Origin of the sequence: Nocardia bhagyanarayanae (assembly GCF_006716565.1) — a bacterium.
Lineage (GTDB): Bacteria > Actinomycetota > Actinomycetes > Mycobacteriales > Mycobacteriaceae > Nocardia > Nocardia bhagyanarayanae.
In genome coordinates this window covers 5,857,546-5,914,776 of sequence record NZ_VFPG01000001.1, presented here as the reverse complement: position 1 = coordinate 5,914,776, position 57,231 = coordinate 5,857,546, and the positions used below count along the sequence as shown (strand labels likewise).

Here is a 57,231-nt window from a genome sequence, read left to right as displayed (position 1 = left end):
TTCTCGTCCCCGTCGCGATGATCACGCTGTCGCTCACCGGATTATCGGGCGCGGCCACCGCACTGCTCGGAATCGTCTGCGCGGCAGTGCTGTTCGTTCTGTTCGTGCCGTCGGTGCCCGTCGAATGGCGGGACGTGATGCGCAGCAAGCCGATCGTCGTGCGGGTGCTGTGGAGCGTGGCCATCCTCGCAGTTGTGCTCGTGCTCGCCCGGCTGACGCAGTTCATTCTCGACGCGGACAATGTGGACAGTTCGCTGTCGGCCGAGGACGACTTCCTGGTGAAGAAGTCCCATCTGACCGGCTATATCAGCGGCGCTCTTGTCGCCGAGGACGACCCGGCCAACCTGTACAACCGGCATCGGTACGAGTCCCCGCAGGCGGATTCGGTGCTGCCGAGCGTGCTCCCGCAGGATCGCGACGCTTATCTGTACCCGCCGCCGTTCTTGCTGCTACCGCGGCTGCTGCTCGTGTTCAGCCACGATTTCGGCACGCTGCGGGCGCTGTATTACTCGTTGTACGTCGCCATCGTGCTGATCGGCATGCTGGGAATCGCCCGCTGGGTGGGCGGTAAGCAGGGCGGCGTGCTCGCCGCGTTGACGCCGGTCGTGTGGCTCAGCCTGCCGACCCTGGCGACCTTGCAGATCGGCAATATCCACGTGCTGATCCTGTATGTCGGCGGTGCGGGCGCCATGGTGCTGTTCCATCTGCGGCGCAACGTATTCGGCGGCGCGGCGCTGGCTTTCGCGATCATCGCCAAGGTGTCACCGGCGATCCTTCTGGTGTATCTGCTCGTACAACGACGCTGGCGACCCGCGGTGTGGACCGCGGCGTTCGGCGGAATCTATTCGCTCGCGACACTACTCATCTTCGGACGTGAGCCGTGGCGGCACTTCCTGTCCGACGGCACCTGGCAGAAGCTGGCCAGCGGCGAGTTCCACGAGTTCGTCCTCGTAGAACGGGCTAATCAGCTGGTCAACTACTCGCCCTACGGGCTGCCGTACAAGACGAACATCATGGGCTGGGATATCGGCGATCCCACCGGACCCGCCCGGCTTGTCACCAACATCTATACGCTGCTGCTGGTGATCCTGGTCGCGGTCACCGCGGTGCGGATCCACCGGCGGCTGCGCGCCGGAGCGGAGGGTGCGAGGTTCCGGGCCGAGAACCTCGCCATCTGGCTGGCGGTGCTCACGCTGGCCTCGTTCCGGGCGCCGTTCGGGCCGTGGGTGTACATCGCGGTCGGCGCGGTGTGGATGTTCGCGGTATACGCCGGCTTGATGCGGGGGAGCAAACGCAACATCACGCTGCTCACCGTGGCCTGGCTCGTTGTCGCGGTTTACAACGAGAATGTGTACTTCACGCTGGTCGCGCAGACGATCATCTACGTCGCTTGCTTCGCGGTGGCCTGGCGGGCGAGCGGCGGCACCGAGGCCGAGGAAACCCCCGGCGTCGACGCGTCGAAGCCTGAACCGGTTGGTGCGGCATGAAAACCTATTGTGTGATCGGCGCCGGTGCGGCCGGATTGGCGACGGCTCGGGTGTTCGCCGCGTGCGGAATCGCGTTCGAGGTGCTGGAGGCGACGGACGGGATCGGCGGGATCTGGGACGCGCGCCGCTCGGATTCGCCGGTCACCCGCAATACCCATGTGATCGCTTCCAAAGGGGTGCAGGCATTTCCGGGCTTTCCGATGCCGGAGGACTATCCGGACTATCCCGGACATGAGCTGGTTCTGCGCTATCTGCAGAACTACGCCGACGCCGCTGAACTCGCACCGCATATCCGATTGAACACCGAGGTGCGGCGGGTCGAGCCCGCCGCGGACGGACCGGACGCCGGATGGGAGGTGACCCTCGGCGACGGCACCCGGAAGTCGTACGCGGGCGTGGTCATCGCCACCGGGCACGACCGGACGCCGCGTCGTATCGACTTCCCGGGCAACAGCACAGTGCCCGTGCTGCATTCGAGCGAATACCGGCATCCGGAGCAGATCATCGGCAAACGCGTCCTGGTGGTGGGCGCGGGGCAGTCGGCGGCCGACATCCTGTCCGACTGCGCGGTGAACGCGGCGCTGACCCTGCACAGCAGTCGGCGTGGGTTCTACTGCATGCCGAAGTATCTGCTCGGGCGGCCCACGGACAGCATGCTGCAGGGACGCATGTGGCGGCCCATGCGCAAGCGGGCCTTCCAAACGCTGTTCTCCTACCTGCGCCGGCGATCCCGGTCGTTCGGGCTGCCGGTGCCCGATTTCGACAACGGCATCGTCATTCCGGTGCTGGGCGATCAGCTGCACCACTACTACACGCACGGCGACATCACGCCGAAACCCGATATCGCCTCGATCGAGGACGACCGAGTGACCTTTGCCGACGGCAGCGAGGAAAAGGTCGACATGGTCATCCTGGCAACGGGTTTCGTGCCGAACTATCCAGTTGTCGACCGAGCCCACCTCAACTGGGACGAGGGGTCGCTGCGGCCGGGGCTGTACCTCAACATCTTTCCGCCTGGCGCACCCGGCCTGTTCGTTGTCGGGATGGTGCGGCCGATCGGCTCCCATTGGGACGTCTACGCGCACCAGGCCGAACTCGTCGCCGAGTATGTGCGGGCGAAAGCGGCTGGGGCGCAACGGATCGAGCGCTTCGTCCGCGCTACCCACGGTGCGCAACCCGATCTGTATGCCGGACTGCGTCTCTACCACGCGGAGCAGTACCCGCTCGTGGTGGAGAAACAGGATTACGTGAACCAGCTGCGCAAGCACGCGAAGCTGTTGAAGTGAAAGGGCCTTCCATGAAAGCACCCGGTCCAGGACTGGTCGAAACCGGCCGCATGCTGCCGAAACTGGCGAAGAACCCACTGGCGACGGTGGGCAGTCTGCTCGACGGCTACGGCGACGTGGTCCGGGTGAAGGCCGGGCCGATGCTGGTCTATCTGGTCGCGGACCCGGCGATGACCGAATACGTGCTCAAGGAAAACTACATCAACTATCGCAAGAGCCCCATCTACGACGAGTTCAGTATCCTGCTCGGCGAGGGCCAGCTGACCACCAACAACCTGGACTATTGGCGCAAGCAGCGCAAGTTGATCAGCCCGGCGTTCTCCCATACGCACGTCAAGGGATTCGCCGACGATATCACCGACAGCGCGGCGGCCATGCTGGATCGCTGGGATGCCGCGGCGGGCGAATACCGCGACATCTACGACGACTACGTCAAGCTGCTGCTCGCGGTCACCGGACGCATCCTGTTCAGCATCGACTTGTCCACGGACACAACACAGGTCACCGATGCGATGCGGGCCGCCTTCGCGTTCATCATGAAGCGGGTCAACGCCCCGGTGAAGCTGCCACAATCGTTCCCGACGCCGGAAGCGCGGCGGGTCGCCCACAAGGTAGGCGAACTCGACGACGTCGTGCGGCACCTCATCGCGGAACGCAGGAGCGGCGGCGACACCTCGGACGTGCTCACCGCGCTGGTCCGCGCCCGCGACGAGGGCGGGCTGGGCATGCGGGAGGAAGACCTGCTCAACGAGATCAAGACGCTGCTCGTGGCGGGGCACGAGTCACCGGCCAATGCGCTGTCATGGGCGTGCTATCTGCTGGCCGCGCACCCGGAGATTCAGGAACGCCTCGCGGGCGAGGTCCGCGACGTGCTCGGCGACCGTGCCCCGACCTTCGCCGACCTCGGACAGCTCAGCTACTGCCGGATGGTCATCGAGGAGACGATGCGGCTGTACCCGCCCGCGTGGATCGTCGAACGCACGCCGATCGCCGACGACGAGATCGGCGGGTATCACGTACCGGCGGGCGCCCGGGTCACGTTGTGCATGTACTACATTCACCGCGACAAGCGGTTGTGGGACGACCCGGCGGAGTTCCGGCCCGAGCGCTTCGCCGACAAGGAAGTGGCCGAACGTCACAAGTTCGCGTTCTTTCCGTTCTCCGGCGGGCCGCGCATCTGCCTCGGCAAGGACATGTCCATGACCGAGATGGTGCTGATCCTGGCCATGACCGTGCAACGCTTCCGGCTCGAGCTGGACAGCGCGCACCCGGTGGTGCCGCTGGCGTCGGTGAACCTGCGCCCGGAGTTCGGCATCAGGATCCGACCCGTGCGCAGGGCTACCCAGCCGGCACTGGCCTGACGGCGGTCGCGGTCAGCCGAGCAGCTCGCGGCCGAGCGTCAGCAGTTCGGCCGTGGAGAGAACCTCCTCGTCCGCCGATATGTGCGGCGGGCGGGCGAGGAGCGCAGGCTCGGTACTGTCCGGGAGCTCGTGCGCCCCGGTTGCCGGTGGCGCCGCGGGATGGTTCGTCGCCTCGAGACGGGCGGACAGTTCGGCGGTGAGCAGTTCGACGGTGGGGTGGCCCCAGATGATCGCCGCGGGGACGGTGATGCCGAGGCGGGCGCTGAGACGGGAGCTGAGTTCGACGGCGTGTACCGAACCGACACCCAACTGATCGAAGTTCCGGGTGTGGTGGATGCCGTCGGACTCGACTCCGATGACCTCGGCCAGTTCCCCCGCCACCGTATCCCTCAGCGCGACGACGCCGACCGGATGACTCCACACGTGCGTCGAATCGCCCGCTACCGCAGTGTTTTCGGAGTGATCGTCGCGCACCGGCTCGGTCTCCGCGGGGATGGCCCAATGGCGTTGCCGCTGAAACGGATACGTTGGCAGCGACACCACCCGGCCGGGTGGGTTGACCGCGGACCAATCCGGGTCGACACCGCGTTCGAACAGCGCGCCGACCGCTTGCAGCAGTCCGCGGCGCGGCACCGTACCCGGTCGCAGGGCTGCGGCAACCATCAAGGCCGAAGCTTGGGATGGGTACTCCATCTCGGTCGGCGCGGTGTCGCGAAGCGTCTCGTGCAGGAAGCTCCTCACCTCTGCCACCGTGCTCGCCACCAGCGAAAGACGATGCGCGAAAGGAGTTCTCGTGCGGCAGAGCGTGTGCGCGAGATCGTCGAGCGTGATGCCGGGATGGCTGGAGAGGTGGTCGTGGAGGCGGCGAACCTGCTCGCGCAGTGCGGGTTCGGTGCGTGCGGACAATACGATCAAACGCTCTGCGGAGCGTGTCTCCGTATCGGTCGGGGTCGCGCCATTATTCGGCTCCGGGCCATCCGCGATCTCGGGCGGGGCTTCTTCTACGATCGCGTGCGCGTTGGAGCCGCCGAAACCGAAGGCGCTCACCCCGGCGCGGGCCGGTACGTCCCGTTCGGGCCACGGCAGCAGGGTGTTCGCGACCTGCACGCCCGCCCCAGCGAGGTCGAGATCCGGTGCGGCACGGTCGAAATGCAGGCTGCGCGGGATCTGACGATGCCGCAGCGCGAGTGCGACCTTGAGCAGTCCGGCCATCCCGGCGGCCGCCTCGGTGTGCCCGATATTCGTCTTGACGGAACCGACGGTCAGTGGGGTCCCACCGCTCTTGGCCGCACCGTAGACGGTACCCAGAGCGGTCAACTCGGCGCGGTCGCCAACGGCGGTGCCGGTGCCGTGGGCTTCGACATAGTCGACGGTCGACGGGTCCACGCCCGCACGGGCACAGGCGCGCCGCAGCAATTGTTCCTGCCCGGCGGCGCTGCTGGCGGGCATGCTGTACTTACCCACCCCACCACCGGCTGCGCCGGCTGCCATCCCCTTGTGGTGGTGGCCGTTGTTGTTGGTGGCGCTGCCGAGCACGGTGCAGTAGATGCGGTCGCCGTCGCGCAATGCCGCGGGCAGCGGTTTCAGCACGACCACCGCGCCGCCTTCGCCGCGCACATAACCGTCGGCCGTGGCATCGAAGGCGCGAGAGCGGCCGCCCGGGGAGAGCACACCGAGCTTGGACAGGCCGATCGCGGTGTCCGGGATGAGATTCAGCTGGACACCGCCTGCTATCGCGACCGTGCTTTCGCCCGCGCGCAGCGCCTGGCAGGCCAGGTGAACCGCGACCAGCGAACCCGCACAGGAGGCGTTGACCGTCATGCTCGGCCCGTCGAAACCGAGGAAATACGACACGCGGTTCGCGATGACGCCCTCCACGTCGCCGGTGCTGGTGAAGGGTGTCGTGGCGGCGGGGCCGCGGCTCAACTTCACCGCCCGATAGTCGTTGAACTTGTTGGCGAAATACACGCCGGTGTCGGGAACGGTGTCGGGTCGAATTCCCGCGTCCTCGAATGCCTCCCATGACAATTCCAACGCGAGCCGCTGCTGCGGGTCCATATCGGCGGCCTCGCGCGGGGTGATCCCGAAGAACTCGGCATCGAACAACTCGACATCGGGCAGGTAGGCGCCCGCGATCGAGACGGTTTTGCCCGGGGCGCCGCGCTCGGTGTCGTGGTAATTCCCGGCCGGCCACCGGCCTGCCGGTGGCGCGTCCGCCACTGCGTCTACCTCGCCGATCAGCAAGCGCCACAGGGCTTCCGGTGAATCCGCGCCGCCGGCGAATCGGCAGCTCATGCCTACCACGGCGATCGATTGCACGCTCGGCGCGCCCGTCGCCTGCTCGAGGTCGGCGCGCCGCCGCGGCTTCTTCCGTTTCACGTTACCTACTCACCCGCCCGGATTCCGCCCGATCAGGTGTCCCGCGGACATGTCCCTTCGGTGAATCCGCCGATCTTGTTGTGGGGTAAAGGGATATGGACGAAACTCTACCTGTGCTGTTTTCCAAACGCCCCGTTTTCGCTCGGGTGGCCGCCGCACTGGGAGGCGAGGCACGACGTCGTGAACTGATTCGCTTCGCTTCCGTGGGTGCCGCCGCGTTCACGCTCGACACCGCCGTTTTTCTGACCCTCAAAAGCACTGTGCTCGAGGCGCAGCCGATCATCGCGAAGGTGCTGGCGGTGCTCGCGGCGATCACGCTGTCCTACATCCTGAACAAGCAATGGTCCTTCGCCGCGCGCGGCGGGCGGCGCGGCCACCACGAGGCAGCGCTGTTCTATCTGGTCAGCTTCCTCGCCATCGCTGTCAACACCGCGCCACTGTGGGTGTCGCGCTACATGCTCCACCTCGAGGTGCCCGAGGTCTCCCGGTTCACCCAGAACGTCGCCGATTTCGTGGCCGCGCAGCTGATCGGTACCGCGCTCGGTATGGTGTTCCGGTTCTGGGCCTTCGTACGGGTGGTGTTCCCGAATCAGGTGGAACGCGCACCCGAGTAGTCAGGCGTCGACGAAGATATCGAGTTCGAGCGGGCCGTCGCCCGGGACAACGCGGTAACGGTCCAGTTCGGTGACGCCGTGCGCGGTGAGCACCTCGTCGTCGAGGAACAAATTGCCCGTCATCTCGGCCGCTCCCGAACAGAGCACGAGATGCGCTGCGTCGGCACAGATTTCGGGGGTGCGAGACTTCGCGATCGCCGCCTCGCCGCCGAGCAGATTACGCACGGCCGCGGTGGCGACGGTGGTCCGCGGCCACAGCGAGTTGACGGCGATGCCATCGTCACGCAATTCCTCGGCGAGCCCCAGTGTCGTCAGGCTCATCCCGTACTTGGAGACCAGGTAGGCCAACGACGAGCCCGTCCATGCCGGGTTGAGGTTGAGCGGCGGGGAGAGCGTGAGGATGTGCGGGTTGCGCCCTGCGGCCGCCGACGCCCGCAGGTGCGGAATGGCGAGTTTGGACAGCAGGTACGCGGCGCGGGCGTTCACGCCTTGCATCTGGTCGTACATCTTCATCGTCATGGCGTCGGTGGGCGTCAGGTCGATCGCCGAGGCGTTGTTCACCACGATGTCGATGCCGCCGAACCGGTCGACCGTCTGCCGCACAACCGCCGCCATGGTGTCGTCGTCGCGGACATCGCCGACGAACGGGAGAACCCGGGCGCCTGCGGCTTCGATTTCGGCTGCCGCGGTGTGAATGGTGCCGGGCAGTTTCGGGTGCGGCTGATCGGTTCTGGCGAGCAGCGTGATGTTCGCGCCGTCGGCGGCGGCGCGCAGCGCGATGGCCCGGCCGATGCCGCGGCTGCCGCCCGTCACGATCATGGTCTTGCCCGCCAGCGACGGGGATTCCGGTTTCGTCATGGTCGTCGTGCTCCCGCTTCTGTGCTCGTCCCCGCGTCGACCGGAGGCGACCTCTGTGTACGAGGGGTCGCCTCCGGTCGACGCTCGTGGTTACGCGACGCTGATGACCTTGTCCGAGGGCTCCTTCGCGTACAGCGACGCGATTTCCTCCGCATACTTGATCGCGACCGGGGCGCGCTTGAGCGACATCTTCGGGGTCAGTTCGTCGCCGCCCGGCTCCCATACCGCGCCGAGGATGGTGAAGCGCTTGATCTGCTCCACTCGCGACAGCTTGCTGTTGCCCGCCTGCACCGCGGCGCGCACTTCTTCCACGATCTCCGGGCGGGCGGCGAGTGTGGCGAGGTCGGCGTCGGTGGCGCCGAGTTCCTTGGCGCGCAGGGCGGCGACGTCGGGGTCGAGCACGATCAGCGCGGCGATGTAGGGCTTGGCATCGCCGATCGCGACGGCCTGGCCGATCAGTGAGGAGGCGGCCTTCATCGCGTTCTCGATATTGCTCGGGGCGATGTTCTTGCCCCCCTCGTTGATGATCAGTTCCTTCTTGCGGTCGACGATGCGCAGGTAGCCGTCGGCGTCGATGGTGCCGATGTCACCGCTGTGCAGCCAGCCGTCCGCATCGATCGCTTCGGCCGTCTTCTCCGGCATATTGCGATAGCCGCGGGTGATGATGGGGCCGCGCACCAGGACTTCGCCGTCGGTGTCCAGGCGCAGTTCCAAACCGTCGACGGTGCGGCCGACCGAGCCGGGGCGCGGCTTGGCCAACTCGGTGTAGGTGCCGACGCCGGTGGTCTCGGACATGCCCCACACTTCGGTCATCTTGAAGCCGAGGCCGAGGAAATACTCGAGGGTCTCCGGAGGCACCGGTGCGGCGCCGGAGGCCGCGACCTCCAGCGCGTCCAGGCCGAGTGCGTGCCGCAGCTTCGACAACACCAGTGTCTCGGCCACCTTGTGCTGGACGGCCAGTAGCGCGCCGGGGCCCTTCCCCGCGAGATCGGCTCGGGCAGCGGCGATTCCGGTGCCGATGGCCCAGTTGGCGAGCGCCTTCTTGGCCGTGCTCGGCTCGGTGGCGAGCTTGTTCTCGATGCCCGTCTTGATCTTCTGCCACACCCGTGGCACGCCGAAGAACGTGGTCGGGCGGGCGTCGGGCAGTGCGGCGGCCACCTCGCGCGGGTCGGTGACGGTGGTGATCTGGATGCCGGTGGTCAGGTTGAGGCCATGTGCGGAGATGCGGTCGGCAACGTGCGCGGCGGGTAGGTAGGACACCGTACGGTCGGCGAACCCGACCGGCAGCGGACCCTTGACCAGCGCGATGATCTGGGCGAGCACATTGCGGTGGGTGATCTCCACGCCCTTGGAGGGACCGGTGGTGCCCGAAGTGTAGATAAGGGTGGCCAGGTCGTCGGCGGTGACCGCGCGCCAGGCCGCGTCGAAATCGAAGTCGTCGAGCGGGTTCGCCTCGACCTCCTCGAGCGTGATGGCGCCGGTGGCCGGGCCGTCGACGACGACGGTGTGCGCGAGGTCCACGCCTGCGCCGGTTACCGCACCGAGGAACATCTGTTCTGTCACAACGACTTTGTTGGCCGCGTTGGTGAACACGTGCGCGATCTGGTCGGATGAACTGGTGTTGTAGACCGAGAACGGGGTTGCGCCCAGATGCAGTGCGGCGGTGTCGACCAGATTGAACTCGGGGCGGTTGGTGAGCATGATGCCGACGGTGTCACCGTGTCCGACACCGAGCCGGGCCAGGCCCGCGGCGATCGACTTCACGCGTTCGCCGTACTCGCGCCAGGTGATCTGCTGGGTGCCGCCGACCGTCCGCAACGCGACCTGCTCGGGCCGCAACGTCAGGGTCTCCTGAAACGCCTCGGGCACGGTGTAGACCGTTTTGCCCGATTCATGCGTGTATCCGATTTCTGTTGTCGTCATATCCCTGTTCCCGATATCTCTGGCATGAACCGAACGTCGCGGCGTTCGTACACGTCCGGTCCGAGACTCGATGCCGACAGAATGCGGTGGTGCCTCTGCCTGCTTCTCACGAGTCTGCGCGCCAAGAGTGGCGCGGCTCACTCATGGTAGCCAGATCCACGGTTGGTGAGGTGTCTTACATGTGAACCCATTTCGGCTCGCTGGGCAGCTCGGGCTTCACGCATCCGCACCAACGCCGACCACCGCGACCTGTAGACCAGTGCCGTCGTGATCGCAGCCGCCGCCCGGCCATCGCGAGCGTCCGACCAGCCATCGCGAGAACCACTGCGACACAGTGGCGTCCGGGACAGCGGCGCGGCGCGTGGCGCCGTTGTCGCCGACGGGTTGCGCTTACCGCGGATGTGGGAATTGCCGCAACGGCGAGCCTCGAGACCTGAAAGACTCGGCAGCACCCGGGGATTCGGGGTAGCGACGTCGGGGGCGACCACAGGCTCGGACATGTGGATGGTGGCTCGGTTCTCCGGGGGCGATACGCAATATCTGAAGGGAACTACATGTCCACAGCAAGCGTCATACGCCCGCTGGCGCCGAGCGAACAGATGTTCGCCTTCGGTGAGGTCTTCGTCGGCTACTCGACTCGAGTGTCCGGCCGATTGGACCTGAGCGCGTTGTCGACGGCATTCGACGCCGTCGTTCGCGCCTATCCCATTCTGGGCGCTCGTCTCGAAGCCACCGGGACCGGCGGGCATGTCCTGGTGGCTTCGCCGGGGGCTGCGCCGGAAATCTCGGTGGTCGACGGTGATCCGGAGCAGCTGCTCGCAGGCGCGAAGTTCGATCAGAGCGTAGCGGTCGGTGCGCTGTGCGTGGTCCGCGACGGCGACACCGCGAGCGTCACGCTGGTGATCCATCACAGTGTGGCAGATGCGTACCACTCCCTCGCCATCCTCGGCGATCTGTGGTCGTTCTATCGTGCTGCCGCAGAAGGCGGTCCACTGGTGGCGGAGGTCCATCCCTATCCGGATCCGGTCGAGGTGCTGCTGGCCGCCCGTGGCATCGAGAAGTTCCCGACTCCGGCTGCGGCCGCACCGGCGCCGCAGTCCGCGGCAATCCCCGCCGCGCCCGCACCGGACGACATCGCCCCGGGATATCCGATGCCCCAGACGACGCGATGCCGTCTGAGTGAGGAGGCGACGGCGCGGCTGGTCGATCTCGGGCACCGCGAACAGGTGACGATGCACGGGCTGGTGTCCGCGGCGATCCTGCTGATGGAGGCAGAGGTTCGGGCACTGCCGCTGACCGAGCTCATGTACTTGTACTCCGTCGATCTCCGCGCCAGGGTCAGCCCGCCGATCGGCTTGACCGACGGCACCGACGTGCTGGGATTCGCGAACTATGTCCCGAGTGCGGAAGCGGGGACAACCCTGATCGGCCTGGCCCGCGGTGTCTGCGATACCTTGCGGGGCGCCGTGGCCTCGGGGTTCGTGCAGCAGACGCCCCTGCAGATCCCCGATGTGGCGGCGGCGGGTCCACCCAAGATTCCGGGGATGGTGGTGGCGACGAACTGGGGCAGGGTGCCGCAACTGCCCTCGCAGAAGGATCTGCGTATCGACGACTTCCGCTCGATCTTCATCGCGAAGCCGGACCGAACCGGGCGCAGGCCCGCGGCCAACACCTGCGTCATCAGCACCTACGACGGCCGGTTGAGCATCGAAATCCACCATCAGCCGCAGACCGCCGAACAGGAGCAGCGTCGCATCGAACTGCTCACGGCGACACTGCATTCCGCGGTCGAAACCCGCTCCCCGCAGTGACTCCGCGCGAGTAACGCGGCCCGGGTTCGACGTCGAACGACGCGAACCCGGGCCATTGCCGGATGGCGGCCGAACTAGAGCCCGCATGCCTCCCCGATCCGGGTTTCCGGTCAGCATCGGAAATATTCGGCAGCGGCACTCGGGCTGTGGGTCGTGTGCAAATCGTAGAAAGCAGGGGTGTACCCGGAAAATGCCCAGGTCGGCGGTGATACGGACTTTATCGGTCAGGAATCGAGAAGCGCCGGTCATCGGGCCGGAACTAGCGTTATCGCCATGAACAGCACCATTGATCAGACCACCATCGACGCCGTCGTCCTCGAGGTGACCGACCCGGCGGCTGCCGCCAACTTCTACGACGCCGCGTTCGGTCTCGGCGACAAGCTACGAGTCCGCGCCTCGGAGACGCTGACGACCGGCTTCCGTGGCTTCATCCTGTCGCTCGTGGTGTCGCAGCCGAGTACCGTCGACAGCCTCATCGGCACCGCCCTCGGAGCGGGCGCGACGACGCTGAAGCCGGCCAAGAAGAGCTTCTGGGGGTATGGCGGCGTCGTTCAGGCGCCGGACGGGGCGATTTGGAAGATCGCGACGTCGGCGAAGAAGGACACCGGGCCTGCCACCCGGGAGATCGACGATTTCGTCGTGCTTTTCGGGGTCGACAACGTCAAGGCGACCAAGCAGTTCTACATCGACCGAGGCCTGGCCGTGGGAAAGAGCTTCGGCAGCAAGTACGTAGAGTTCGCCACCCCGCCGTCTTCGGTCAAGCTGGCGCTCTACGGGCGCCGCGCGGCCGCCAAGGATGCCGGCGTCGCGCCGGAGGGCACCGGGTCCCACCGAATCGTCATCGGCAGCGGTTTCGGGTCGTTCGCCGACCCGGACGGGTTCGAGTGGGAGGCGACCTCGGCTTGAGCCGAGTGGCTTGGGGCCGTGCGCATTCGGCGGCTGGCAGTTGAGCCCGCGACTCGCGATTCTGCACCGGGATGCCCTGTGCGTCGGTTCGAGAACCGCATCGCTGTGTCGGATGTCGTAGGCTCTCCAGCATGGGGGTCGCCGGTACGTGTATTCGGACGCTGTGCCTTGCGGTGGTGGTTGCGGCGAGTTCCAGTTTTGCGGCTCCGGCGTTCGGTTATTCGCGAACTGGTTGCGCCGGTTGGCAACTCGGCACCATAGCTTCGGGTCTCGAGCAGTTGGAGAACCTCGAACCCGACGGGCAGGGCGGCTTCTATCTGTCCGGGGGCACGAAGGTCTATCACGTCGATGGTTCCGGGCAGGTGCGAACTGTGCTCGAAAACCTGGCCGCTCCGGGCGGCTTGCAGCTCGATGGGACGGCCCTGTACGTCCTCACGCGTCAGGATGGCAAGTTGTGGCGGCTGGACACCACCACAGGTCAGCTCTCACCGATAGCCGACTTCCCGGGACACGGGCTGCTGCGGTTGCCCGATGGTGATTTCTTGACGACCTGGGTCGGGACCGAGGGCGGCCCGTCGAGGGGAGTCTCGCGCTACGACACGGAATCCGGTGTGGTCGTCGCGAATTGGGCGCCGGTGCCACGCGGAGAAGGGCTCGCGCTGAGCCCGGATCACCGGGTCGTGTACACCGATGATCTGTTCACCGGTCAGGTCTACCGGATTCCGCTGGATGCCCCGGAGCGGTGGACGGTGGTGACAACTGTCCCCGGTCTCCTGGCAGGCCCGGATGACGTGACCACAACCAGCGACGGCCACCTCTATCTGGCCGCCCACCTGGCGGGTGCGATCCACCGCATCGACCCGGAATCGGGAGCAACGTGCGCGATCACCACGGCCTTACCTAGTGGTTGGACCGGTCCGAGTTCGGTACGCGTCGGGCCTGACGGTGAGGATTCGGCGCTGTACATCACTTCCTTCGACGGCACCCTCCGACGCCTGCGCCCGCCCCCCGACGTGGATCTCACACCGGTTCAAGGGTTCTGAGCGACACACTCGTTCGCGAGACGACCTGCTGCATGCGACCGTGGCGTAGGTCGAGTCGCCGCCGGCCAACTGCTCTGCGAGAAGCAATCCGTCCATGCAGCCGATACCGGAGATCCTGCATCCCGACATCGAGTCGACTCAGCCGCTGGCCGCACCGATGCGGGGCATCGAGGCCGCTCGGGAAGTCGGCAAGGTCGTCGAACATCCTTCACTTGTGGTGGCGTTGGTGGACCTCGGGTGCGGCGCGACCCTGGCGGACCGGACACGAAATCGACGACTACACATCCATCCTTCCCCGTGAGATCCGATGACCATCGGAGCATGCATCTGCTGGTCACCGCTCATCGAGGAAGGCCGGGACCTGTCCTCGATGAGCGGCGTCCTGGCCGTCAGGTCTTATCGTCTGCTGCCGGCCTGACGGCCCGACCTCACTTCAGGTGCCGGGCGAAGAACCGGTTCGCCTCTTCCCCCGCGAACTGGGGGACGCCGGTGTGCCCGCCCATATTGGCGTGCAACGTCTTCTCCTTGGAGCCGAACGCGTCGAACAGGTCCAGCGCCATTTGCCGGTCGTTTCCCTCGTCGTCCCACTGCAGCAGGACGTGTAGCGGAATGGTGACCTGCCGGGCCTCCTCGAGGATGGCCCGGGGAACGAAACTCCCGGCGAACAGGACGGCGGCCGAGATGCGCGGCTCGACCACCGCCAGCCGGACGCCGATGGAGATAACCCCTCCCGAATACCCGACCCGGCCGCCGATCTCGGGCAGCGCGAGCAGGGCGTCCAGGGCGGCCCGCCATTCCGGGACCGCCTTTTCGACCAGGGGGAGGACGAGCCGGTCGACGATCTCGTCGTCGACCGGCCCGCCGGCCTCCACCGCCCGGCGCAGGTCGGCGCGGGCCTCCTCGGCGGCGGCGGAACGGGGCCGGTCACCGCTTCCGGGGAGCTCGATGGTGGCCGCCGCGAAGCCCTCCGCCGCTGCTTGCCGGGCCCGGGCCACCAGCCGGGGGTGCATCATGTGCAGTCCGCCGGGGTGGCCGAGCAGGATCAGCGGCGCCGGTGCGGATCCGGGCGTCCACAGGATGCCGGGGATCTCGCCGAGAGTGAATGCGCGTTCGAGGACGCCGTCGCCGAGGCGCTGTTCGGAAGTGAATTGCATGGTCGTGCCTTTCGGGAGTGCTCTCGAGCGGCGCTCCCGGACGACCTATCGCCCGACCGTGACCCCAGAGGGGAGCACCCATGTCGATACTGCGTTCACGGGTACCACCTCCTCGTTCTCTGGCACGGCTTCCGGAAAAGTAGCAGTGATCGTCATGGTCCGCCAACAGGTTTTCGCCGTCAGGGCGTGCGTGCGTGCGTCGGGCCCGGGGCAGAGGGGTGGTGGGCCCGACGCACGACCCCTCTCACAGATCCGGGCGGACCAGGATTTGGATGTGGGCGTCCGGGTTGCGGAGGGCGTCGATGGCGGCGGGTACGCCGTCGAGGCCTACCTCGGCGGTGATGAGGGAGGCGGCGTCGATGGTGCCGTCGGCGATGCGGGTGAGGGTTCTCGCGTACTCCTCGTGGGGGTAGACCATGCACATCTGTAGCGAGATGTCTTTGTAGATGCCGACGATCGGGCGGATGACGTCGTCGGTCATCACCGCGCCGATCTGCAGGATGGTGGTTTGGCGCGGCGCCTTGTACATCAGGTCGTTGATCAGGCCGGGCACCGCGGCGCACACCCAGATGTGCAGCAGCTGCCCGGGTGCTGCGGCCTCGCGCCACACTTCGATCGGATCGGCCACCGCCGGGTCGACGACGCGGTGCGCGCCGAGTCGTAAAGCCGTGTCGCGCCGCAGTTTCGACGGATCGGAGGCGACGATGGGTGCGACGCCGCGTTCGGCGAGCGCGGCGACCGCGCCCAAACCGACCGGGCCGCAACCGATCACGATGCCCGAGCCGGACGGTCCGATCCCGGTACGCGCCACGTTGCCGAAGCCGACCGCGAGCGGCTCGGTCAGCGCGGCGACCTGCGGTGGCACGTGCTCCGGGATCGGTTCCAGCGCCATGGCCTGCAAGACCATGCGTTCCCCGTAACCGCCGGGGAATTCGTTGGAGAATCCGACGCCGTGGATCTGCCCGGCGTGGTCCACCGCCCACGGCAGGGCGACCACGAGCTGTCCGGGCTCGTGCGGTGTGTCCGGCCCGGCCGAGACGACGCGGGCGGCGATCTCGTGGCCGAGCACCACATCCCGGGTCGGATCGAATTCGAAGGTCGGCACACCGCTGTCGCGCGAGGCTTGCAGGAACTCGTCGGTGAAATCCAGTGCCTGCTTGTCGGATCCGCAGATCCCGCAGGCCACCGTCTCCACCAGCACCTGCCCGGGCCCGGGCACCGGATCGGCCACCTCGTCGACGACCAGACGGCGATCCCGCATCACCACCGCGCGCATCAGCGGACCTCCTCGTCGGCGCCCAGCGCGGCGGCCAGCGTCTTGCCGTGCTTGTCGAAGGCGCTCTGGATGCCCGCCTGCAAACCGCCGATCATGCGCTCGCTGTTGGCATTCGCCCACTCCAAAGACGCGATCCGGTTCCGATTGGCTCCGGTGAAGTGCGGAATCACATGCTCGGCGAACAGCCGCGCCGAGCGTTGGGTGGCTTCCCAGTCCGCCACGTTGAGCCCGAGCAGCAGGAAGGTCCCGAAGCCGCCGGACTGTTCAGTGAGCTTCTCGATGGTGGCGATCGCGTCGTCCGGTGTGCCGATGGTGGCGCGGCCGAAGGCCGGGAAGCCCTCACCGACCCACTGCCGCACGGCATCTCGCGGTGACTGTCCCCACGGCGCGGTCCGGCCGCTGAGCTTCTCGATGTAGTCGACGAGATGACCGACGCCCCACTCGGCGTCCCGCATCGCCTGCTCCCGCGTCTCCGCGAGATGCATCGGCGCGACCAGCCGCCACCGTGAACGGTCCACCGCGTGCCCGTGCTCGATCAGGGTCTTCTCGTAGACCTTCCAGTTCGGCACCAGCGCCTCGTAGCCGCTGGGATCCGAGGCGGCCAGCGAAAGCAGCCCGGCGCCGTGCCGACCGGCCAGCACCGCACCGGAAGGCGAAATAGTGGACGCCACAGCCATTTCCATGCCGCCCGGCTGGTAGGGCAGCAGTTGCAGCCGCGCCTCGCCCAACCGATACCAGTCGGTCTCGGCGGTCACCGTCTCCCCGCGCAGCAGCCGCACGAGCACTGCCATGGATTCGTGCATCATGTCCCGCTGCCGCACCGGATCGATCCCCAGCATGGCCGCGTCGGTGGCCAGCTGGCCGGGGCCGACGCCCATCATGGTGCGGCCCATGGTGAGGTGGTCGAGCAGGCAGAGCCGGTCGGCGAGCATCAGCGGCTGGTGATAGGGCAGCGAGTTCACGCCGGTGCCGAGCCGGATGCGGCTGGTGCGCTGCGCCGCGGCCGCGAGGAACACCTCGGGGGCCGCGATGATCTCCAGCCCGGCCGAATGATGTTCGCCGACCCAGGCTTCCGCGTAACCGAGCCGGTCCGCCAGCTCCACCAACTCCAGATCCCGCTGTAGTTGCAGCGTGGGATTGCCGGTGAGCGGGTGGTACGGGGCGAGGAAGAAGCCGAACCGGGTGGGTCCGGACGATGCGGTGTCGCTCAATTCAGTTGTCCTGACTTCGGGTTCGCGCGGGTCAGCGCGACCAGTCGTGGCCCCAGTAGCTGTCCGCGGTGATCTCCTCCGCGGTGTAGGTGGATTCGTCCACCAGCAGCCCCTCGGTGCCGTATTCCAGATCCCAGCCGCCCGGAGTGCGGACGTAGAACGAGATCATCTTGTCGTTGGTGTGCCTGCCGAGCGTGGAGGACAGGTGGTAACCGGCCTTGCCGACCCGGTCCAGCGCGCGGCCTACGTCGTCGAGCGCGTCGACCTCGACCATGATGTGCACCAGGCCGGAGCCCTCCTTCCCGCCAGAGGGGATCAGCGCCAGACTGTGGTGGCGCTGGTTGACGCCGAGGAACCGCACCCGCATCGGGCCGTACTCCGGCGGGGTCGGCAGCCGGAACGCGCCGCGCGGCAGGAAGCCCAGCACATCGGTGTAGAAGCGGAACGCGACGTCCAGATCCGGCACCGGCAGCACCACGTGGCCGAGGCCCAGACCCTCTGTGACGAAACGGTTTCCGTGCTGGGTGACCACCGGGCTGTGGTCCAGCACCGGACCGTGGAACACCTCGACGGGCGTGCCCGCCGGATCGGTGAAGGCGATCGCCTCTTCCACCCGGCGCGCGTCGGCCTCCTCGACCGAGAGCGTGGTGACCTCGATCCCCGCCGCCTGCACCGCGTCACGCGCGGCGGCCAGCGCCCGATGATCGCGGACCTCCCAGCCGACGGCGAGCACCTTGTCGGTGTCGCCGGGCACCAGCACCAGGCGGGCGCCGCGCTCGTCCATCCGCAGGTAGATCGCGTCCGGATCGGGGCCGCTGCCCTCGGCGAAGCCCATCACGTCGAAGGCGAAGGTGCGCCAGGCGTGCGGATCGCTGACAGCGACCTTCACATAACCGAGCGAGCTGATGACAGGCATGGGGTGGTTCTCCTCAGTCATAGGTGATCCGGACCGTGTCGGTGACCGGAATCGCCTGGCAGGCGAGCACATAGCCGTCGGCCAGGTCTTCTTTCTCCAATACGTCGTTGCGCAGCATCTTCACCTCGCCGTCGCGCAGGCGGCACACGCACGCGCTGCACGCGCCCTCCCGGCACGAGTACGGCGCCTCGATGCCGCGGGCGAGCAGCACATCCAGCAGCACGGTCTCGCGGGGCCAACCGAGTTCGTGTGTCTCGCCGTCGATGTCGACGGTGACCGCGGCGGCATCTTCCGTCGCGTCACCGGTGACGGGTACGGCGGCGAACGGGTCGCCGGTTATCGAGACGAATCGCTCGGAGTGCACGCGGTCGACGCCGAGTTCGGCCGCCGCCGACTCGACGGCGTCCATGAACGGCGCCGGCCCGCACACGAAGACGGCACGGTCGGCCCACGGCTCGAGCAGCGTCCGCAGCTGAGCCGCGGTGGGCAGGCCCTGCACGGCCTCCAGCCAGTGCACCACCGTCAGCCGGTCCGGATGCGCCGCGGCCAGTTCCGCCAGCTCACCGGCGAAGATCACCGAGCGCTCGTCTCGATTGGCGTAGACGAGTGTGCAGCGTGCTTTGCCCTGCGCCAGCGCGGATTTCGCGATGGACAGCACCGGTGTGATGCCGCTGCCCGCCGCGAGCAGCAGCAGATCGTCGTCGAGCGAGTCCGGGGTGAACACGCCTGCGGGTGGCAGGCTTTCGAGCTCCATGCCCTCGGTGGCGTTGTCGCACAACCAGTTCGAGCCGTAACCACCCGCTGTCCGCTTGACGGTGACCTTCAGCGGACCGTCCTCGTGCGGCGCGCTCGACAGCGAGTACGAGCGCGCCACCGAACCCGTGCGATCGCTGGGGATCCGCAGGGTGAGGAACTGCCCGGGCCGGTACGCGGGCCGCGGGCCGGACTCCGGGACCAGTTCCAGCGACACCGCGTCCGCGGTCTCGGCGATCACGCGCGCCACGCGCAACCGGATACTCACGGCCGCACCTCGCCTGCGCTCGACCCGGCCGTGAGGAGAGCCGCCGCGTGTAGGGTTCGTTCCTTCACAGCAGATCCTCCTCCCGAGTGCTGAGCCCCAGCGCGCCCGCGATGACGGCGTTATCGATGCTGCGGCGCAAGGCGGCGCACCCAGAGACGGGTCCGTCGCCGTTGCGGCCGAGTTCGGCGCACTGTCCGACGGCGGCGGCGGTCCACTGCACGCTCGTGTGCGCCGGGCTGAATTTGACTACGGCGACCCGGTTTCCGCAGGCCTGGCACATGACAGCATCCATGGCGCTCCCGCTCACGCCCCGCTGCTCGCGCGCTGGGCGGCCAGGTTGTCGGCGACCTCGGCCTCCCACGCGGTGACGGCGCGGGCGGTGTCGACCTCGAATTCGAAACGGGCGGTCATCTTCTCGTCCACCTCCGCGACATCCCGGTAGAACTGCTCGTACCAGCGGCGCAGCTGGTAGACCGGCCCGTCCTCCTCGCACAGCAGCGGGTTGTCGATGCGGGTCTTGCGCTTCCAGATCGCCACGTCCTGCTCGAAACCGCGGCCGAGCCCGCCCGCGAACCGGACCGCCATCGCATCGGCCTCCTCGGGCGCGAGACCGGGCAGCTTCTTGACGATCGCGCCGTACTGCAGCACGAACTTGGTCGGGGTCACCGGGTAGTGGCAGTTGATCAGCACCGCCTCCACCGTCTGGCCGTTCGACTCGTTGACCAGGTTGTCGATCATGTAGGAGGGGCCGTAGTAGTGCGCCTCGGAGTGCAGCACGTTCTTGCCGCCCGCTTCCTTGGCCAGCTCGCCCTGCACGTCCTCGCGGCCGATGGAGGTCATGTACTGGCTGGCGATGTGGCCCTCGAAGACGTTCTTGAAGTAGGTCGGGAAGGCGAAGTGCACGTAGAAGAAGTGCGCCATGTCGACCACGTTGTCGATGACCTCGCGGCAGTTCGCGCCGTCGATGACGATCTGGTTCCAGGTCCAGTCGCTCCACTCGTCGCTGAACGCGCCCTCGATGCGCGGGATGGTGATGTCCTCCGGCGGCGGATTGCCCTCGGGATCGTGCCAGACGAACAGCTGCCGGTTCTGCTCGAGGGTGGTCCACGCCTTGGTGCGGGCCAGCGGCGGCACTCGGCGCGCGTAGGGGATCGCGGCACAGCGGCCGTTGCCCTTCCAGCGCCAGTCGTGGAATGGGCAGGCGATGGTGTCGCCCTTGATGGTGCCGTCGGCGAGGTTGCCGCCCATGTGCCTGCAGTAGGCGTCGAGCACGTTGAGCGTGCCGTCGGTGCCCGCGAAGACCACCAGTTCGGTGCCGAACGCGGTGATGGTGTGCGGCTTTCCGTCGCGGAAGCTGTCGGCGAGGCCGAGACAGTGCCAGCCGCGCGCGTAGCGGGCGGGCGGGGCGCCGGTGTCGATCACGCGCACCTGATCGTCGGTGTTCGCCGTGCTCATGATGTCGGGTCCTCCAGAGGTATTTCGCTCAGGCCTATGTCGTTCCGGGCTATTTCGATGCTGTGACGGCGCTCGCGGCGCCGGTAGGCGTGGTCTCACTGATCGGGAGGACCCTCAGACCACCGCGAGCCGCTCGTAGCCGGAGCGGTAGAACAGCAGCGGCGCGGCGTCGCGCTGCTCGCTCAGCTCGGTGACGTGCGCGACGACGATGGTGTGGTCGCCGCCGTCGACCTCCCGGTCGAGGGTGCAATCGATCCAGGCGATGGAGCCCTCCAGCAGCGGCGAGCCGTTGGGGGAGCGGCGCCAGCGCAGGTCGGCGAACTTGTCCTGGCCGCTGCGACCGAGCTGCCTGCACACGTCTTCCTGGTCGTGGGCCAGGATGTTGACGCAGAACCGGCCGACCTCGCGGATGCGCGGCCAAGTGGTGGATGTGCGGGCCGGGAAGAGGGCGACCGCGGGCGGATCCAGCGACAGCGAAGAGAACGACTGACAGGCGAAGCCCAGCGGCTGGTCGTCGGCGAGCGCCGTGATCGCGGTGATGCCGGTGCAGAACCGGCCCAGGACGGCCTTGAAGTCGAGATCGACGGCCATGGTGCTCCTAGTTTCGACTAGAAATATTCCGTTTCGTCATGACCGTAGGCGGCGGGGTGCCGGGGCTGTCAAGCACGGGTTCCGGCTACCGAGAAGATCCGTACCGATCTCCGTAGTTTCCGGGATTCGGGCTCGACGCGGGCCGGGCACTGTGATGGGAGACACAAACACTTGTGCCGAAAATGCACATGCCTAATAGAAATACTTCTAAGCTTGATGCGCTACACAATGGAGGTGAGCCATGACGGTCGAGATGCTGACCCATCCCGAGTCCGGCGAGTGGACGGGTACGGGTCGTGCGACCGCCAAGCCGGCCCAGCCGCCGGTGTCGATGATCGAACGAATGACGCTGATCCTAGATGCGTTCGACGGCGCGACACCGACTTTGACCCTGCTCGGCCTCGCCGAACGCACCGGTCTGCCCCGCTCCACCGTGCATCGCATCCTGGACCAGATGATCCGCCTGCGCTGGCTCGCGCACGCTCCCGGCGGCTACCGCCTCGGTATGCGCACCCTGGAACTCGGCGGACTCGCCGCCGACCACAACGAGATTCGCGATGTGGTGAGCCCGCTGCTGCACGACCTGTGTCAGCGCACCGGGATGGTCGGACACCTCGGCGTGCTCGACGGACGCGAGGTGCTCTATCTCGACAAGGCGGGTGGACGCCTGGCCGCGACCATCCCCACCCGGCTCGGCGGCCGCATGCCCGCGCACAGCACGGCGTTGGGCAAGGCGCTGCTCGCGACGCTGGAACCCAGCATCGTCGAGGCGTCGTTCCGTGATCGGCTGCCCCAGCTGACTGCCCGAACTGTTTGCGACAGAGGCGAATTGCACCGCGAACTGAACCGCATCCGGCACCGCCAGGGTGTCGCGGTGGACAACGAGGAGTCGGTCGGCGGCATCGCGTGCGTGGCCGTGCCGGTGCGCGGGCGCGGCGCCGCGATCGCCGCCCTGTCCCTGTCCGGTCAGGTCAGCGGCGAGCGACCCGCGCTCGACACCGCCCGCCTGGCCCGCGTTCTCGTCGAGGTCGCCCACGAAGCGGGCCGCGCCCTGTTCCCGCGCCACGCCCGCTGGCGCTGACCCGTTCGGCATCGCGCCGCCCCGTCCGGCGTAACCCTGCCCGTTCGTCGTTCCGCGACAACCAGTTCGGAGCAGGCTCGGGCCAGCCCGGCGTCGCCTGCGCGGCGTCGCGGGTCGACGTGCGGCGCTAGTGCGGGATGGAATCGATGAGGGCGCGGGCGCCTTGGCGGAGGAGGTCGGCGCCGACGAAGAAGCCGAGGGCCTGGGGGTCTTCCGGTACGCCCCAGTGTTTGGCGTCGAGCCAGCGGGTGCCGTCGCTGGAGAAGACCTTGCCGTGCAAGGTGAGTCGGCCCGCGGGGTCGGTGGTGGCGTAGCCGGCGATGGGGGAGTTGCAGTGGCCCTGGAGCGCGTGCAGCATGGCGCGTTCGGCGTCGGCGTGCCGGTGCGTCTCCGGATGGTCCAGTTCGCCGCCGACGTCGAGCAGCCAGGCGTCGTCGGCGCGGCACTCCAGCGCGATGACGCCCGCGCCGACCGGCGGGCACATGGTGTCGAGGTCGAGGATCTCGGTGATGCGGTGCTCCTGGCCGACCCGGTGCAGTCCGGCCACCGCCGCGATGAGCACGTCGACGTGGCCCTCCTCGAGCCGCGCCAAACGGGTGTTCACGTTGCCGCGCAACGGTTTCACGGTGAGGTGCGGGAAGTGCAGGTTCAGTTGCGCCTTCCGGCGCACCGAGCTGGTGCCGACGACGGTGCCCTCCGGCAGGTCCGCCAGCCGTGCCCCGCTCGCGCTGATCACCGCGTCGTGCACGTCCTCGCGGGCGAGATATCCGGCGAACGCCAGCCCCTCGGGCACCGGGATGTCGCCGGGGATGTCCTTGAGGCAGTGCACCGCGAGATCGGCTTGGTCCGACTGCAAAGCGAGGTCGATCTCCTTGACGAACGCGCCTTTGCCGCCGAGTTTCGACAGATCCCCCATCCACCGGTCGCCCGCGGTGGTCACCTTCACCAGTTCGCTGTCCACCCCCAGCCCGGCCAGCAGCGCCGCCACGTGCTCGGCTTGCGCGAGCGCCATGGGGCTGGATCGGGTAGCGATGCGAATGATGCGCGTCCGCGACATGGCGTGCACACTACTCCGGGGGTGTGCGCCCCGACGGCGAGGGCAGGAGAAGAGCATGGGGTGGAATGTGGCCGGTCTGCTGGTGGAGGGTGAGGTCGGCACGGACGAACTCGCCGCACTACCGGGAGCGCCGGACGATAACGGTGAAACCGTCTCGGGCTACGAGGTTTTCAGCAACAGCTTCCAGGGCGATTACGCAGTCGCGACGGTCGGTGGGTGGACCGTCCTCGCCGATCCGTGGATCAGCGCTCTGTACGACGAATCCGTCGGCCCGCGACTGGCGAAGGGGCGTCGGCTGCTGACGTTCCTCGGGAACGGCACGACGGATATGTACGGCGTGGGCTGGTATGTGGACGGCGAACTCGTGCGTGACGTCCTCGTCGCCGAAGGAGAGCCGGTCGCCCAGGAGGGCGTGCCGCTTCCGGAAGAGGACGGTCTCGGACTGCACCAGGAGGACGATCTGTTCGCGCTGATGCTCCGGCTCACCGGGGTTGACTTCGGCAGCGTCGCCGACGCCGAGTATCGCGTCCTCGACAACACCCAACCGGGCTGATCGCGAGCGGCGGGGGCCGGTGTGCCAGCCCCCGCCGCGCGACTCAGTACGCGGTGCCGCCGGTCGCCGGTGTGCGGCCGTGCCGCATGACCAGCGCGATCAGCAGCGCGAGCGCGGAAGCGCCCGCCGCGACCCAGAATCCCAGCTCGTACCCGCGGTCGCCGAATATGCCGGGAATCGGGTTCGGCGGCGCGGGTTGACCGGCGACGGTGACCAGCGCCCGCATCGGACTGGCGTGGAGGAACGCGGTGACGATCGCCAACCCGATCGCCACGCCCATGGACTGCATGACACCGAGCATGCCGAGGCTGATGCCTTGCTGTTCCTGTGGGACGGCCTCGACCATGAGGATCGGCATGGCCGCGTAGTAGAAACCGAACCCGATGCCGAACGCGGCGCTCACCCAGAGGAACACCACCCAGGTGTGCGGCAGCACGGCGTAGCAGACTCCCGCGCCGACGAACAGCGCGAGCGCGGCGATCAGCGGAATCCTGGCGCCGATCTTGCGGGCCAGCACACCGGCCAGCGCGCCGCACAGCATCGCGAGCACGGCTTGCAGCAGCGCGATGCGTACCGCGAATTCCAGTAGCGTATAACCGTTTCCGTAGCTGTAGCCGGGATCGAGCAGCACCTGCACGGCCTCCGGTGGCATCGGGTGTCCGGTCTGCTGCTGGATCTGGGCCAGCGTCGCCTGCTGGACGCCCGCGGTGACGGTGGCCTGGTCTGGCGTCTGCGTCATGTAGCCGAGCGCGTAGGACTGCACGCCGATGAGGAACGACGCGAACAGGGCGCCCGCGAGCACCAGGGCCACCCGCGGGTGGAACAGCAGGCGCATGTCCATGATCGGCCTGCTGACCCGGGTCTCGATCACCACGAACAGCGCCAGCAGCGCGAGACCGGCCACCAGCCAGGCCAGCGTGGTCGGCCTGCTCCAGCCCCAGTCGTGGCCCTTGTCCAGGTAGATCAGGGTCAGACCGGCGCCTGCGGAGAGCAGCACCGCACCGAGGATGTCGATGCGTTCGGGCACCCGCAGCTTGGACTCCGGCACCACGAACCAGACCAGCGGCAGCATCAGCAGCGTGAATCCGGCCAGGCACCAGAAGATGGCGCGCCAGCTGTAGTTGTCCACGAGGAAGCCGCCGAGCAGCGGACCCGCGATGGCCGAGAGCCCGAGGCCGGTGGCGGTGATGCCGAGACCGAGCGGAACGTACTTGCGCGGCAACAGATCCCGGATCAAGCCGTAGGCGATCACGGCGGTCGCGATGGCGGTGGCCTGCAGGCCACGCCCGATCAGGAACAGCGCCCAGTTCGAGGTGACCGCGTCGAGCAGGCAGCCGAGCATGAACAGAACGCCGCAGACGAGGAACATCCGCTTCTTGCCCCAGACGTCGCTCATCTTGCCGATCAGTGGCGAGGCGGCGGCGCCGATGAGGCCGAAAACGATGATGGCCCAGTTGATGTTCGCGCCGACGCCGGGGAAGGTCGGCGCGATCTTCTGCAGGGCCGCGGCGACGATCGTGTACTGCATCGGGGCGACCTCGGTGAACAGCACGATGACCGCGAGTACGGCGAAGATCCGGCCGCGCGACGCTCCGTCGAGTCGCCCGGTGTCGTCGACGGATTCGGATACGGCGCCCGGACTTTCGGTAGTCGCGGGGTCGCGGGGAATGGTGGACATGGATCGCCCTCCGATGCTCTGGTGATACGTGTTGTGAAACCTGTCACATCGGCGGCGGATCGATGCCGCGCGAATCCCACTCAACGGGATTTCTCACCCGTTATATGCCTAAGCGATATAGTCCTAGCGTGACCGAAGCCAAGCCTGTCCCCGCCGACGCCGGGGCGCCCGACCTGCCGACGACGAGCTGGGCCGTGCTCGGAATGCTCTCGCACGCCGACGAATTGTCCGGCTACGACCTGAAGAAGTGGGCCGATTGGAGTCTCCAGTTCTTCTACTGGAGTCCCTCGTTCAGTCAGATCTACGCCGAGCTCAAGCGGCTGGAGAAGCACGGTTACGCCACCTCGCGCACGGTGCTGCAGGACGACGGCGTGCGCGGCAAGCGGATGTACGCCATCACCGAGGCGGGTCGCGAAGCGGCCGCGCACTGGGTCAATGACGCTCCGGTGGAGGCGCCCGTCCTCAAGCACAGCGTGATGCTGCGCGCCTGGCTCGGTCATCTCGCCGAACCGGACCGGCTGCGCGAAATCCTCACCGAACACATCGGCTACGCCGAGCGGATGCGCAAGCTCGCAGAGGTGGACGCCGAGGGCGCCGAGGAGAATCCGGACTGGGCCTACCCGGGCGCGGTGCTGCGCTGGTGTGTGCGCCACTACGAGGCCGAACGCGACTTCGCCAAGGAACTGCTCGCCGACGTCGACAAACTCGCCGAAGGCCGGCGTCCGAAGCGGGCCGCCAAGGGCAAGGGGCGCCGCGCGTCCTGAGAGCGCCCGCTGAGCGGGACTGCCGCTTTCTATATCGATTAGGGATATTTCTACTAGTCATATAGGAGGTGGTCATGCGTACCGAATTCGCAGGACAGCGGACGTTGGATCCGGTCGAGACGGCGATCGCCGCGATCGCTGCGGGCGGGATGGCGGTCGTCGTGGACGACGAGGACCGGGAGAACGAGGGCGATCTGATCCTCGCCGCCGAGCTGGCGACCACGGAATCCATCGCGTTCCTGGTCCGCCACACCAGCGGCGTGCTGTGCGCGCCGATGGCCGGACCCGATCTGGACCGCCTGCTGCTGCCGCCGATGACCGCGGTCAACGAGGACCCGAAGGGCACGGCGTACACCGTGTCGGTCGACGCGGCGCACGGCGTCAGCACCGGAATCTCGGCCGCCGACCGCGCGCACACGCTTCGCCTGCTCGCCGACCCGCGCACCAGGGCGAACGACCTGACTCGCCCCGGCCATGTCTTCCCGCTGCGCGCGCATCCGAGCGGCGTCCTCGGCAGGCCGGGGCACACCGAGGCGGCGGTGGATCTCGCCCGCCTTGCCGGACTTCGTCCCGCGGGGGTGATCGCGGAGGTCGTGCGCGACGACGGCGCCATGGCCCGGCTGCCGGAACTGCGCGAGTTCGCCCGCGCGCACGGCCTGCCGATCATCTCGATCGCCGACCTGATCGAATACCGCCGCCGGGCCGAGCGGAGCGTGACGCGCGTGGTGGAGACCAGGATGCCGACGAAGTACGGCGAGTTCCGGCTCGTCGGCTACCGCGACGAGCTCACCGGAACCGAATCGCTCGCCATGGTCTTCGGCGAACCGGGCCGGGACGGGGTGCTTGCGCGACTGCACTCCGAATGCCTCACCGGCGACGCGCTCGGCTCGCTGCGCTGCGACTGCGGCGACCAGCTGGATGCCGCACTGCGCGCGGTCGCCGCCGAGGGCAGCGGCGTCGTGGTGTACCTGCGCGGGCAGGAGGGGCGCGGCATCGGACTGCTGAACAAGTTGCGCGCCTATGAGCTTCAAGACGGCGGCGCCGACACGGTCGAGGCCAATGTGGCGCTCGGGCTTCCGGTGGACGCGCGCCGCTACGCCGCGGGCGCGGAGGTGCTCGCCGATCTCGGCATTCGCTCGGTGCGGCTGCTGAGCAACAACCCGGCCAAACAGGCCGGACTCGAGGAGCACGGCATCGCCGTGGTGCGCAGGCTGCCGCTGCAATCCACCCCGACCGAGCACAACATCCGATACTTGCGCGCCAAGCGTGATCGGATGGATCACCAGCTATCCGGGATGGACGCCGAACTGGAGCGGGCGAGCTCTTAGCGGAGGCCCGGTCGGATCTTTTTCGGTGACGGGCGTCCGTCCAGTCTCGAATGCCCGCTATTTGCTTGCGGATTGCCGACGAACGAGTCTCGCACGGCGAAGAATTTCCGTTCGGGCCGTGCGGGGCGAATTGTGCTGGTTTCCTAGTCGAGACAGGATCGACAGTCCGCGAGTGGGGAGAGCCGGAAGCCGGGGACGACGGTGCACCGAATACCGATACAGCAGGGTAATTTTCGGATGGGCTGGGTGTGGGCGTCCGTGGGCGCGGTGATCGCGGTGGTCGGCGTCGCGGTGTGGGCGACGCGGCCCGAGGCGGTCTCGTGCGAGTCGGCGGCGGGCGGTGACCTGGTCCTTCCGACCTGGTCGCCGGTGACCGGAAACAATTCCGGTGTGCCCGCGCGGCATTCGCCGCCGCTGCCGCCGATGCCCGGCGAGGCGCGGTACTACTCGTCCACCTCGACCGTCGCCTGCTCCTACCAGGACCTACCCGCCGACGGGCTCTACGCGGGCCTGTCCACCCAGGAGTTCGGCGGCGCCCATCTGTGCGGCGGGCATATCGACGTGCGTGGCCCGCTCGGCACGGTGCGTGTGCTCATCGCCGACCGTTGCCCGGGATGCGCTCCGGGACAGCTGGATCTGAGCGCGGCCGCGTTCGACCGGATCGCCGACCGCGCCGACGGCGTCGCGCAGGTCAGCTATCGGCTGGTGCGGAATCCGGAGCCGGCGCCCGAGCTCGGCTACGTGGTGAAGCCGGATTCCACGGCGGGCTGGCTCGCGATCCTGATCACCGGCACCGGCAACCCGATTCGTCAGGTCGCGCTGCGCGACGAGGCGAGCGAGCAGTGGCGCGAGCTGACGCGCGGGAAGGACAACTACTGGACCCTCGTGGCGGCCGGCTCGGGACCGTTCATCGCGCGGGTCACGGACGCGTACGGGCACGAGGCGGAGATCATGGGCGTGACGATGGATGCCGGTGAACAGCGGACCGGCATGCGGCTGTATTCGGCAGCCTCGGCCGAGCCTGCGCCCGTCGTGCCGCCCGCGACTTCGGCGGTGCGGACCCAGCCGTCGGACACCCCATCGCTGTGCGTGCCCTAGCCCGCGCGGCCCAACGGCGGCATCTCTTCCGGGAGCGGGAAGTTCGCTCGGTCGCCGTTCGTGCCCGAGCGACGCACGGGAGTTACTGGCTCGGCCGAAATGCTCGGGGTAACCGTGACGACGCGGGGGTACTCCCGGGGTAGGGCGGATCCGGCACGTGAACCTCCACGGGCGCAGCGATTCTCGTGCCGTCGTGTGCCCGAAACGCCGGGCGACATTCGCGCACAACGATTGTGCGATGACTCGGTCTCGCTTGGATCGAGTTGCTTGACGCAACTCACTGCCGTTCTTACCTTCGCGGATATAGCCGAGTGATTGTCACTGACAACCGTCACTCGGCGTTGTCTCACAACGGCGTGAGTGGGTGATCGTCATGGCCAACCGGAAGGTAAATCTGTTCCGAAAGCGACCTCTGGCAAGGGCATTCGCAGTGCTATTGCTCGTGGTGGGCGTCGGAGCGACGACAAGTCTCGGCACGCAGGCGTCAGCGGACGCGTGCGCCGCAGTGGACGTGGTCGTTGCCCGAGGTACCGGGGAACCGGGGTGGTTGGGCAGTGTGGTGGGCGATCCACTGTACGGCACGCTGCTCCAAGCGCTTCCGGTCGACTCCACGGCATACGCGGTGAACTACCCGGCGGACCTGCTCGTTCCGTCCTCGGTGAGCGACGGCACGCGAGACATGACCGGTCACATCATGGCCCAGGCGGCGATGTGTCCGGATCAGCGGTTCATCCTGGTCGGTTACTCGCAGGGCGCGGTCGTCACGCACGGTGTGCTCGGCACCGGCATCGTGACGGCGCTGCCCGGAATGTACGTGCTGCCTTACGAATTGGAGTCGAGGATCGCCGCGGTCCTGCTGTTCGGTGATCCGGTCCGGCTGGTCGGATGGAACGTGCCGGGGTTGTACGCCTGGCGTACCGCCAACTACTGCACCGGCGGTGACCCGGTGTGCGGCGGCGGTTTCGATCCGGCGGCGCACGGCAACTACGGATGGGCGATGTGGCTCGCCGCGAACTTCGCGGCCGTCCGCGTCTGAGCATCGGACCGGGAAATCCGGGAGATGGGGCCGGCGGTGACGTCGGCCCCATCGCCGTGTGCGCGGACGCCGCGAGCGACTGGCTCGGGTGTCCGCCCGGTGCGGTCGCCAGGGCGCCCGCGCTGCGGAAGTCCGCGATGTACGTCGCGTTCGGCGGCCAGCGCCCGCTGGGCCGCGAGATTGCCGGGCAGGCAGAACATGTCGAGGCGGGCCGCCGCGTTCGGAGGAAAGGAGTGGCGGGGGCCGCGCGAGTGTGGCGCGGGAGTGAAATGGATCACCCCTGGTCCCCATCACGTCACACCGCGACGGCGCGAACCACTCTCATGCTCGAGACGAGCGGGCGAAACAGGGAGATCCGATGGAAGACCGGACCGTGGGCGCGGTGGACACCGATGCCGCGACCGAGGTGTTCATGCGACACCGTGAGCTGCTGTTCTCGGTCGTCTACACGATGCTCGGCAGCGTCGCCGACACCGAGGACGTCCTGCGGGAGACGTGGCTGTCGCTGGCGCCGCGCAATACGGCGCTGTCGGCCGAGCAGATCGGCAACCCGCGCGCCTACCTGGTGCGGGTGGCGGTGAATCAGGCGCTGGCCCGGCGCAGCGCGACGATCCGGCGGCGGGAAGCCTTTGTCGGACAGTGGCTTCCGGAACCCGTCGGGCGCGAGGCCGAGCCAGAACCGGACGCCGCCGACCGGGTGGTGCGCACCGAGACGTTCTCGATGGCGCTGCTCGTCGTCCTCGAATCGCTGACACCGCTGGAGCGCGCGGTGTTCGTGCTGCACGAGGTGTTCGGCTACCCGCACACCGAGATCGCCGCGATCCTCGGCCGCGACCCGGCGGCGGTGCGCCAGATCGCGCACCGCGCCCGTGGCCACGCCCAGGCCCGGCGTCCTCGCGAGCACGCCGATACCACGGCGTGCCGGGCGGTGACCGAACGGTTCGTCGCGGCGGCGATGGGCGGCGACCTGGAAGAACTGCTCGCCGTGCTCGCGCCCGACGTCACCCTGTGGACCGACGGCGGCGAGCGCGGACCGGCCACCAGCCTGCGCCCCGTGCACGGCGCGGGCGCGGTGGCGCGGCTGTTCGTCGAGGTTGCGCGCGGGCTGCGGCCCGGCTACCGAGTTCGGTACCGGGCCGTCAGCACCGATCCGTGCGCGGTGCTGTTCGACGGCGAAGCCCCGCTGGCCGTGGTCGTGCTGGACGTGACCGCAGAGGACACCGTGCGCGGCATCTACTCGGTCACCAATCCGGACGAGCTCACGCACATCCGCTGAGCGGCGCTACCACTGGAGGCCGGGCACCACCCTGGCGACCCTGGCCGCCGGGCTCGGCAGCGCCATGAGCGGCATCAGCACCGGCGCGAGCAGCGTCAGCGGGCCGCGACCCGAGCCGTTCTCCTCCGCCGCGCCGGGGGACACCTGGGCCGGGACCGAAACACCCTTCGCCGCACTGGATTCGCCGAACATGCGGAAACCCTGATGCATGATCGTGCGCTTCACCGAGGGCATCAGCAGGTCGACCGCTTGGGCGAAGGTGCCGACCGGGGTGTCGATGCGGTGCGGCCGGTCCTCCAGCGCGCGCACCACGATGGCCGCGGCCCGATCGGGATCCGGCACCGGCAGCGAACGGTAGAGGTCGGTCGGCGCGATCATCGGGGTGCGCACCAGCGGCATCCGCACCGAGGTGAAGGTGATGCCCGCGTCCCGGTTCTCGACCGCGGCGATCTCGCTGAAGTTGTCCAGGGCCGACTTGCTGGCCACGTAGGCGGCGAAGCGCGGAACCTTGGTCTGCACCGCGATGGAGGAGATGTTGACGATGTGGCCGAAACGGCGCGCCCGCATCGACGGCAGCAGGCCGAGGATCAGCCGGACCGCGCCGAAGTAGTTGACCGCCATGGTGCGCTCGAAATCGTGCATCCGGTCGGTGGAGTTCACCACCGAACGGCGGATCGAGCGGCCCGCGTTGTTCACCAGGTAGTCGACGTGGCCGTGGTCGGCGAGCACCGCGCGCACCAAGCCGTCGACGGCCTCGGGATCGGTGATGTCGCACGGGTAGATGTGCGCCACGCCGCCCTCCGCGCGCACCGACTCGGCCGCCGCGGTCAGGTCCGCGCGGCCGCGCGCCACCATGAGCACGGTCGCGCCGCGCGCCGCGACGGCGTGCGCGGTGGCCAGGCCGATGCCGGAGGACGCCCCGGTGATGAGCACGATCCGGCCGGAAAGCGGGTCGCCGCTGACGACGGGGCGGTCCCGGTTCGGATCCAGGTTCGCGCGCCAGTACTGCCACAGCCGGTCGGCGTAGCTCTCGAACTTCGGCACCGACAAGCCGCTGCCGCGCAGCTGCGCCCGGGTGGACTCCGAGACGAACTCCGAGGCGAAGGACACGTGCGGCGCGACCTCCGGCGGAATTCCCAACTGCGCCAACAGGAAATCGCGGATCGCGGGCACACCCGGCAGGTGCGCGAGCCCCTGCAGCGCCAGCCCGCTGCCCGGTATCGGGCCGACGCCGGTCGGCGCGCCCGCCGCCGCGGCGAGGGCGCCGTACACCGCGTCGAACGGCTGCGGCTCCGGGTTCACCAAGTGGAAGGTGCGGCCGTCCAGGCCGGGCTTGCGGACCAGCTCCACCATCGCGGCCGCGACGTAGTCGACCGGGACGATGTTGGTCGCGCCCAGATCGGGCAGCGGCATCGGCAGCTCGGACGGCAGACCGGCCAGCTTGGCGATGGCGGAGAAGAAGTAGTACGGACCGTCGATCTTGTCCATCTCGCCGGTGCGGGAATCGCCGACCACGATCGCCGGCCGGTACACCCGCCAGCGCACCCCGCGCGACTCGCGAACGAGCTGCTCGGCGGCGAATTTGGTGCGGTGATACGGGGAGGTGAGGTTCTGGCCGAGGTCGAAATCCTCCTCGAAGAACTTGCCCTTGTGGTCGCCCGCGACCGCCACCGAGGACACGTGGTGCAGCACCGCGCCGAGTTCGCGCGCCAGCGCGATGACCGAGCGGGTGCCCGCCACGTTGGCGGCATGGGTGACGGCCTCGTCGGCGGTCATGTCGTAGACCGCGCCCAGGTGAACGATGTGATCGGCCTTGGGCGCCTGGTCGCGCAGGCCGAGCCGCTCCGCGGTGAGATCGCCGACCAGGGCGAAAACGCGTTCGCCGCCGTGCCAGCCCTCGGCCAATTCCGTGAACTTGGCTAACGATTCGGCGCGAACGAGTACATGCACGATCGCTTCTGGATCGGCGTCCAACAGCCCTTGCACGACCCGTCGGCCCAGAAATCCGGTTCCGCCCGTCACGATGTAGGAGACCATCGCGTCCCTCCTGCTGTTCACTCGAAACTTGTTGTCGCGCACCATTGATCCAACATGCGGCGGTGAATGCGGGCATCAACGAATCGGCCCCCGGTGACAGCGGTCGGGCCGAAAGTAGGAACACCTTCGTCCTGACTTATAGGAAACCGTAATCGGTTCAGCGTCGGTGGGGCAAGCTGATGGGCGCCCGTCACGGTGTGGAACTGCTCACCATCGCCCCAGGTCAAACGGTATGTGTTACAGCCTTTTCCAGTTACCCCGTGTGATGATCACGATTCGGCAACCTTTCGGCGTACTTGGTCAATCGTCCATTACCTGGGTAACGATGTCGGCCATCCTGGCGCGGAAGGCGGCCGGGGCGAATGTGGTGGCGTGCGCGCGGATTTCGGCGGGATCGTAGGCGGCGGGGTCGGAATCCGTCATCGCTGCGGCGAGGGCGGAGGTCACGGCATCGTCGTTATCCGGCTCGACGTAGTCGCCCGTGCTCGCGATCGCGCCGATCGGTATCGCGCTCGCGGTGAAACCGACCAGCCCCGGTCGGTGTTCTCTCTGCCGCCGCCGGGCGAATCGGGCACGGCGGTAAGCCATTTCGGATGATCGAGGTCCGCGTATCGCCAAGACCATCGGCGCGGTCGCGCGCGGGGCGGGCGCCTACTGATCGTCAGGACGGGCGGCGTGCCGGGAACTCGGCGGCGAGTTCGGCGAAGATCGCGGAGTTGAAGTCGAAGGCGCGCTGGCATTCCTCGAGCACCCGGCGGCGCTCGAGCTCGTCCAGCGCGAGGTCGTCGAGCAGGGCCCGGTATTCGCGTTTGAAGGCGGCCGGATTCGCGATGCCGTCGAAGACGTAGAAGCGCACGCCGTCGCCGCGGCGCGGCAGGTCCCACAGCTTCTCGGCGGTGCCGCGGATCACCTGACCGCCGGACAGGTCGCCGAGGTAGCGCGTGTAGTGGTGCGCGACATAGCCCGCGGGCCAGTCGCGCGCGCATTCCTCGATGCGCTCGGCGTAGGCGGCGGTGGCGGGCAGCGCCCTGAGTCCGGCGCGCCAATCCGGGCCGAGCAGGGCGGCGAGATCGCGTTCGAGTTCGGCGGTCCTGGCCAGTTCCGGCTTGATGAACGGGCCCGCGACCGTGTCGTCCGTCAGTTCGGGCCAGCGCGCCTCGAGTGCGCGGTAGATGAACCACAGTTGGCCGGTGTAGCGGTGGTAGGAGTCGATGCCGAGCGCGCCGCCGAGCATGTCGCTGATGAACGAGGAGTTCTCCGCCTCGGCGTGCTGACGCTCCGTGGCGGACCGGATGCGTGCCGAGAAAGGTACTGCCTCCGACATTTCGAACCACCTCACCTCATTCAGCAGCCTTTGTTTGGCTACCCTTACCGATCAATCGGACCGACCATACCGGGCCGGGCGTCGCCGCCGCACCGGAGCGGCGGCACGGTATCAGTGTGCGGGATTCGACCGCCGCCTGCGCCGGACGATCGGTCGACGCAGCGAACCGAAACGACTCAGGATCGGCGGACGGCGCAGCGTGCGGTCGCACCATTCGCCCAGTGTCACACCCGCGGCCAGCGCGCAGCCGATGCCGAAAGCGGAGAGCAACTGATCGAAGCCGAGCAGCGGTTCGTCGTTCAGCATCGCGTAGAGCCCGCGGTACACACTGAGACCGGGCAGCAGCGGCGTGATGCCCGCGACCGCGACGACGAGCGGGGGAGTCAACGCGCGGCGGGCCATCAGACCACCGGCCAGACCGATCAGGGTGGCGGCCACCCCGGAGGAGATCACCGGACCGAACCCGGCGTGCTGCACGAGCAGATAGCTGATCGCGCCCGCCGCGCCGCCGAACGCGGCAGCGGCCAGCGCGCGTCGCTCGGCGTAACAGGCGAGCGCGAAGGCCAGCGCGGCGACCGCACCCGCCGCGATCTTGACCGGCAGATCCGTGATGTCGCGACCGGAGGTCATCTCGATCGACGGCACGGTGGCGCCCGCCACCTGACCCAGCCGCAGCGCGAGCGCGATGCCCGCGACGATGCCGCCGGTCATCATGACCACTTCGAGCAGGCGCGCGGTCGCGGTGATCGGCGCACCGGTGATCGCGTCCTGCACCGAACCGACCAGTTGCAGACCACTGAGCAGCACCGTGATGCCCGCCGCGATGATCAGCGTGGGATCGACCCGTATGTCGAGTGGCTCGGCGAGGGTGGACAGCACGATCGCCGGGGTCGCCGCGATGAGTCCGCCCACCATGTGCTGAAAGAAGAACGGCAGCCCGTAGCGGTTGAGCACCCGGTTCGTGCGGTCGATCGCCGCGGTGGTCGCGAAGCTGAGCGCGGCGACGACGACACCGGCGCCGAGCAGTGCGGCGATGGCGGCGGCCAGCAGCGACCAGCCGAACGTCGCGGTCCAGCGGTGGTACGGGTGCGGCGCGGAGGTGATGGCGTCGAGCGCGGCGCGCGCGTCCTCGGGCGCAACCACCTGGGTGCGAATGCGCCGAGTCAGCCGGTCCACCGCGGCGAGCCTGGTGAAGTCGAGTGCGCGGTACTGCACGATGCGCATCGTGCTCGCGGGCGGCAGCAGCGGCCCGCGGTCGGCCCAGATGCGGATGGCGTCGTAGGTGACGTCGACATCGCAGCGGGCAAGGCCGTAGGTGGCCGCGATGAAACGCACCTGGCTGGTGGTGTCCATGACGCCGGTGCCGGAGGCGAGCACGACCTCGCCCACCCGGACGGCGAGATCGAGCACCTCGGCGACCCTGGCGTCGTCGGTGAGGTCGATCGGCTGCAGGGGAGTCGGCGCGGCGACGATGGTGTCGGCGGTGGCCTGCCGGTCGGCCACCAGCAGTCCGACGGCCTGGCTGACGCCCGGCAGATGCGGTCCGCGACGCGGCCGCAGCCGGTTACGCCAGCCGAGGTGATCGGCTCGCCGATTCGTGTCGTCTCCTCCCGACAGCGCGTCAAGACTCATGCCCGCGAACGTAGTCGTAGCGCGCGGGTCCGGCATCCGCGCCTGTCAGCCCGCGTGTCCGTCCCCCCGAATCCGTGGTGCGGCGCGCCGAAAGGTGGTAGAACTTGTTCTAATTTCTGGCGATGGGAGTACGTGCGGTGCGGTACGGGATCGTGTTGTTCACCAGTGACCGGGGCATTACGCCCGCCGATGCCGCGGCGGCGGCCGAGCGGGCGGGTTTCGACTCGTTCTATGTGCCCGAGCACACCCACATTCCCGTGGTGCGCGCGGCCGCGCACCCGCGCACCGGCGACGCGAGCCTGCCCGACGATCGCTATCTGCGCACCCTCGACCCCTGGGTCGCCCTGGGCACCGCCGCGGCCGTGACCGAGCGGATCACCCTCTCGACCGCGGTAGCGCTGCCCGCCGAACACCACCCGATCACCCTGGCCAAGGCCATCGCCTCGCTGGATCACCTGTCCGGCGGCCGGGTCAGCCTCGGGGTCGGATTCGGGTGGAACACCGACGAACTCGCCCATCACGGCGTGCCCGCCAACAAGCGGCGCACGGTGCTGCGCGAACACCTCGACGCGATGCGCGCGATCTGGAGCGAGGAGGAGGCCAGCTTCTCCGGCGAGTTCGTGAACTTCGGCCCCAGCTGGTCGTGGCCGAAGCCGACGCAGAAGCGCATCCCGGTGCTGCTCGGCGCGGCGGGCGGAGAGAAGTCGTTCACCTGGCTGGCCAAGAACGCCGACGGATGGATCACCACGCCCACCGAAGAGGGGCTCGGCGAGAAGATCGAACTGCTGCACCGGATCTGGCGTGAGCACGGGCGCACCGAGACCCCGGAGATCATCGCGCTGGCCGGGCGGCACGACGCGGCCCAATTGGCCAAATGGGCCGAACTCGGCGTCACCGAAGCGGTTTTCGGTCTGCCGGACCGCGACGCGGAGGAAGTCCGCGCATACCTGGATCGGCTGGCGGGCAAGCTGGGCCTGACCGGGACCGACCGGCGCTGAAGACGCCCGCGCGCCGCCGCTCGGAAAGGAGCGGCGGCGCGGACAGGACGCTCAGCGCAGGTCGCGGCGGCGGTAGGCCGCGATGCCGACGGCGAGCAGGGCCGCGGCGATGCCGAGCAGCCACAGGATCGGCGTCGCCTCGAAGGCCGCGCCAGGCAGCTTCGGCGGGTGCACGAACGGCACCAGGTCGACGATCCACTGCGGCAGACCGTCCAGCGACCCGACGAAGAAGATCACGATCATCCCGCTGAGCACGCCCCAGGCGACCGGCGTGTAGCGCGGCGCGACCCCGAAGATCGCGACGGTGATACCGGTGACGACCCACACCGCGGGCACCTGCACCGCCGCGGCGGCAAGCGATTCCGGCAGCTTCTCGCCGAGCTCGCCCGTGCTGAGACCGTAGACGACGCCGATCGCGAGCCCGGCGGTCAGCAGGGCGATCGCGGGTCCGGCCAGCGCGAAACCGATGTGGCTCAACGCGTATCGCGTCCGGCCCACCGCGGCCGCGAGCGTGGCCTCGGCCCGCTGGCTGGATTCCTCGTCGTGCAGGCGCAGCGCCGCCGAGATCGAATAGGCGCCCGCCGCCGCGGCCAGCATGGTGATGGCGTAGGCGATGAACGACTCCTCCAGGCTCTCCGAACCGCCCATGCGGGTGACCAGATCGGTGATGGCGCCGCTGTCGTCGAGCATGTCGCTGACGCTGTTCACCGCGCCGCCGATCAGCAGGCCGTACAGGGCGAACCCGACGGTCCAGGCCAGCAGCGTGCCGCGCTGCAGCCGCCAGGCCAGCGCGACCGGCCCGGCGAATCCCGGCGCGGCGGCGGCCGGACCCGGACGCTCGGCGAGCAGTCCGGAGCCGGTGTCGCGCGAAGCGAGCAGGGCGTACGCGGCGCCCGTCGCCAGCACGGTGACCGCGGCCAGCGGCAGCAGAACCCACCACCGCTCGTCGGCGTAGGGCCGGATCTGCAGGGCCCAGCCGATCGGGGAGAACCAGGACAGCACGCCGTTGCCCGCGTCGCCGACCGCGCGGAGCGCGAACGCCGCGCCGAGCGCCGCGAACGCCACGCCGCGCGCGACCCGGGCTCCGGCGCTGACTTGGGCGGCGACCGCCGCGATCGCGCCCCACACGATGCCGGACGCGGCCAGCGCCGCGCCGAATGCCAGCGATCCCGCAGCGGGCAGGTCGGTGGCGTAGAGCGAAGCGGCGCAGGCGATTCCGGCGATCAGCGCGCCGCCGAAGGTCATGATCAGCGCCGCGGTGAGTCCGGCGAAGCGGCCGATGCTGGTGGCGCCGACCAGCTCCGCGCGACCGGTCTCCTCCTCGACCCTGGTGTGCCGGACGACGGTCAGGATGGTCGCGATCGCGATCATCGTGTACATCGCCCCGGCCTTCCAGGTGCCGATGGAGCCCAGCTCGGTGCTGAACACCGGCCCGTACATGGCGACGAGCGCCGGACTGTCCGCGGTGGTCCGCGCGAAATCGTCGAGCTGGGTCTGAGTGGTGTACAGATCCTTGATGCTGACCACCTGGAAGGCGGGCATCAGTCCGATCAGCAGCGACCACAGCGGCAGCACGATCCGGTCGCGGCGCAGGTACAGGCGCAACAGCTGCCCGGTGCCCGCGAAATCGGCGGATTCGCCGAAAAGCGGTGCGGCAGGGGCCCGGTGGGCGGTGGCGGTGGTCATGCCCGCACCTTCTCCCCGTGCTTCGTCGCGGCGTCCGCGTCCTTGCCGTCGACGTGGTAGTGCCGCATGAACAGCTCCTCGAGCGTGGGCGGGGCGCTGGTGAGGCTGCGCACGCCCGCGTCGCCGAGCACCCGGATCAGCTCGCCGAGGTGCTCGCTGTCCACCTGGCAGCGCAGCGTGGATCCGTCGCGCTCGATGTCCTCGACGCCCGCGATCCGGCTGAGATCGCCTGGGTCGCCGAGCAATTCGGCGGTGATGGCGGTGCGTGAGAGGTGGCGCAGCTCGGACAGCGACCCGCTCTCCACGGTCCGGCCCGCCCGGATGATGGTCACCCGGTCGCAGAGCGCCTCGACCTCGGAAAGGATGTGGCTGGACAGCAGCACCGTGGCGCCGCGCTGCTGCGCCTCGTGCACGCAGTCGCGAAACACCTGTTCCATCAAGGGATCCAGGCCGGATGTGGGCTCGTCGAGCAGCAGCAGCCGCACGTCGGAGGCGAGCGCCGAGATCAGCGCGACCTTCTGGCGGTTGCCCTTGGAGTAGGTGCGCGCCTTCTTGCGGGGGTCGAGATCGAAGCGTTCGATCAGCTCGGCGCGGCGCTCGGCGTTGATACCGCCGCGCATCCTGGCAAGCAGGTCGATGGTCTCGCCGCCGGACAGCGACGGCCACAGCGTGACATCGCCTGGCACATAAGCCAATTCGCGGTGCAGTCCGACCGCGTCGGTCCACGGATCGCGGCCGAGCAGCCGGACGCGACCGGAGGTGGCGCGCAAGATGCCGAGCAGGACCCGGATGGTGGTCGACTTGCCCGCGCCGTTGGGACCCAGGAAGCCGTGGATCTCGCCTTCGCGGACCGCGAGGTTCAGCCCGTCCAGGGCGGTGACGTGGCCGAAGGTCTTGCGCAGATCTTCGACTTCGATGACCTCGGACATCAGTGCTCCTTAATGACAGTGTCCATCAGGGTGGTGTCGGTGAGCAGGCCCTGGGTGTAGAACTCGAGGGCCGGTGGAGTGAGTTCTTCGGTGATGGCGCGGATCGCCTTGCGGAAGTCGATCTTCTCGCCGTCGCGGTAGTGCAGTTGGACCCACAGCAGGACGGCGCCGAGATTGAGCGTCATCAGATATCGCGCGCGGGCCTTGTGGTCACGACTCGGTTTGATGGTCCCCGCGTCGACGCCCTGCTGCATGTAGCCCTCGGCGTCGGCGACCATGTGCTCGAAGAGCGACTCCGCCATCGGGCCACCCGCTTGCAAGCTGCGGACCATGTAGGCGACGAGCGGGCCGTACATCTCGATCTCGGCCAAGGCGGCGAGCATGCCGGACGCGGCGTTCGGCGCCGTGATGGCCTTGACCTTCTCGTCGCGGATCAGTTCCAGCACCCGGTCGTCGCAGGCGGCGCGCAGGCCGTTCTTGGAACCGAAGTGGTGGTTGACGAGGCCGGGGGAGACCCCTGCCGCCGCGGCGATGGCGCGGACGCCGACCTGGAAGCCGTGCTCGCCGAAGACTTCGATCGCGGCGTCTCTGATGCGGGCCGCCGTGGTCAGGTCCGCGGCGGATCCTTGCGATACGGGCTGTTGCTTGAACACATGTTCAGTATATTAAACGGCTGTTCAATCGAGGGCAAGAGTTTTGGCTCGAGACCGGGTGGTACGTGGCGACTATGGTCGAAGTCATGGCAACCGGCAGCAGCTCTACGACGGCAGAACACCTTCGTGCGGCACTCGACGGACCGTGGGGGTCCGTCCGCGAGGAGGCCCGAACCCAACTGGCGGGACAGGAATTCACCGGCGATCCCTACCTCGACTACAAGGCGGCGCGCGCCCGCGTGCTCGACCAGATGCGCGTGATCGCGACCCTCGGCTACGCCGAGCGCGGATTCCGTAGGGAGAACGGTGGAACCAGCGAACCGGGCGCGGCCGTCACCGGGTTGGAGATGCTCGCCTACGCCGACCTCTCGCTGTGGGTGAAGGCGGGCGTGCAGTGGGGCCTGTTCGGCGGCGCGGTGGAGAATCTCGGCACCGAACGCCACCGCGACTACATTCGCAGGCTGATCTCGCTGGACCTGCTCGGCTGCTTCGCGATGACCGAATCCGGGCACGGCAGCGACGTCGCCAACATCGAGACCACCGCCACCTACGATCCAGAAACCCAGGAATTCGTGGTGCACACTCCGACGCCCTCGGCGCGCAAGGACTACATCGGCGGCGCCGCCGAGCACGCCCGGATGGCCGCGGTCTTCGCCCAGCTCATCACCAAGGGGGAGAACCAGGGCGTGCACTGCCTGCTGGTGCCGATCCGCGACGAGCAGGGCGCCGACCTACCCGGCGTCACCACCTCCGACGACGGCCTCAAAGGCGGACTGCTCGGCGTCGACAACGGCCGCATCGTCTTCGACCACGTTCGCGTCCCGCGCGAGAACCTGCTCAACCGCTACGCCGACGTCGCGCCCGACGGCACCTACAGCTCGGAGATCGAGAACCCGAGCCGCCGCTTCTTCACCACCCTCGGCACGTTGGTGCGCGGGCGGGTCAGCGTGGGCGGCGCGGCGGCGGCGGGCGCCCGCGTCGCGTTGAGCATCGCGGTGCGTTACGCGCTGAAGCGCAGGCAGTTCTCCGATCCGGACACCGGCGAGGAGACGGTGCTGCTGGACTACCGCGCGCACCAGCGCAGGCTGCTGCCATTGGTCGCGAAGTCCTACGCCTACGCCTTCGCGCAGAACGACCTGGTGCGCCGCATGCACCTGGTGCAGACCGGTCAGGACCTCGAGCCGGGCGCGCAGCGAGCGCTGGAGAAGCGCGCCGCCGGCCTCAAGGTCGCCCAGACCAGGCACGCCACCCGCGCCATCCAGGAGTGCCGAGAAGCTTGCGGCGGCGCGGGCTATCTCACCGAGAACCGCCTGGTGACCTTGAAGGGCGACACCGATGTCTTCACGACCTTCGAAGGTGACAATGTCGTTCTGACCCAGCTGGTAGCCAAGGAACTGCTGACCGCCTACGCCGACGAGGTTCGCGATCTGGACGCGCTCGGCTGGGTGCGTTTCGCGGCCACCATGGCGGGCGACGTGGTGCGCAAGCGCTCCGGGGTGCGTCAGCTGATCCAGACGTTGCGCGACCGCGGCGACGACGGCGTGGACGAGGGCGACCTGTCGCGGCGCGCGGTGCAGCTCCAGCTGTTCGCCGACCGCGAGGACTACCTGGTGCGCACCGCCGCGCACCGGCTGCGCGCGCGAGCCGAGGAGACCGGTCCCTTCGAGGCGTTCAACAACGCCCAGGACCACATCCTGGCCGCGGGCACCGCGCACATCGACCGGCTGGTGCTGGAGGCCTTCATCGAAGGCATCGGCGACATCGAGGATCCGGAGGCCAAGGCGCTCGCCGACCTGGTGTGCGATCTGTTCGTCTACACCATGCTCGAGGAGAACTCGGCCTGGTTCATCATGCACCGGTTCATGTCGGTGGAGCGGGCGAAGGCGGTCCGCCGTGGGGTGAACGAGCTGGTGGACCGGCTGCGTCCGCACGCGCTGACGCTCGTCGAGGCAATGGGCGTGCCGGAGAACATGTTGCGCGCCGCGTTGCTGGACGACGCCAGCGTCTACGAGCGGAGCTGAGCGCGCGCGGTGCGGTCCACGCCGAGCGCGTCGCCGGACCGGGCGCGCGCGAGATCGGTGATCGCGCACAGCGCGATCGCCATCGCGACGGCCGCGGCCGCACCGCCGAGCACGTCCGTGGCGAGGTGGTAGTCGAGCCCGATCATGCCCACCGCCACACCGCCGAGCGCGACGACCGACACCACCGCGACCGTGCGCCGTGCGCCGGTCGAATCCGTCAGCAGGACGAACGTGGCCGCGATCGCGACCAGGTGCACGGTGTGCCCGCTGGGGTAGGCCGGATAGTCGTGCAGCGGGCGGTCCCACAGCGGTTTCAGCACCCATGTGTTGATCGCTACGGCCACTTCCGGAACCACGAACATCGTTGCGGCGCGCCACCATTCGCGGCGGTAGGCGAACCACGTGGTCGCGGCGCAGAGCAGCGGAAGCAGGATGTAGGCGTTACTCGGCGCGACGAGGACGTGGTAGACGCCGCGGTACCCGTCCAACGCCGCGCGGACCGGCTCCTCGACCGCCCGATCGAGATCCGTTCGTCCACCGTCCGCGGGGAACGACAGCGGGATCGTCAGGGCGATCACCGCGCACAGCACGCCGGTGTACGCGCGTACCGCGCCGGATATCCGCCGTTCGTCCATCACCCGTCGACGATAGCGGCGGCGCGGTCATCGAGGTCGGTGACCTTGGATCAGCGGGCGCGGCGACGCGGCGTCGGCGATCAGCCCGGTCCGTAGGTCAGGATCGCGGTGATCACGAACCACAGCAGCCACGCGAAGGCCGCGACCATGCCGACCGTGAGCACCGCCCGCATGAGCGCACGGCCCATATCGATGTCGCCGCGCTCGGTGGGGTAGAGCTTCCACGGGCTGTACCACGGCGCCTCGAAGGCCGGCTTCTGCGCGTCGCGCTCGAGCTGGGCGAGCTCCTCGGCGTAGGCCTCGGCCTGCGCCTGCTGCGGGCCGCCGTGCCACAGGGTGATGTCGATGGGGCCGAGGAAGCCCTCGTTGAGCAGATCCTGCGGCGCGGGCAGATAGGGCAGGATGCCCAGACCGCGGAAGGCGACCGCGACGTCGTTGGCGGTCCACAGATGCTTCTCGCTGTCGGCGAGGGTGTCGAAGTAGTGCCGGAGCCTGCCTGGGTCGTTGCCGAGGATGACGTCGAAACTCGGGTCGCTCCAAGCCTGTTGGATCTGTAGCTCGGCCCCGCGCAGCGGCACCACCAGCGCGACGCCGTGCACCGCGCGCTGCCCGAGGCCGCGGGCGGACAGCCAGTCCTGCAGCGCGAAGGTATGCTCCCTGGACTTCTCCAGCGGTGTGCGCCGGTCGCGGCCTTCCATCGCGGCCGTCTCACCGTTGATGGTCCACGGGCCGTTGAGCGGGATCTCGAGCACGCCGTCCTGGCGGGCGACGAGCGCTTCGGCCTCGATCACCACGCAGCTCGTCGGCGTCCAGACGACGGCGTCGAACTGGTGCAACCGGTCCTTGTGGAACAGGCTGCAATTGATGGTGGCCACGCCGTGCGGGCTGGCCGGATCCTTCCAGGTGCGCAGCCAGTCGATCAGCGCCCGTTCGGCATTCGTGCCAGCCGGGTTCTGTACTCGTACGAGCATTCGCGACCACCCTTCACGTCGTCACTCGACAGTGGACAGGATACGAGCAACGGCGCGGGGCGCGCCGCGCCGACGGTGCCACACGGCGTGTTGGACGCGTGCGTCACCGGTCATTCGGGAATCTCCGCGGCGAGTTCGCCCGCCCGGACGGCGCGTTCGAGCTCGGCGTGATCGGCCTCGGTGCGATCGGCGTAGCGGACCGCGAAGGCCGCGACCGCGTCCTCGAAGCGCTCGTCGCCGTCCAGATAGCCGGAGAGCAGGCGCGGGTCGAGCGAGCGCGAATGCGCGCGGGCCAGCAGCGCGCCCGCCAGCCTGCCGTAGTCGTCGAGGTCGCCCGCGGACAGCCCAGCCGGATCGATGCTGCCCTTGAAATTGCGGAACTGCCGGACGATGAAGGGCAGTTCCCGCGCGCCCAGCTCGAGCGTCGTCCAGCCGAGCAGAATGTCGCTCTCGGACTGAACGAGCCTGGCGCCCTGGACGATTCGCTCGCCCTCGTGCCGCACCGGCGGCGCGGACAGGTACGGCGCGAGCGCGGACGGTATGGACTGCTTGAGCTGGAGCACCAGCACTTCGCCGTCGTTGCCGTGCAGCAGCGCGACATAGCTGTGCAGCCCGACGCTTCCGGTGCCGACAATGCGAAAGGCCACGTCGGACACGGCGAATCGGGCCAGCAGGTTGCGCCGCGACTCGCGCAGGGTGTCGCCGTAGCGTTCCAGTCCGTCGATTACGGCCTGCTCCACGGCGTCCTCGACCGCGGTGAGAACCGGTGGGTCGCTGACGAATCGGTGCTTGCGGATGCCGGTCTCGTGGTCGTCGAGGTGCGTCGTCCACTTCGCGGCGACCTTGGCGCTGGTGTTCTTGCGCGCCTTCTTGGCCGCCTTCTTGAAGTCGTCGAGCAGGTCGTCGGCCTTGGCCTTGCTGATCACCGATTCGTCGGGCAGGGCGGACCAGGACTCCATGAACGGCTGTTCGGCGAGCGCGTCGACAGCGAGCCGGTAGGCGCGGGCGGCGTCGCGCGCGGCCGTGCGGCAGTCGTCCTCGTCGGCGCCCGACTCGCGCCCGGCAAGCACCAGGCTGGCGGCGAGACGCTCCAGATCCCACTCCCACGGTCCGGTGATGGTCTCGTCGAAATCGTTGATGTCCATGATGATCTCGCCGCGCGCGGTGCCGTAGAGGCCGAAGTTCGCGGCGTGCGCGTCACCGCACAGCTGCGCGTCGAGCCCACTGACCGGTCCGCCCGCCAGATCCGCGGCCATCAGCCCCGCCGCGCCGCGGTAGAACGTGAACGGTCCCGACATCATGCGTCCTACCCGCAACGGCACCAGGTGGGCGAGCCGGTCCGCGTGCGCGGCGCGCAGGAACTCCAGCACCTCCGGCCGCCGCTCGCCGATGGCGGCGCGGTCGCGGGACGTCACCGGTACGCGCTCGCGCAGGGCCCGCCCCTTCGCCCGCACCTCCTCGGCGGGGACGTAGGAGCGCAGATCGATACCACTGTCGGACACAACCGATCACGCTATCCTGCCGCCGGCGATTCCGGCGCATCGTGGCGGCGGCGCTCAGTTGGCCGGAACCGGCGGATCGACCGGCGTGATCGGCAGCCGCAGCGCGCCGGGCGCCGCGGCGGGCACGGCGGGCCGGACCGGCGCCACCGGATCGATGCGCCGATAGGGCTCGCCGAGCGCGGGCCGCGGATCGGCCTGTCCCTTGTTGGGCCAGAAGGCCATGGCACGCTCGGCCTGGGCGGTGATGGTCAGGGAGGGATTCACGCCGAGATTCGCGGTGACCGCCGACCCGTCCGCGACGTGCAGGCCGGGATGCCCGAACACCCGCTGGTACGGGTCGACCACGCCGGTCTCCGTGCTCTCGCCGATGACGCAGCCGCCGATGTAGTGCGCGGTGGCGGGTATGTCGAAGACGTCCATGATCAGGCCGTGGGTGTCACCGTCCACCTTGTCCGCGAAGCGGCGGCCGACCTCGTGCGCGAGCGGTATCCAGGTCGGGTTCGGCTCGCCCGTGCCCTGCCTGGTCTTCAGCTGCCCGCGCTTGCGGAACGAGGTCAGCGAGTTGTCCAGCGACTGCATCACCAGCAGGATCACCGACTTCTCCGAGGCGTGCCTGGCGTTGAGGCTGCGCAGAAACACCAAAGGATGCACCAGGATCGCCAGCAGGAACCGCAGGAAGCGGAACGCGCCGCCGTCCACGATCGGCACCGACATGGGGAACAGCGCGTTCTGGCCCTTGCCGTAGTGGCAGACCTCGATGTGCGTGTCGGCCTCCGGGTGGATGGAGGAGGTGATCGCGATGCCCTCGGCGAAGTCGCGGCGCGAGCGGCTCACCACATTGAGGATTGCCTCGGAGTTGCTGCGGGTCAGTTCGCCGAGCCGCGGCGAGAGTGCGGGCAGGACCTTCTCGTCGCGCATCCGGTGCAGCAGTTTCTGGGTGCCGAGCGCGGCGCCTGCGAACACCACCTGCTCGGCGGTGAAGGTCTTGCGCTGCTTGCGAATCCAGCGATCCGAACGCTCGGTCTCCACCGCGTAGCCGCCGCCGGAGAGGGGGCGCACGGCGGTCGCGGTGGTCAGCGGATGGACCTCGGCGCCCGCCTGTTCGGCCAGGTAGAGGTAGTTGGTCGTGGTGGTGTTCTTGGCGTTGTGCGGGCAGCCGGTGAAGCACCGCGCGCAGTGCACGCAGCCGCGGCGGCGCGGCCCCGCTCCGCCGAAGTAGGGGTCGTCGACCTCGGCGCCCGGATCGGATTCGTTGAAGAAGACGCCGACGTTCGTGGCGTGGAAGGTGTCGCCGACACCGAGATCGTCGGCGATCTCCTTGATCACCTCGTCGGCGGGCGTCATGCGCGGGTTGGGCGCCACGCCGAGCATGCGCTTGGCCTGGTCGTAATAGGGCGCCAGCTCGGCCTTCCAGTCGGTGATGTGCGCCCACTGCCGGTCGGTGTAGAAGCTGGGCAGCGGCTCGTAGAGGGTGTTGCCGTAGATGAGCGAGCCGCCGCCGACCCCGGCGCCGGAGAACACCGCGCACTTGCCGAGGATGCTGATCCGCTGTGGTCCGGTGAGGCCGAGGCGCGGGGCCCAAAGTGATTTCCGCACGTTCCAATTCGTGCTCGGCAGGTCGTCGGCCGTCCAACGCCGCCCGGCCTCCAGCACGCCCACCCGGTATCCCTTCTCGGTCAGCCGCAGGGCGCTCACGCTGCCGCCGAACCCGGAACCGATCACTACCACGTCGTAGTCGAATGCGGGCATGACATCCTCTCCTCACCTATCGATGATGAGATATTTTCACACTCATTCTTTCAGGGTGGGCGATGTGGCGTAATCCCACGGCGAGCCCGGATGGCGGTCCGCGGGGTTCTTGCGGTAAGCACTGGCGTGTGACAAGGGAATCGGGGACCACGGAACCGGGCGAGCGCGCCGACACCGGCGGCGGGGTGTTCGACGACCGCATCCTCACCGTCCCGAACGTGCTGAGCGTGCTGCGGTTGATCGGCGTGCCGCTGTTCCTGTGGCTGCTGCTCGTCGAACGAGCCGACGGCTGGGCCTTCGCGCTGCTCGTCGCCAGCGGCGTCACCGATTTCCTCGACGGCAAGCTGGCCAGGCTGCTCGATCAGGGCTCGCGCCTCGGCGCGCTGCTCGACCCGTTCGTCGACCGGCTCTTCCTGGTGACCACTTTGCTGGCCTTCGTGATCCGCGGTCTGCTCCCGTGGTGGGTCGCGCTGCTGCTCGTCGGCCGCGACCTCTTGCTCACCCTGACGCTCTCGGTGTACAAACGGCGCGACCTGGACCCGCCCGAGGTCATCTATCTGGGCAAGGCGGCCACCTTCGCGCTCATGTCCGCGCTGCCCTGGTTGCTTGCCGGACAGATGGATTGGGCGCTGGACGGTTTCGGCCGGGCCTTCGGCGGGGCCTTCCTTGTCTGGGGCACGGCGGTGTATCTGTGGACCGGCGTGCTCTACGCGGGCAAGGCCATTGCGGTGGCGCGAGCGATACCGGCTGTGGGGCAGCGTCACCCATAGCGGATAAGGTTGCGTGCAACGTTCACTACGAAAGGACGCCCAGTGCCCCAAACCCCCGAGGATCTGAGGTACACCGAAGAACACGAGTGGGTTCGTCGGATCGCCCCGAATCGGGTGCGGGTCGGCATCACCGACTATGCGCAGTCTCAGCTCGGTGACGTCGTGTTCGTGCAGCTGCCCGACGCGGACCGGGAGGCGAGCGCCGGCGAGAGCATCGCCGAGGTCGAATCGACCAAGAGCGTCTCGGACATCTACGCGCCGCTGGCCGCGAAAGTCGTTGCGGTGAACGAAGAACTCAACGCCGAGCCGGAGCTGCTGAACACCGATCCGTACGGTGCGGGGTGGCTGTTCGAGCTGGAGGCGGCGGACGCCGACGGGCTCGATGTCACGCTGGGTGAACTGCTGGATGCGGCAGGTTATCAAGGAGTTATCGGGGCCTGACGCGGCCTTCCCAGTTCTACCTGCACGGGCACGCCCCGGCAGGGTACGGTCAAAGCCAACAGATGTGCCGGCATCCGATGCCGGTGTTCTAGCGACACGACCGGTCGTGTCGGCGAAGCATCACCTGCTTGCATGGATAATCAGGTTCGAGGAGGAGAGAAACGGTGAGCGAGAACAAAGACCCGGGTTACCAGGAGACCGCGGCCGAGACGACGTCGGTCTTCCGCGCGGATTTCCTGAACGAGGTCGACGCGTCGCGCTCCGGTGAGCAGACCGGCGAACAGCCGGTCCAAGGGGTCGAGGGCCTGCCGGTCGGCGCGGCCCTCCTGGTCGTCAAGCGCGGACCGAACGCGGGATCGCGGTTCCTCCTGGATCAGCCGACCACTTCGGCGGGTCGCCACCCCGACAGTGACATCTTTCTCGACGATGTCACCGTCAGCCGTCGGCACGCCGAGTTCCGGCAGGACGACGACACCTTCCAGGTGGTGGATGTGGGCAGCCTGAACGGCACCTACGTGAACCGGGAGCCGGTGGACTCCTCGGAGCTGCAGAACGGCGACGAGGTGCAGATCGGCAAGTTCCGGCTCGTGTTCCTCACCGGACCGCGCGCCTCCGTGAACGAGCCGTCGGCGGGTGCGGGCAGTCTATGAGCACGACGGCGCCGATGTGTGTGAAAGGCACGGCGCTGTGACGGGCGCGGCGCAGTGGGCGCGCGGAGGGATGTCGATCGGCTCCGTTCTCGACCTGCTGCGACCCGACTTTCCCGATATCACCATCTCGAAGATCAGGTTCCTCGAAGCCGAGGGCCTGATCCGGCCTGAGCGCACGCCGTCCGGCTACCGCAGGTTCTCGGTCGCGGACTGTGAACGGCTCAGGTTCGTGCTGACCGCGCAACGCGATCAGTACCTGCCGCTGAAGGTGATCAAAGAGCAACTCGAAGCGATCGACAGCGGGGCGGCCACGCTCGGTGTGCGGGAAGCCCGCGCCCGAGCGCATTCCGGTCGTCCGGGCGGTGCGGAGTCGGGGCCGGTCACGGCCGCCGATTCCGGATCCGTCGGCGCGCAGGTCGGCCGTGCCGCGCGTACGGCCGCGCCGCGCCGATTGGGCGTGGTGCCCGGCGAGGTCTCGCCGGACGAGTTGCGCTTCGATCATGAAATCCGGCTCACCCGAGCCGATCTGCTGGAACAGGCCGAGATCGATGAGAGATTCCTCAACGATCTGATCCGGGCCAATCTGATCTCACCGGGCGCCGCGGGATTCTTCGACGGCGAGGCGGTGACGTTGGCCAGAACCGCCCGCGCCATGGCCGAATTCGGTCTCGAGGCACGGCATCTGCGCGCCTTCAAACTGGCCGCGGACCGGGAGGCGGCGCTGCTCGCCCAGATCGCCGCGCCGATCGCGAAGAGCCGCGACGCGGGCGCGCGAGCAAGGGCCGAGGAAACCGTGCGCGAACTCGCGGCACTGTCGCTGACGCTGCACACCTGCCTGGTGAAAGCCTCGGTACGCAACTCTCTCGGAAGCTGACCTCCGCGCCTGTATTCCACCCCGGCAACACGCCGATTTCGGCTGTGCACACCGATCGCAGCACCGCTGTGGGTTCGCCTAGACTCGTGGTACGGCGAGCTCTGCAGCGGTCAGGTCGGGCGGCCGGCGAATATGGGAGGCAGTGCTATGAGCGAGCGCAGCGAGCGAATCATGTCACAGCGTGCTTCGCGCATGCCGGATCCGAGGGTTAGTGAGGCGCAGGCATGAGGGAGCGAAGCGAGCGAATCATGTTTCAGCGTGCTTCGCGCATGGCGGAGCCGAGCGTTAGCGAGGCGCAGGCATGAGTGAAATGCGCGTGATTGGCATCCGCGTCGAGCAGCCACAGAACCAGCCCGTGTTGTTGCTGCGCGAGGTGTCGGGGGATCGGTACCTGCCGATCTGGATCGGCCAGGCCGAGGCGACCGCCATCGTGCTGGAGCAAGAGGGGGTGACCCCGATCCGCCCGCTGACCCACGATCTGATCAAGATCCTGATCACCGAGCTCGGGCACACCCTCAAGGAAGTCCGGATCGTGGATCTGCAGGAGGGCACCTTCTACGCGGATCTCGTCTTCGACAACGAGTTGCGCATCTCGGCCCGTCCATCGGACTCGGTCGCCATCGCCTTGCGGGTCGGTTGCCCGATCCATGCCGAGGAGGCGGTGCTCGAGGAGGCCGGGTTGGTCATGCCCGACGAACGCGAGGACGAGGTGGAGAAGTTCAAGGAGTTCCTCGAGTCGGTGTCGCCGGACGACTTCAAGGCCACCGACAGCTGAAGGGTTCGCCGAAATCTTCTAGACCTCAACTACAGCTGAAGACTTTTACCGCGCGTCGCGTTTGGTCCGACGATGTCGCTCCCGAGACAATCAACGGGAGTAATCTCGATAGTTGGGCCACGTCCGGAATGACGGGTCGTTGGTCATCACCGGAGCCGGGCCATCGATGAGGCTAGGCGTCTGCGGAGCAAGGGAGTGGTCAGTGGCAGAGCAATCGCAGGATGTGCGGCGGCCGGACGTCCGTCCGACCGAGGGCTCAGAGGTTCAGCCCGGCCTGTTCCCGGATGACTCCGTACCCGATGAACTAGTTGGTTACCGTGTGCCGAGCGCGTGCCAGGTCGCTGGAATCACCTACCGGCAGCTCGACTACTGGGCGCGGACCGGGCTCGTCGTGCCGTCGATTCGCAGCGCGGCGGGTTCGGGTAGTCAGCGGCTGTACTCGTTCAAGGACATCCTGGTCCTCAAGATCGTGAAGCGGCTGCTGGACGCGGGAATCTCGCTGCAGAACATCCGCATCGCCGTGGATCATCTGCGCAGCCGGGGCGTCCAGGATCTGGCGGGCATCACCCTGTTCTCCGACGGCACCTCGGTGTACGAGTGCACCTCGCCCGAGGAGGTCGTCGATTTACTGCAGGGTGGGCAGGGCGTCTTCGGTATCGCGGTCAGCGGCGCCATGCGCGAGCTGACCGGCGCCATCGCCAACTTCCCCGCGGAACGCGCCAGCAGCGCGACCGAGCGCCCGGAGGACGAGCTGGCGTTCCGGCGCAAGGCGCGGATGAACAGAGCCACCGGCTGATACCGGCGAATCTCGGCCACCGTCTCCCACCGGGGACGGTGGCCTTTTTCGGCGCGCGCGCGGAGTGACGAGGGCGACACCGGGGCGGAGGCATCGTTTCGCGAGGCGGCGACATAAACTGGCGGTGCGTCGCCGCCGTGCGGGAGAGTTCCGGTCTCGAACAGACCGGGCGCCGAAGGAGCAGCACCTCCCCGTCAATCTCTCAGGCAACAGGGACCGTACGGGCTTCGGCGCCTCTGGAAAGCGGTGGTCTGCGCATGCGCAGGACCGCCCGCCCATGGGGAAAGGGAGCCGGCCTCGACCGGGCCGCCCGAATCTCTCAGGCACCACGACAGAGGGGGAGGGCTGGACCCCGTCGACACCGCGTCTACCCATCGACACGGCTCGACCCGCCCGACCTTGGAGCTGCTGCCGTGACTCGATCATTCGCCGACCGTCATATCGGACCCGACCGGGACGAACTAGCCCGGATCCTGCCCGTCGTCGGCGTCGGATCGCTGGACGACCTGGCCACCACCGCGCTGCCCGCCAGCATCCTCGACGACACCGCGGCCGGGGCTCTCGCCGCGCTGCCGCCCGCCGCCACCGAGCACGAGGTGCTCGCCGAGCTGGCCGCGCTCGCGCACGCCAACACCGTGGCCACCTCGATGATCGGCCTCGGCTACTACGACACCCTCACCCCGCCGGTGCTGGTGCGCAATCTGCTGGAGAACCCGGCCTGGTACACCGCGTACACGCCCTACCAGCCGGAGATCAGCCAGGGCCGCCTCGAAGCGCTGCTCAACTTCCAGACCATGGTCTCGGATCTGACCGGCATGGAAGTCGCCAACGCGTCCATGCTGGACGAGGCCACCGCGGCGGCGGAGGCCATGACGCTGCTGCGCAGGGCGGGCCGGTCGAAGTCGGCGCGGCTGCTCGTCGACGCGGACCTGTTTCCGCAGACCCGCACCGTGCTCGAGACCAGGGCCGAGCCGCTCGGCATCGAGATCGTCGAGGCCGATCTGTCGACCGGTGAGCTGCCCGAGGGCGACTTTTTCGGCGTGCTGCTCCAGGCGCCGGGCGCCTCCGGCCGGATAGTCGACTGGACGGCCGTGATCGCGGCGGCGCACGAGCGCGGTGCGCTGGTCGCGGTAGGCGCGGACCTGCTCGCGATGACGCTGATCACCCCGCCGGGCGAGCAGGGCGCCGACGCCTGTTTCGGCACCACCCAGCGCTTCGGCGTTCCGCTGGGCTTCGGCGGTCCGCACGCCGGGTATCTGGCGGTGCGCAGTCAGTTCGCGCGGCAGTTGCCGGGCAGGCTGGTCGGCGTCTCGGTGGACGCGGACGGCGACCTCGCCTATCGGCTCGCGCTGCAGACCCGCGAGCAGCACATCCGCCGCGAGAAGGCGACCTCGAACATCTGCACCGCCCAGGTGCTGCTGGCCATCGTGGCGGCGATGTACGCGAGCTACCACGGTGCGGACGGACTGCGGGCGATCGCGCGGCGAGTGCACGGGCACGCGGCGGCAATCGCGGCGGGCCTGGACGGCGCCGTCGTGCACGGCACCTTCTTCGACACCGTGCTCGCGCACGTGCCCGGCGGTGCGGAAGCCGTTGTGGCCAAGGCGAAGTCGCGCGGCATCAATCTGCGGCTCGTCGACGCCGACCATGTCGCCATCGCCTGCGACGAGGCGACCACCTCGGCGCACGTCGCCGCCGTGCTCGAATCCTTCGGCACCGCGCGGTCGCTGGACGACGCCGCGGCCGCACCCACCTCCTCCATCGAGACGCGCACCACCGAGTTCCTGACTCATCCGGCGTTCACCAGCTACCACACCGAGACCGCGATGCTGCGCTACCTGCGGCGGCTGTCCGACAAGGACATCGCGTTGGACCGCAGCATGATTCCGCTCGGCTCGTGCACCATGAAGCTCAACGCGACCGCCGAGATGGAGCCCATCACCTGGCCCGGCTTCGCCAGGGTGCACCCGTACGCGCCGGTCGAGGACGCGCCCGGTCTGCTGAAGGTCGTCGCCGATCTGGAGAACTGGCTCTGCGAGATCACCGGCTACGACTCGGTGAGCCTGCAGCCGAACGCGGGCAGCCAGGGCGAGTACGCCGGGCTGCTCGCCATCCGCCGCTATCACTTGGACCGCGGCGACACGCATCGCGACACCTGTCTGATCCCGTCCAGCGCGCACGGCACCAACGCCGCGTCGGCGGCCATGGTCGGCATGCGCGTCGAGGTGGTCAAGTGCCGCGACAACGGTGACGTCGACTTGGACGATCTGCGCGCGAAGATCGCCGACCACGCCGACCGGCTGGCCTGCATCATGATCACCTACCCGTCCACGCACGGCGTGTACGAGCACGAGGTCGCCGAGCTGTGCGCACTGGTGCACGACGCGGGCGGCCAGGTGTACGTGGACGGCGCGAATCTGAACGCGCTCGTCGGCCTCGCCCGTCCCGGCAAGTTCGGCGGCGACGTCAGCCACCTGAACCTGCACAAGACCTTCTGCATCCCGCATGGCGGCGGCGGTCCGGGCGTCGGGCCGGTGGCCGTGCGCGAGCACCTGGCGAAGTACCTGCCCGGCGACCCGCTGGAGCGCGGTTCGCACGCGGTGTCGGCGGCGATGTACGGTTCCGCCTCGATCCTGCCGATCACCTGGGCCTACATCCGGATGATGGGCGCCGAGGGCCTGCGCCGCGCCACGCTCTCGGCCATCGCTTCGGCCAACTATGTGGCGCGCAGGCTGAACGAGCACTTCCCGGTCCTCTACACCGGGGAGAACGGCATGGTCGCGCACGAATGCATCCTCGACCTGCGCGAGATCACCAAGCGCACCGGCGTCACCGTCGACGATGTGGCGAAGCGCTTGGCGGACTACGGTTTTCACGCGCCGACCATGAGCTTCCCGGTCGCCGGCACGCTGATGGTGGAGCCGACGGAGAGTGAGAACCTCGCCGAGCTGGACGATTTCATCGAGGCGATGATCGCCATCCGCGCCGAGATCGATCAGGTCGGCGCGGGCGTCTGGCCGGTGGAGGACAACCCGCTGCGCGGCGCGCCACACACGGCGGCCAGCCTGGTCGGCGAGTGGGAGCATCCCTACAGTCGCGAAATCGCCGTCTACCCAAGGGGTCTCGGGCACGCCAGGGCCAAGGTGTGGCCGCCGGTGCGGCGTATCGACGGCGCGTACGGCGACCGCAACCTGGTGTGCTCCTGCCCGCCGCTGGACGCCTACACCGACTGACGCACGACGCCAGCCGCCGCACCGAGGACGCACCTCGGCGGGGCGGCTTTCGCGTATTCGGAGGCCTGTTCACAGAGTGCGCGCGGCGGCGAGGGCCGCGTCGGCCGCCACGCGCGCGTCCTCGGCGGTCACCGGTTCGCGGGAGATGAACAGCCGGTAGTAGATCGGCGCGACGGCGAAGCGGATGATCTGCTCCGCGTCCACGGTGGCCGGGAGTTCGCCGCGGTCGACGGCCCGCCGCACGATCTCGGCCGACTGTCGGTGGCGCGCCTGATAGAAGTCGTGCAGCGCGGTCGCGGCGGCGGGGTTCTGCATGGCCGCGGCGATGAACGCGCTCGCGACCGGACCCGCCTCCTCGTCGGCGAATCCGGTCCGTACCAGTTCGGTCAGCGCACGCAGGTCGCCGGCGAGCGTGCCGGTGTCGGGGATCGGCCACGGTTCGGCGGCGGCGAGGTCGAGCGCGTCGGCGATCAGTCCCTCCGGGCTGCGCCAGCGGCGATAGACCGTGGTCTTGTGCACCCCCGAACGCTGGGCCACCGCGTCCACCGAAAGCCCCTGGTAGCCGTGCTCGGCGAGTTCCGCGAGGGTGGCCGCGCGCACGTCGTCGCGGACCCGCGCGCTGCGGCCGCCGGGCCGTTTCCGAGTCTCCAAAGACAACTCCTGTTGCGTTTAAGTGGATGACTTGCTAGCTTAAAGCTACACAAGTTGTGATTGGAGTTCCATCTGACCACCCAACTGACCCTTCGGGGTGTCGCGAAGTCCTACGGCGACCGCCGCGTGCTCGACGGTGTCACGCTCACGATCCGGCCCGGTGAACGGGTCGGCATCGTCGGGGAGAACGGTTCGGGCAAGTCGACGTTGCTGCGCCTGATGATCGGAGCGGAGCGCGCCGACGACGGCCTCGTGACCGTCGATGCGCCGGGCGGCATCGGCTACCTCGGTCAGACGCCGGCAGGCGAAACCGTCGCCGACGCCATCGATCTGGCCCTGGCCGAACTGCGCCACCTCGAGCGGCGCATGGGGGAAGCCGCCGCCGCGCAGGACATGGACGCCTACGGCGAGCTGCTCACCGCCTTCGAAGCCAGGGACGGCTACGACGCCGACGCCAGGGTCGACAAGGCGATGCACGGCCTCGGGCTCGCGGGCATCGGGCGCGACCGCGCGGTGGCGAGCCTGTCCGGCGGCGAGCAGGCACGGCTCGGGCTGGCCTGCCTGCTGGCGGCGTCGCCGGAGATCCTGCTGCTCGACGAACCGACCAACCACCTCGACGAAGCGGCACTGACTTGGCTGGAGGACCGCCTGCGCGGCCATCGCGGCACCGTCGTCGTTGTCTCGCACGACCGGGTCTTCCTGGACCGCGTGGTGACCGCGATCATCGAGGTCGAACATGGCGGCATCACCCGGTTCGGCGGCGGTTACACCGGTTTCCTCGCCGAGAAGGCCGCGGCGCGGCAGCGCTGGGAGCAGGCCTACGCGCAGTGGCGGGACGAGATCCGGCGGCTCGAGGAGTTCTCCGCGACCACCGCGCACCGGGTCGCGGCGGGCCGGGGGATGAAGGACAACAACAAGATGGCCTACGACCGCAACGCGGGCCGGGTGCAGAATTCCATCTCCTCGCGCGTGCGGCAGACGGCCGAGCGGTTGCGCAGGTTGACCGACGACCCCGTGCCGCCGCCACCGAAGCCGCTGCGTTTCCGCGGCAGATTCGGTGCGGCACAGGCGAAGTCGTTCGAGATCGGCGCACTCACCCTGGGCCCGCGCGACCGGCTGCTGATCGACGGCCCCAACGGCTCGGGCAAATCGACGCTGCTGGACGCCATCTACGCCCGCACCCCGGGCCGCGTCGGCTACCTGCGCCAGGAGGTCGCGTTCGATCCGGCACAGACCGTCGCCCAGGCCTACGGTCACGGCAGGGACGCGCTGGTGTCGACCGGGCTGTTCCACCGGAGCGCGCTCGACGTGCCCGTCGGAGCGTTGTCCGAAGGGCAGCGACGCAGGCTCGCGCTGGCCAGGGTGCTGGCGGGCGAGCACGATCTGCTGCTGCTCGACGAGCCGACCAATCACCTGTCGCCGGCGCTGGTGGAGGACCTGGAGCAGGCGCTCGGTGAGTATCCGGGTGCGGTGGTCGTGGTCAGCCACGACCGGGCGCTGCGCCGCCGCTTCCATGGCGAACGAAAGGAAGTGCACGAATTTGCCTGAGATCCGCACGACGATCGAGGCGCCGGGCGCGCCGTACGGCGTCACCGTCGACAAGGCGGGCGCGCTGTGGTTCACGATGGCCGCGCAGGGTTCGATCGGCCGATGGACGGGGGAGCGGGTCGAGACCTTCGCCCTCGACCCGGCCGACGGGCAGCCGACGGTGATCGTCGCTGGGCCCGACGACGCGGTCTGG

At 68.6% G+C, this 57,231-nt stretch carries 51 protein-coding genes and 1 riboswitch (2 of these 52 cut by a window edge); of the genes, 26 read left to right on the top strand and 25 right to left on the bottom strand.

Features of this window, described 5'->3' with window-relative positions; genetic code table 11:
- The 3 genes in view from FB390_RS25960 to FB390_RS25950 are tightly spaced (at most 11 nt apart) and all read left to right on the top strand, a layout consistent with a single transcriptional unit that may run on beyond the window.
- Positions 1–1,487 carry the 3' portion of a glycosyltransferase family 87 protein gene (locus FB390_RS25960; protein WP_141811306.1) on the top strand. Its footprint begins 79 nt before the window's first position, so 1,487 of the gene's 1,566 nt are visible here — the last part of the coding sequence; the start codon falls outside the window, past its left edge; it ends in the stop codon at positions 1,485–1,487.
- Positions 1,484–2,773, top strand: a complete 1,290-nt coding sequence (locus FB390_RS25955) for a flavin-containing monooxygenase (protein ID WP_141811305.1) — start codon at positions 1,484–1,486, stop codon at positions 2,771–2,773. The genes FB390_RS25960 and FB390_RS25955 overlap by 4 nt, the downstream gene beginning before the upstream one ends.
- A gap of 11 nt (positions 2,774–2,784) precedes the next feature.
- Positions 2,785–4,134, top strand: coding sequence for a cytochrome P450 (locus tag FB390_RS25950; protein ID WP_141811304.1), 1,350 nt, complete (start codon positions 2,785–2,787; stop codon positions 4,132–4,134).
- Positions 4,135–4,146: 12 nt separating this feature from the next.
- Here FB390_RS25950 and FB390_RS25945 read toward each other — a convergent pair whose 3' ends face one another.
- Positions 4,147–6,513: a type I polyketide synthase gene (locus FB390_RS25945; RefSeq protein WP_141811303.1), complete on the bottom strand. Its 2,367-nt coding sequence runs from the start codon at positions 6,511–6,513 to the stop codon at positions 4,147–4,149.
- A gap of 203 nt (positions 6,514–6,716) precedes the next feature.
- On the opposite strand from FB390_RS25945, the gene FB390_RS25940 reads away from it, so the two are divergent.
- Entirely contained in the window at positions 6,717–7,127 is a 411-nt protein-coding gene (locus FB390_RS25940; RefSeq protein ID WP_221639366.1) for a GtrA family protein, read from the top strand.
- On the opposite strand, the gene FB390_RS25935 is transcribed toward FB390_RS25940, so the two are convergent.
- A complete protein-coding gene (locus FB390_RS25935; RefSeq protein WP_141811301.1) occupies positions 7,128–7,985 on the bottom strand; it encodes an SDR family oxidoreductase in 858 nt (285 codons plus the stop codon). It lies immediately after the preceding gene.
- 90 nt (positions 7,986–8,075) lie between these two features.
- The gene (locus FB390_RS25930; protein ID WP_141811300.1) at positions 8,076–9,908 is read right to left on the bottom strand and encodes an AMP-dependent synthetase/ligase; all 1,833 of its coding nucleotides are present in this window, start codon (positions 9,906–9,908) and stop codon (positions 8,076–8,078) included.
- 554 nt (positions 9,909–10,462) lie between these two features.
- Between FB390_RS25930 and FB390_RS25925 the strand changes: the two genes are divergently transcribed.
- The 4 genes from FB390_RS25925 to FB390_RS25910 all read left to right on the top strand — a co-directional run bounded on the left by FB390_RS25925 (position 10,463) and on the right by FB390_RS25910 (position 13,969).
- Positions 10,463–11,719, top strand: coding sequence for a phthiocerol/phthiodiolone dimycocerosyl transferase family protein (locus FB390_RS25925; protein WP_141811299.1), 1,257 nt, complete (start codon positions 10,463–10,465; stop codon positions 11,717–11,719).
- 273 nt (positions 11,720–11,992) lie between these two features.
- The gene (locus FB390_RS25920; RefSeq protein ID WP_141812035.1) at positions 11,993–12,625 is read left to right on the top strand and encodes a VOC family protein; all 633 of its coding nucleotides are present in this window, start codon (positions 11,993–11,995) and stop codon (positions 12,623–12,625) included.
- A 278-nt stretch (positions 12,626–12,903) separates the two neighbouring features.
- Complete coding sequence (locus tag FB390_RS25915) at positions 12,904–13,668, top strand: SMP-30/gluconolactonase/LRE family protein (protein WP_246124212.1); 765 nt, start codon at positions 12,904–12,906, stop codon at positions 13,666–13,668.
- Between the two features lie 94 nt (positions 13,669–13,762).
- Positions 13,763–13,969, top strand: a complete 207-nt coding sequence (locus FB390_RS25910; protein WP_141811297.1) for a hypothetical protein — start codon at positions 13,763–13,765, stop codon at positions 13,967–13,969.
- A gap of 127 nt (positions 13,970–14,096) precedes the next feature.
- Here the strand turns inward: FB390_RS25910 and FB390_RS25905 are convergent, their stop codons facing one another.
- The 8 genes from FB390_RS25905 to FB390_RS25870 form a co-directional block, all read right to left on the bottom strand.
- Positions 14,097–14,822 carry a dienelactone hydrolase family protein gene (locus FB390_RS25905; protein ID WP_141811296.1) on the bottom strand — a complete coding sequence of 242 codons (726 nt, stop codon included), beginning with the start codon at positions 14,820–14,822 and terminating at the stop codon, positions 14,097–14,099.
- A 244-nt stretch (positions 14,823–15,066) separates the two neighbouring features.
- The gene (locus FB390_RS25900) at positions 15,067–16,098 is read right to left on the bottom strand and encodes a zinc-binding dehydrogenase (RefSeq protein WP_141811295.1); all 1,032 of its coding nucleotides are present in this window, start codon (positions 16,096–16,098) and stop codon (positions 15,067–15,069) included.
- Positions 16,098–17,309: an LLM class flavin-dependent oxidoreductase gene (locus FB390_RS25895; RefSeq protein WP_141811294.1), complete on the bottom strand. Its 1,212-nt coding sequence runs from the start codon at positions 17,307–17,309 to the stop codon at positions 16,098–16,100. The genes FB390_RS25900 and FB390_RS25895 overlap by 1 nt, the downstream gene beginning before the upstream one ends.
- Before the next feature lie 31 nt (positions 17,310–17,340).
- Positions 17,341–18,225: a VOC family protein gene (locus tag FB390_RS25890; protein WP_141811293.1), complete on the bottom strand. Its 885-nt coding sequence runs from the start codon at positions 18,223–18,225 to the stop codon at positions 17,341–17,343.
- 13 nt (positions 18,226–18,238) lie between these two features.
- A complete protein-coding gene (locus FB390_RS25885; RefSeq protein WP_141811292.1) occupies positions 18,239–19,246 on the bottom strand; it encodes a ferredoxin--NADP reductase in 1,008 nt (335 codons plus the stop codon).
- A gap of 64 nt (positions 19,247–19,310) precedes the next feature.
- Complete coding sequence (locus FB390_RS25880; RefSeq protein WP_141811291.1) at positions 19,311–19,538, bottom strand: hypothetical protein; 228 nt, start codon at positions 19,536–19,538, stop codon at positions 19,311–19,313.
- Between the two features lie 11 nt (positions 19,539–19,549).
- Positions 19,550–20,701, bottom strand: coding sequence for a 3-ketosteroid-9-alpha-monooxygenase, oxygenase component (locus FB390_RS25875; RefSeq protein WP_141811290.1), 1,152 nt, complete (start codon positions 20,699–20,701; stop codon positions 19,550–19,552).
- 114 nt (positions 20,702–20,815) lie between these two features.
- Entirely contained in the window at positions 20,816–21,292 is a 477-nt protein-coding gene (locus FB390_RS25870; protein WP_141811289.1) for a flavin reductase family protein, read from the bottom strand.
- Between the two features lie 241 nt (positions 21,293–21,533).
- Between FB390_RS25870 and FB390_RS25865 the strand changes: the two genes are divergently transcribed.
- The gene (locus FB390_RS25865) at positions 21,534–22,373 is read left to right on the top strand and encodes an IclR family transcriptional regulator (RefSeq protein ID WP_141811288.1); all 840 of its coding nucleotides are present in this window, start codon (positions 21,534–21,536) and stop codon (positions 22,371–22,373) included.
- Positions 22,374–22,500: 127 nt separating this feature from the next.
- On the opposite strand, the gene hemC is transcribed toward FB390_RS25865, so the two are convergent.
- Positions 22,501–23,430: a hydroxymethylbilane synthase gene (gene hemC, locus FB390_RS25860; protein WP_141811287.1), complete on the bottom strand. Its 930-nt coding sequence runs from the start codon at positions 23,428–23,430 to the stop codon at positions 22,501–22,503.
- A 55-nt stretch (positions 23,431–23,485) separates the two neighbouring features.
- Here hemC and FB390_RS25855 point away from each other — a divergent pair, with 55 nt between their 5' ends.
- Positions 23,486–23,983 (top strand): hypothetical protein, encoded by a 498-nt coding sequence (locus tag FB390_RS25855; RefSeq protein WP_141811286.1) that lies wholly within the window; start codon positions 23,486–23,488, stop codon positions 23,981–23,983.
- A gap of 43 nt (positions 23,984–24,026) precedes the next feature.
- On the opposite strand, the gene FB390_RS25850 is transcribed toward FB390_RS25855, so the two are convergent.
- Entirely contained in the window at positions 24,027–25,661 is a 1,635-nt protein-coding gene (locus FB390_RS25850) for an MFS transporter (protein WP_141811285.1), read from the bottom strand.
- Between the two features lie 128 nt (positions 25,662–25,789).
- Here FB390_RS25850 and FB390_RS25845 point away from each other — a divergent pair, with 128 nt between their 5' ends.
- The 5 genes from FB390_RS25845 to FB390_RS25825 all read left to right on the top strand — a co-directional run bounded on the left by FB390_RS25845 (position 25,790) and on the right by FB390_RS25825 (position 31,163).
- On the top strand, positions 25,790–26,425 hold the full coding sequence (locus tag FB390_RS25845; RefSeq protein ID WP_246124211.1) for a PadR family transcriptional regulator: 636 nt from the start codon (positions 25,790–25,792) through the stop codon (positions 26,423–26,425).
- Between the two features lie 74 nt (positions 26,426–26,499).
- Positions 26,500–27,753, top strand: coding sequence for a bifunctional 3,4-dihydroxy-2-butanone-4-phosphate synthase/GTP cyclohydrolase II (locus FB390_RS25840; RefSeq protein ID WP_141811283.1), 1,254 nt, complete (start codon positions 26,500–26,502; stop codon positions 27,751–27,753).
- A 237-nt stretch (positions 27,754–27,990) separates the two neighbouring features.
- Positions 27,991–28,851, top strand: a complete 861-nt coding sequence (locus FB390_RS25835; RefSeq protein ID WP_221639365.1) for an expansin EXLX1 family cellulose-binding protein — start codon at positions 27,991–27,993, stop codon at positions 28,849–28,851.
- 373 nt (positions 28,852–29,224) lie between these two features.
- Positions 29,225–29,887 carry a cutinase family protein gene (locus FB390_RS25830; RefSeq protein ID WP_281292412.1) on the top strand — a complete coding sequence of 221 codons (663 nt, stop codon included), beginning with the start codon at positions 29,225–29,227 and terminating at the stop codon, positions 29,885–29,887.
- A 358-nt stretch (positions 29,888–30,245) separates the two neighbouring features.
- Positions 30,246–31,163, top strand: coding sequence for a sigma-70 family RNA polymerase sigma factor (locus FB390_RS25825; RefSeq protein WP_141811281.1), 918 nt, complete (start codon positions 30,246–30,248; stop codon positions 31,161–31,163).
- 6 nt (positions 31,164–31,169) lie between these two features.
- Here FB390_RS25825 and FB390_RS25820 read toward each other — a convergent pair whose 3' ends face one another.
- The 4 genes from FB390_RS25820 to FB390_RS25805 form a co-directional block, all read right to left on the bottom strand.
- On the bottom strand, positions 31,170–33,200 hold the full coding sequence (locus FB390_RS25820) for an SDR family oxidoreductase (RefSeq protein ID WP_141811280.1): 2,031 nt from the start codon (positions 33,198–33,200) through the stop codon (positions 31,170–31,172).
- Between the two features lie 300 nt (positions 33,201–33,500).
- Complete coding sequence (locus FB390_RS25815; protein WP_141811279.1) at positions 33,501–33,788, bottom strand: hypothetical protein; 288 nt, start codon at positions 33,786–33,788, stop codon at positions 33,501–33,503.
- Between the two features lie 73 nt (positions 33,789–33,861).
- The gene (locus tag FB390_RS25810; RefSeq protein WP_141811278.1) at positions 33,862–34,524 is read right to left on the bottom strand and encodes a biliverdin-producing heme oxygenase; all 663 of its coding nucleotides are present in this window, start codon (positions 34,522–34,524) and stop codon (positions 33,862–33,864) included.
- Between the two features lie 111 nt (positions 34,525–34,635).
- Entirely contained in the window at positions 34,636–36,060 is a 1,425-nt protein-coding gene (locus FB390_RS25805; protein WP_221639417.1) for a threonine/serine exporter family protein, read from the bottom strand.
- Between the two features lie 218 nt (positions 36,061–36,278).
- Here FB390_RS25805 and FB390_RS25800 point away from each other — a divergent pair, with 218 nt between their 5' ends.
- Positions 36,279–37,154 (top strand): LLM class F420-dependent oxidoreductase, encoded by an 876-nt coding sequence (locus FB390_RS25800; protein ID WP_425465888.1) that lies wholly within the window; start codon positions 36,279–36,281, stop codon positions 37,152–37,154.
- Between the two features lie 51 nt (positions 37,155–37,205).
- Here the strand turns inward: FB390_RS25800 and FB390_RS25795 are convergent, their stop codons facing one another.
- From FB390_RS25795 to FB390_RS25785, 3 genes are read right to left on the bottom strand one after another with little or no spacing between them, the layout of a single operon-like run.
- Positions 37,206–38,840, bottom strand: coding sequence for an ABC transporter permease (locus FB390_RS25795; protein WP_141811276.1), 1,635 nt, complete (start codon positions 38,838–38,840; stop codon positions 37,206–37,208).
- Positions 38,837–39,769: an ABC transporter ATP-binding protein gene (locus FB390_RS25790; protein WP_141811275.1), complete on the bottom strand. Its 933-nt coding sequence runs from the start codon at positions 39,767–39,769 to the stop codon at positions 38,837–38,839. Before FB390_RS25790 ends, FB390_RS25795 begins: the two co-directional genes overlap by 4 nt.
- Positions 39,769–40,422, bottom strand: a complete 654-nt coding sequence (locus FB390_RS25785) for a TetR/AcrR family transcriptional regulator (RefSeq protein ID WP_141811274.1) — start codon at positions 40,420–40,422, stop codon at positions 39,769–39,771. The genes FB390_RS25790 and FB390_RS25785 overlap by 1 nt, the downstream gene beginning before the upstream one ends.
- 86 nt (positions 40,423–40,508) lie before the next feature.
- On the opposite strand from FB390_RS25785, the gene FB390_RS25780 reads away from it, so the two are divergent.
- Positions 40,509–42,443, top strand: a complete 1,935-nt coding sequence (locus tag FB390_RS25780) for an acyl-CoA dehydrogenase family protein (RefSeq protein WP_141811273.1) — start codon at positions 40,509–40,511, stop codon at positions 42,441–42,443.
- Here the strand turns inward: FB390_RS25780 and FB390_RS25775 are convergent.
- The 4 genes from FB390_RS25775 to FB390_RS25760 all read right to left on the bottom strand — a co-directional run bounded on the left by FB390_RS25775 (position 42,428) and on the right by FB390_RS25760 (position 47,300).
- Positions 42,428–43,078 (bottom strand): phosphatase PAP2 family protein, encoded by a 651-nt coding sequence (locus tag FB390_RS25775; protein WP_246124353.1) that lies wholly within the window; start codon positions 43,076–43,078, stop codon positions 42,428–42,430. The genes FB390_RS25780 and FB390_RS25775 overlap by 16 nt on opposite strands.
- Positions 43,079–43,158: 80 nt before the next feature.
- Positions 43,159–44,049, bottom strand: a complete 891-nt coding sequence (locus FB390_RS25770; protein ID WP_141811272.1) for a nuclease-related domain-containing protein — start codon at positions 44,047–44,049, stop codon at positions 43,159–43,161.
- 110 nt (positions 44,050–44,159) lie between these two features.
- Complete coding sequence (locus FB390_RS25765; protein WP_141811271.1) at positions 44,160–45,551, bottom strand: DUF2252 domain-containing protein; 1,392 nt, start codon at positions 45,549–45,551, stop codon at positions 44,160–44,162.
- A 54-nt stretch (positions 45,552–45,605) separates the two neighbouring features.
- A complete protein-coding gene (locus tag FB390_RS25760) occupies positions 45,606–47,300 on the bottom strand; it encodes a GMC oxidoreductase (RefSeq protein WP_141811270.1) in 1,695 nt (564 codons plus the stop codon).
- Between the two features lie 128 nt (positions 47,301–47,428).
- Here FB390_RS25760 and FB390_RS25755 point away from each other — a divergent pair, with 128 nt between their 5' ends.
- The 7 genes from FB390_RS25755 to gcvP all read left to right on the top strand — a co-directional run bounded on the left by FB390_RS25755 (position 47,429) and on the right by gcvP (position 54,839).
- Positions 47,429–48,070, top strand: a complete 642-nt coding sequence (locus tag FB390_RS25755) for a CDP-alcohol phosphatidyltransferase family protein (protein ID WP_425465887.1) — start codon at positions 47,429–47,431, stop codon at positions 48,068–48,070.
- A 42-nt stretch (positions 48,071–48,112) separates the two neighbouring features.
- Positions 48,113–48,511 carry a glycine cleavage system protein GcvH gene (gene gcvH / locus FB390_RS25750; RefSeq protein ID WP_141811269.1) on the top strand — a complete coding sequence of 133 codons (399 nt, stop codon included), beginning with the start codon at positions 48,113–48,115 and terminating at the stop codon, positions 48,509–48,511.
- 164 nt (positions 48,512–48,675) lie between these two features.
- The gene (odhI, locus tag FB390_RS25745) at positions 48,676–49,161 is read left to right on the top strand and encodes an oxoglutarate dehydrogenase inhibitor Odhl (protein ID WP_067839009.1); all 486 of its coding nucleotides are present in this window, start codon (positions 48,676–48,678) and stop codon (positions 49,159–49,161) included.
- Between the two features lie 70 nt (positions 49,162–49,231).
- On the top strand, positions 49,232–50,035 hold the full coding sequence (ftsR, locus tag FB390_RS25740) for a transcriptional regulator FtsR (protein WP_141811268.1): 804 nt from the start codon (positions 49,232–49,234) through the stop codon (positions 50,033–50,035).
- Between the two features lie 301 nt (positions 50,036–50,336).
- Positions 50,337–50,810 carry a bifunctional nuclease family protein gene (locus FB390_RS25735; RefSeq protein ID WP_141811267.1) on the top strand — a complete coding sequence of 158 codons (474 nt, stop codon included), beginning with the start codon at positions 50,337–50,339 and terminating at the stop codon, positions 50,808–50,810.
- Positions 50,811–51,012: 202 nt separating this feature from the next.
- Positions 51,013–51,606, top strand: a complete 594-nt coding sequence (locus FB390_RS25730) for a MerR family transcriptional regulator (protein WP_067778562.1) — start codon at positions 51,013–51,015, stop codon at positions 51,604–51,606.
- A 130-nt stretch (positions 51,607–51,736) separates the two neighbouring features.
- A riboswitch (glycine riboswitch) is annotated at positions 51,737–51,835 on the top strand.
- A 184-nt stretch (positions 51,836–52,019) separates the two neighbouring features.
- Positions 52,020–54,839 (top strand): aminomethyl-transferring glycine dehydrogenase, encoded by a 2,820-nt coding sequence (gcvP, locus tag FB390_RS25725; RefSeq protein ID WP_141811266.1) that lies wholly within the window; start codon positions 52,020–52,022, stop codon positions 54,837–54,839.
- A 69-nt stretch (positions 54,840–54,908) separates the two neighbouring features.
- Here gcvP and FB390_RS25720 read toward each other — a convergent pair whose 3' ends face one another.
- On the bottom strand, positions 54,909–55,490 hold the full coding sequence (locus FB390_RS25720; protein WP_141811265.1) for a TetR/AcrR family transcriptional regulator: 582 nt from the start codon (positions 55,488–55,490) through the stop codon (positions 54,909–54,911).
- Between the two features lie 60 nt (positions 55,491–55,550).
- Here FB390_RS25720 and FB390_RS25715 point away from each other — a divergent pair, with 60 nt between their 5' ends.
- On the top strand, positions 55,551–57,038 hold the full coding sequence (locus FB390_RS25715) for an ABC-F family ATP-binding cassette domain-containing protein (RefSeq protein ID WP_141811264.1): 1,488 nt from the start codon (positions 55,551–55,553) through the stop codon (positions 57,036–57,038).
- Positions 57,031–57,231 carry the start of a Vgb family protein gene (locus tag FB390_RS25710; RefSeq protein ID WP_141811263.1) on the top strand. It continues 648 nt past the right edge of the window, so the window shows 201 of its 849 coding nt (coding positions 1–201); the start codon lies at positions 57,031–57,033; its stop codon lies beyond the right edge, outside the window. The genes FB390_RS25715 and FB390_RS25710 overlap by 8 nt, the downstream gene beginning before the upstream one ends.

Excerpts from the sequence above, each read along its gene's own strand:
- FB390_RS25955 (WP_141811305.1), top strand. The coding sequence starts at position 1,484 with ATGAAAACCTATTGTGTGATCGGCGCCGGTGCGGCCGGATTGGCGACG.
- FB390_RS25950 (WP_141811304.1), top strand. The coding sequence starts at position 2,785 with ATGAAAGCACCCGGTCCAGGACTGGTCGAAACCGGCCGCATGCTGCCG.
- FB390_RS25935 (WP_141811301.1), bottom strand. The coding sequence starts at position 7,985 with ATGACGAAACCGGAATCCCCGTCGCTGGCGGGCAAGACCATGATCGTG.
- FB390_RS25930 (WP_141811300.1), bottom strand. The coding sequence starts at position 9,908 with ATGACGACAACAGAAATCGGATACACGCATGAATCGGGCAAAACGGTC.
- FB390_RS25925 (WP_141811299.1), top strand. The coding sequence starts at position 10,463 with ATGTCCACAGCAAGCGTCATACGCCCGCTGGCGCCGAGCGAACAGATG.
- FB390_RS25920 (WP_141812035.1), top strand. The coding sequence starts at position 11,993 with ATGAACAGCACCATTGATCAGACCACCATCGACGCCGTCGTCCTCGAG.
- FB390_RS25910 (WP_141811297.1), top strand. The coding sequence starts at position 13,763 with ATGCAGCCGATACCGGAGATCCTGCATCCCGACATCGAGTCGACTCAG.
- FB390_RS25905 (WP_141811296.1), bottom strand. The coding sequence starts at position 14,822 with ATGCAATTCACTTCCGAACAGCGCCTCGGCGACGGCGTCCTCGAACGC.
- FB390_RS25900 (WP_141811295.1), bottom strand. The coding sequence starts at position 16,098 with ATGCGCGCGGTGGTGATGCGGGATCGCCGTCTGGTCGTCGACGAGGTG.
- FB390_RS25890 (WP_141811293.1), bottom strand. The coding sequence starts at position 18,225 with ATGCCTGTCATCAGCTCGCTCGGTTATGTGAAGGTCGCTGTCAGCGAT.
- FB390_RS25880 (WP_141811291.1), bottom strand. The coding sequence starts at position 19,538 with ATGGATGCTGTCATGTGCCAGGCCTGCGGAAACCGGGTCGCCGTAGTC.
- FB390_RS25875 (WP_141811290.1), bottom strand. The coding sequence starts at position 20,701 with ATGAGCACGGCGAACACCGACGATCAGGTGCGCGTGATCGACACCGGC.
- FB390_RS25870 (WP_141811289.1), bottom strand. The coding sequence starts at position 21,292 with ATGGCCGTCGATCTCGACTTCAAGGCCGTCCTGGGCCGGTTCTGCACC.
- FB390_RS25865 (WP_141811288.1), top strand. The coding sequence starts at position 21,534 with ATGACGGTCGAGATGCTGACCCATCCCGAGTCCGGCGAGTGGACGGGT.
- hemC (WP_141811287.1), bottom strand. The coding sequence starts at position 23,430 with ATGTCGCGGACGCGCATCATTCGCATCGCTACCCGATCCAGCCCCATG.
- FB390_RS25855 (WP_141811286.1), top strand. The coding sequence starts at position 23,486 with ATGGGGTGGAATGTGGCCGGTCTGCTGGTGGAGGGTGAGGTCGGCACG.
- FB390_RS25850 (WP_141811285.1), bottom strand. The coding sequence starts at position 25,661 with ATGTCCACCATTCCCCGCGACCCCGCGACTACCGAAAGTCCGGGCGCC.
- FB390_RS25840 (WP_141811283.1), top strand. The coding sequence starts at position 26,500 with ATGCGTACCGAATTCGCAGGACAGCGGACGTTGGATCCGGTCGAGACG.
- FB390_RS25835 (WP_221639365.1), top strand. The coding sequence starts at position 27,991 with ATGGGCTGGGTGTGGGCGTCCGTGGGCGCGGTGATCGCGGTGGTCGGC.
- FB390_RS25830 (WP_281292412.1), top strand. The coding sequence starts at position 29,225 with ATGGCCAACCGGAAGGTAAATCTGTTCCGAAAGCGACCTCTGGCAAGG.
- FB390_RS25825 (WP_141811281.1), top strand. The coding sequence starts at position 30,246 with ATGGAAGACCGGACCGTGGGCGCGGTGGACACCGATGCCGCGACCGAG.
- FB390_RS25820 (WP_141811280.1), bottom strand. The coding sequence starts at position 33,200 with ATGGTCTCCTACATCGTGACGGGCGGAACCGGATTTCTGGGCCGACGG.
- FB390_RS25815 (WP_141811279.1), bottom strand. The coding sequence starts at position 33,788 with ATGGCTTACCGCCGTGCCCGATTCGCCCGGCGGCGGCAGAGAGAACAC.
- FB390_RS25810 (WP_141811278.1), bottom strand. The coding sequence starts at position 34,524 with ATGTCGGAGGCAGTACCTTTCTCGGCACGCATCCGGTCCGCCACGGAG.
- FB390_RS25800 (WP_425465888.1), top strand. The coding sequence starts at position 36,279 with ATGGGAGTACGTGCGGTGCGGTACGGGATCGTGTTGTTCACCAGTGAC.
- FB390_RS25795 (WP_141811276.1), bottom strand. The coding sequence starts at position 38,840 with ATGACCACCGCCACCGCCCACCGGGCCCCTGCCGCACCGCTTTTCGGC.
- FB390_RS25790 (WP_141811275.1), bottom strand. The coding sequence starts at position 39,769 with ATGTCCGAGGTCATCGAAGTCGAAGATCTGCGCAAGACCTTCGGCCAC.
- FB390_RS25780 (WP_141811273.1), top strand. The coding sequence starts at position 40,509 with ATGGCAACCGGCAGCAGCTCTACGACGGCAGAACACCTTCGTGCGGCA.
- FB390_RS25775 (WP_246124353.1), bottom strand. The coding sequence starts at position 43,078 with ATGGACGAACGGCGGATATCCGGCGCGGTACGCGCGTACACCGGCGTG.
- FB390_RS25770 (WP_141811272.1), bottom strand. The coding sequence starts at position 44,049 with ATGCTCGTACGAGTACAGAACCCGGCTGGCACGAATGCCGAACGGGCG.
- FB390_RS25760 (WP_141811270.1), bottom strand. The coding sequence starts at position 47,300 with ATGCCCGCATTCGACTACGACGTGGTAGTGATCGGTTCCGGGTTCGGC.
- ftsR (WP_141811268.1), top strand. The coding sequence starts at position 49,232 with ATGTCGATCGGCTCCGTTCTCGACCTGCTGCGACCCGACTTTCCCGAT.
- FB390_RS25735 (WP_141811267.1), top strand. The coding sequence starts at position 50,337 with ATGAGTGAAATGCGCGTGATTGGCATCCGCGTCGAGCAGCCACAGAAC.